Here is a 57,069-nt window from a genome sequence, read left to right as displayed (position 1 = left end):
CCAGCGGACGGCGGAGAAGCGCTTGGTCGCGCCCACGCCGAGGATCGCCGAGGTGATCGTGTGCGTCGTCGAGATCGGCGCGTGCAGGACGAAGGCGGACAGGTACAGGACGACTGCGGACACGGATTCGGCGACGAAGCCGCGCGCCGGATCGAGGTCGATGATCTTCCTACCGAGGGTCCGCATGATCCTCCAGCCGCCCGAATAGGTGCCGAGCGAGATCGCCGTGGCGGCCGCGAGTTTGACCCACAGCGGAACGGTCATGTCGCCGGTCACCGGGTCGAAGATGTTGTGGTGCTCGCCGTAACCGCCCGCGACCAGCGCCATGACGATGACGCCCATCGTCTTCTGCGCGTCCTGGAGGCCGTGGCCCAGTGCCATCGCCGCGGCGGAGATCGTCTGGAGGATCCTGAATCGGCGCATCGTGCGGTGGTACGGGAGGTTCCTCAGGGCGACCATGAGGATGCGCATGAGGACGTAGCCGATGAGGAAGCCGATGACCGGTGAGGCGAACATCGGGATGATGACGTGATCGAGGATCCCCTTCCATTGCACCGCCGTGGAGGAAGCGAGGCCGGCGCCGACGAGACCGCCGATGAGGGCGTGGGATGAGGAGGAGGGCAGGCCGAACCACCAGGTGATGAGGTTCCACACGACGGCGCCGATGAGGGCGGAGAGGACGATGACCAGGCCCTCCCGCTGCATCGTGAGGTCGGTCGAGGCGGTGTAGTGGGAGATGTCGATGATCCCCTTGCCGATCGTCTTGGCCACCTCGGTGCCCAGGAGGGCGCCGATGATGTTCATGACCGCGGCCATGAGGAGCGCCACCCTCGGGGTGAGCGCGCGGGTCGACACGGAGGTCGCGATCGCGTTCGCGGCGTCGTGGAAGCCGTTCGTGTAGTCGAAGCCGAGGGCGATGACAATGACGAGGGTGACGAGGATCAGGTTGAGATCCACGGTCTCAGGACTCCTTCACCGCGATCGTCTCGATCGCGTTCGCGAGGTCCTCGAATGCGTCCGACGCCTTCTCGAGGACCTCGATGAGGTCCTTGAGCTTGATGACCATGATCGGGTCGAGTCCCGAATCGAAGACGGCGGTCAGTGCGCGGCGGTAGGTGAGGTCGCCTTCGTTCTCGAGGCGGTTGATCTCGACCCAGTAGTCGCGCAGGTCGAGCGGCGACTTGAGGCCGGGGATCGACTGGGCGGTCTGGTCCGCGCAGCGGGCGAGGATGTCGATCTGCTCGGCGAGGAGGGAGGAGACCTGCTCGGGCAGCTCGTCGATTCCGTACATGACGAACAGGTCGCAGGCCTCGTCGATGAGATCGAGGCAGTCGTCGAGATTCGAGCCGAGGAGTCCGAGGTCCTCGCGATCGAAGGGGGTGATGAAGGTCTGGTTCACCAGGCGCGCGATCCGGTGGTTGATCTCGTCGCCGGAGTGCTCGACCTCGTGGAGCTGGTCGCGGATCGCGATCCGTTCCTGCGCGGAGGCGCCGAGGACTGATGCGAGGAGCGCGGTTGCGGACACGAGGTTCGCAGCCTGCTGGGAGAAGAGGTCGAAGAAGGACGGGCCGTCAGCGGCCTTGCGGAATCCCACGATATTCCTCCTGAAGAGTGAAGAACGCATGTCTGCGCGGTTACAGACTAGGGCAACTCGCGGCCCGCGCGTGCTGGGCCGGGGGCCGCAACGCCGCGGGCAGGCCATCTGTGAACCGTTGCACATTCGTCAACGGGACCATTCGCCCGCGCGATCTGTCTCACGATCGGGGATGATGGAACACGTAGATCAGGGGCGTGACCGCGCTCCGGAATACCGAGTGCCTCAGGAGGCAAAATGTCCGTGACTGAACAGGATGTGCGCGCAGCCGCTCCGTCCAACGCTCCCGAAGACGTCCTCAAGTGGGTCGCCGAGATCGCAGCGCTGACGACGCCTGACGCCATCGAGTTCTCCGATGGTTCGCAGGAAGAGTGGGATCGCCTCACCTCCCTCATGGTTGAGACCGGTATGTTCACCAAGCTCGACGAGGAGAAGCGCCCGAACTCCTTCCTCGCCCGCTCCCTCCCCTCGGATGTCGCGCGCGTCGAGTCCCGTACCTTCATCTGCTCGGAGAAGGAAGAGGATGCCGGCCCGACGAACCACTGGGCCGATCCGGCCGAGATGAAGGCCATCCTCAAGGAGAAGTTCACCGGCACGATGGCCGGTCGCACGATGTACGTCATCCCCTTCTCCATGGGCCCGCTCGGCGGTCCGATCTCGCAGCTTGGCATTGAGATCACCGATTCCCCCTACGTCGTGTGCAACATGCGCATCATGACCCGCATGGGCAAGGCCGCGATGGACCTCATCGCCGAGGGCAAGCCGTGGGTTCCCGCCGTTCACTCCGTCGGCGCTCCGCTCGCCGAGGGGCAGGCCGACACCACCTGGCCCTGCAACGAGGAGAAGTACATCACCCACTTCCCGGAGACCAATGAGATCTGGTCCTTCGGTTCGGGTTACGGCGGCAACGCCCTCCTCGGCAAGAAGTGCTTCGCCCTGCGCATCGCCTCGACGATGGCCCGCCGTGACGGCTGGATGGCCGAGCACATGCTCATCCTGCGCCTCACCCGCGAGGAGACCGGCCAGCAGTTCCACGTGACCGCTGCCTTCCCCTCGGCCTGCGGCAAGACGAACCTCGCTATGCTCCAGCCCACGATCCCCGGCTACAAGGTCGAGACCGTCGGCGACGACATCGCGTGGATGCGTCCGGGCCCGGACGGCCGCCTGTACGCGATCAACCCGGAGGCCGGCTTCTTCGGCGTCGCCCCGGGCACCTCGTACGACACGAACCCGATGGCCATGGACACCATGCGCGCCAACTCCATCTTCACCAATGTCGCGCTCACCGATGACGGCGACGTCTGGTGGGAGGGCATCGACGGTGAGACCCCGGCTCACCTCATCGACTGGCACGGCAATGACTGGACCCCCGAGTCCGGCGAGAAGGCTGCCCACCCGAACAGCCGCTTCACCGTTCCGGCTTCGCAGTGCCCGATCATCTGCGAGGACTGGGAGGCTCCGCAGGGCGTCGCGGTCGACGCGATCCTCTTCGGCGGTCGCCGCGCCACGAACGTGCCGCTCGTCGCCGAGCAGTACGAGGCCGCTCACGGCGTGTTCATCGGCGCTTCGGTCGCCTCCGAGGTCACCGCTGCGGCGACCGACGTCAAGGCCGGTTCGCTGCGTCACGACCCCTTCGCCATGCTGCCCTTCTGCGGTTACCACATGGCCGACTACTGGGGCCACTGGCTCGACATGCAGGCCGAGCTGGGCGACAAGTTCCCGAAGGTCTACCAGGTCAACTGGTTCCGCAAGGATGAGAACGGCAAGTTCATGTGGCCGGGCTACGGCGACAACTCGCGCGTCCTCGATTGGATCGTCCGCCGTGCGGCGGGCGAGGTCGAGGCCGTTGACGGCGTGACCGGTCGTTACCCGAAGTTCGAGGACTTCAACCTCGAGGGCCTCGACATCGACGAGACCGTGTGGGCCAAGCTCTTCGAGATCGACCTGGATGCCTGGTCGGCCGAGATGGACGGCACTGAGGAGTACTTCGCCCAGTTCGGCGACAAGCTCCCGACCGCCATCACCGAGCAGCTCGGCAAGTTCCGCGATCGCATCGCGGCTGCGCGCGCCTGAGTCTTCTTCGCTGAAGCCTGACTCCCGGAGGCCGGCCCCGTACGGGGCCGGCCTCCGGCCGTTCGTCGCCGTTCTCCGATGCACTAACGTGACCGTATGAACACGAGAAGCGGCTCGAGCGGCCGATGGTTTCGCCGTGCGCCCGCCCAAACCTGGGAGTTCAGGCGCCGCGCTTTCACATCGCCCCTTCTCGCCCTCCTCCTCTGCTTCACTCTCCTCGCCGGATGCGTCGCTGACGATCGCGCCTCCGGCTCGGACGGACAGACGGCCGATCGCTCCGAATCGGAGGGCCGCGCTACGCCCGAATCCGCGGGGTCCTCGGCGGCCGCCGCATCTGCGAAGAACGCCTTCTCCGCCGGTCACCGTGTCGGCGTCGTTCTTGGCATCGACCCTCACGACCCTTCCTTCGATCCACGGGATTACGCTGACGACGACGTCCTCATCCTGGATCTTCAATCCTTCCGCGCGGACCAGGTCGCAGCGCTGCGCGCCGTCGGAGTCGGCACGATCTACGGCTATGTCTCTCTAGGACTCCCTCGAGTCCTACCGGCCTTATGCGCAGCGCTTCCAGAACCTCACCTTCGCCCCCTATGAGAACTGGCCCGATGAGCGGTGGATCGACGTCACCGACGCCTCCTGGCAGCGATTCATCACCACGGAGCTGGCCCCCAGACTCATCGCCCTCGGTGCCGATGGCTTCTTCGTCGATAACGCGGACGTCTATGCGCAGCGATCAGACGATGCCGTCTATCGGGCGCTCCTCGCGATGATCCGCGCCATGCGCGCAAGCGGCAGGCCCGTCATGATCAATGGTGGTGCCGCTTTCGTCGAGCGCATGCAGTCCTAAGGTCTGGGCGGTGAGATCGACGCCCTCGCTCAGGAGGAACTTCTCACCCGGATCGTCGACTACGAAGCCGAACGTTTCGAGAGGCAGGACCCTTCGCAGACTCGCATCGCCGAGACGCGCCTTGAGCGGGCCCGCCGCGAAGGCGCCGCCGTGCTGCTCATCGAATACTCGGAGGACACGGACGTCACCGCCGAGGTCGTCCGGTACGCGCGCCGCAAGGGTTTCGCCTCCTGCGTCTCCTCGAGCGTGGATCTGCGTGGAGACTGACGAGCGGGCCTTCGTCGATTCCTCGTCGAGTGCAGCAGCAGCCCCCGTTCCTCGGAGGCCCTAGGGGATCTGAGACCGCAGTCCTGGAAACACGAGGCACCGGTGCGGAAGAAGACGCGCATCGTCCACCGGACGGGCCGGTCCGCTCGGACGGATTCCCGACCCGGCCCGCCTCCACCGGATTCGGACGCGCTTTCGTCCGCCGCGCATTTATCGCTAGGCTGAGGGCCGTGAAGGTTCTCCTCGTTGGGAATGGCGGGCGCGAGCACGCGCTCGCCCGGGCACTCATCCGCACCGCCGACCCGGCCGATCCGGTCGAACTCATCGTTCAGGCGGGCAACCCCGGAATCGAAGACCTCGGCGATTCCTACGTCACGGACCCCCTCGACCCCGCCGCGGTCGTCACCAGGGCCCGATCCCACGAGGTCGACCTCGTCGTCGTCGGCCCTGAGGCGCCCCTCGTCGCAGGCGTCGCCGACGCCGTGATCGCCGCGGGCATCCCCTGCTTCGGCCCGACGAAGGCCGCGGCGCGCCTCGAAGCCTCCAAATCCTTCGCCAAGGAGGTCATGGAGGCCGCGGGCGTCGCAACGGCCCGCGCCTTCACCTGCCGCACCATGGACCAGGTCGACGCCGCCCTCGACGAGCTCGGCGCCCCCCACGTCGTCAAGGACGATGCGCTCGCCGCGGGCAAGGGCGTCGTCGTCACCGAGGACCGCGAGGCCGCGCGCGCCCACGCCGAGGCCTGCCTCGCCCGCGAAGACGGCGCGGTCGTCATCGAGGACTACCTCGACGGCCCCGAAGTCTCCCTCTTCTGCGTATCCGACGGCGTCACCGTCATCCCCCTCGTGCCCGCGCAGGACTTCAAGCGCGCCCACGACGGCAACGAAGGGCCGAACACGGGCGGAATGGGCGCCTACTCGCCGCTGCCCTGGCTCCCCGACGGCGTCGCCGACGAGGTCGTCGCCACGGTCGCGAAACCGACCGTCGATGAGATGGCCCGCCGCGGCACCCCCTTCGTCGGCCTCCTGTACTGCGGGCTCGCCATGACCTCGAAGGGCATCCGAGTCGTCGAGTTCAACGTCCGCTTCGGAGACCCCGAGACCCAGGCCGTCCTCGAACGCCTCGACTCCCCGCTCGCCGAGCTGCTCTTCGCAGCGGCGACGGGCGCCCTCGACCGCACTCCCGCCCCCCGATGGTCGAAGGAAGCGGCGGTCACCGTCGTCATGGCCTCGGGCGGGTACCCCGGCCCGACCGACACCGGGCACGAGATCACCGGCATCGAGGAGGCGGAGGCCCTCGACGGCGTCCACGTCATCCACGCCGGCACCGGCATGCGCATCACCGATGACCCGGCCGACGCGGCGGCGGGCTGCTGCGGATTCGAGCCGACCGAGGTCCTCGTCAACACGGGCGGCCGCGTCCTCGACGTCGTGGGGCGCGGACCTGACATCGAGGCGGCCCGCGCCAGGGCCTACGAGGGCGTGGCCCTCATCTCCTTCGCGGGGGAGCATCACCGCTCCGACATCGCGACCTGGCCCGCCGGACTCGACGCGAAGAACTGAACTGAAGAGAGCGACTGGAGGATCACGATGGCCGACGACGAATTGCGCGGATGGGTGAGAGTGTCCTCCGGGAAGGTGCGCGACATCTACGCGCCCGCCGACCAGGACTCGCCGGACCGGCTGCTCCTGGTCACCTCCGACCGGATCAGCGCCTTCGACTACATCCTCGAGACACCGATCCCCGGCAAGGGCAAGATCCTCAACCAGCTCGCCGTCTGGTGGATGGGGAGGCTCGAGGACGTCGTCGAGAACCACCTCCTCGCCACCGCGCACGATCCCCTCGACCCCCATTCCGTGCCGGAGGAGCTCGAAGGCCGCGCCGTCGTCGCGAAAGCGCTGCGCATGATCCCCATCGAATGCGTCGTCCGCGGCTACCTCACGGGCTCCGGGCTCGTCGAATACGAAGAATCCGGCACGGTCTGCGGGATCGGCCTGCCCGAAGGCCTCGTCGAAGCCTCGCGCCTCGACACGCCGATCTTCACTCCGGCCGCCAAGGCCGAACTCGGCGAGCACGACGAGAACATCACCTTCGAACGCGCGGCCGACATGGTCGGCGCCGAACTCGCCGCGCGCCTGCGCGACACCTCGATCGCCCTCTACGAGCGGGCCCGGGACATCGCCGCAGCCCGGGGCGTCATCATCGCCGACACGAAATTCGAATTCGGCCTCGATCCGGCCACCGGCGCCCTCGTCCTCGGCGATGAGATCCTCACCCCGGACTCCTCACGCTTCTGGCCCGCCGATGAATGGATCGAGGGCCGACCCGCCCCCAGCTTCGACAAGCAGTACCTTCGCGACTGGCTCACCTCGGCCGAATCCGGATGGGATCGTGCTTCGGGCGCCCAACCGCCCGCCCTGCCGGACGAGGTCGCCGCCGCTACCGGTGCCCGCTACGTCGAAGCCTTCACTCGCCTCACCGGCGAGGAACCCAAACTGTGAAGCACCACCACAGGCGGGACCCGAAAGGCCCGCTCGACGAAGGAGGAACGCCGTGGGGCGAATCATCGTGGAAGTGATGCCGAAGCCGGAGATCCTGGACCCCCAGGGCAAGGCCGTCGGTTCGGCGCTGCCCAGGCTCGGGATCACGAGCTTCACCGCGGTCCGGCAGGGCAAATGCTTCCACCTCAGCGTGGACGGGCCCGTCACCGAAGAACTCCTCGCCGACGCCCGTCGGGCCGCCGAAGAGGTCCTCTCGAACCCGATCATCGAAGACGTCGTCCGCGTCGAAGCCCTCCCCGAAGAAGGAGCCGCGAAGTGACGCGCGTCGGAGTCGTCACCTTCCCCGGCACCCTCGACGACAGGGACGCCGCCCGCGCGGTGCGCCTCGCAGGCGCCGAACCCGTCGCCCTGTGGCACAAGGACGCCGACCTGCACGGCGTCGACGCGGTCGTCATCCCCGGAGGCTTCTCCTACGGCGACTACCTGCGCTGCGGGGCGATCGCCGCGACCGCCCCCGTCATGGGCGAGATCATCACCGCAGCCGGGAAAGGCATGCCCGTCCTCGGCATCTGCAACGGCTTCCAAATCCTCTGCGAAGCGCACCTCCTGCCCGGCGCGCTCATCCGCAACGACCACCAGAAGTTCTTCTGCCGCGACCAGATCCTCCGCGTCGAGAACACCGCGACCGCCTGGACGCGCTCCTTCGAGCCCGGCGAACTCCTTACGGTGCCCCTCAAGAACGGCGAAGGGAACTTCCAAGCCTCCCCCGCCGAACTCGAACGCCTCGAGGGCGAGGGCCGCGTCATCTTCCGCTACATCGACGTCAACCCCAACGGTTCGGCGAACGACATCGCCGGCGTCGCGAACGACGCGGGCAACGTCGTCGGCCTCATGCCCCACCCCGAGCACGCGACCGAAGCCGGCTTCGGCCCCCTCGGGAAAGGCGCCGAGGGCGAATGCGCCGCTCACGGGGGAACGGAAGGCCTGAAGATCTTCCAGTCCGTCCTGGCGAGCCTCGTCGGCTGAGCGCCGCCCCGCCCTCGTCCGCTGAACGACGTGAACACCCGCGATCCGGCCGCGAGGGCCCTACCCGAAGACGTGTTGTACGGACCGGCGTCCCCGGTCCGAAGCGAAGGAATGGAACGCCAATGACCGCCGAGGCCCCCACCTCCCCCCGCGAACTCCCCGACACCGTCGAGGACGCCGCAGCGACCCCCGACAAGGAGATGCCCTGGCGCGAGCTCGGGCTCAAGGCCGACGAGTACGACAGGATCGTCGAGATCCTCGGCCGCCGCCCCACGAACGCCGAGCTCGCTATGTACTCGGTGATGTGGTCCGAGCACTGCTCGTACAAGTCCTCGAAGAAGCACCTCGCCGAGCAGTTCGGCGCCCGCACGACCGAGAAGATGAAGGAGCGCCTCCTCGTCGGCATGGGCCAGAACGCCGGCGTCGTCGACATCGGGAAGGGCTGGGCCGTCACCTTCAAGGTCGAATCCCACAACCACCCGAGCTTCGTCGAGCCCTACCAGGGCGCCGCGACCGGTGTCGGCGGCATCGTCCGCGACATCATCTCGATGGGCGCCCGCCCCGTCGCCGTCATGGACCAGCTCCGCTTCGGCGCGGTCGACCACCCCGACACGGCGCGCGTCGTCCACGGCGTCGTCTCCGGCGTCGGCGGCTACGGCAACTGCCTCGGCCTGCCCAACATCGGCGGGGAGACCGAATTCGACCCCTCCTACCAGGGCAACCCGCTGGTCAACGCCCTGTGCCTGGGCACGCTGCGCCACGACGACATCCACCTGGCCAACGCCGAGGGCGAGGGCAACCTCGTCGTCCTCTTCGGCGCGCGAACGGGCGGCGACGGCATCGGCGGCGCCTCGATCCTCGCCTCGGAGACCTTCGAGGACGGCATGCCCGCCAAGCGCCCCTCCGTCCAGGTCGGCGACCCCTTCATGGAGAAGGTCCTCATCGAATGCTGCCTCGACCTCTTCGCCGCGAAGGTCGTCCAGGGCATCCAGGACCTCGGCGCCGCGGGCATCTCCTGCGCGACCAGCGAGCTCGCCTCCAACGGCGACTCGGGCATGCACGTCGACCTCGAGAAGGTCCTCCTGCGCGACCCGACCCTCACCGCCGGCGAGATCCTCATGTCGGAGTCGCAGGAGCGCATGATGGCGATCGTCACCCCCGCCGACCGGGAGCGCTTCTTCGAGATCATCGACAAGTGGGACGTCGAGGCCGCGATCATCGGCGAACTCACCGGCGACGGGCGCCTCACCATCGACCACTTCGGCCACCGGATCGTCGACGTCGACCCGAAGACCGTCGCCCACGAGGGCCCCGTCTACGACCGCCCCTACGCGCGCCCCGCCTGGCAGGACGAGCTCCAGGCGGACTCCTCGGATCGCCTCGAGCGCCCGGCGAGCGGTGCGGACCTCGTGTCCGACATCCGCACGGTCCTCGCCGACGTCAACCAGGCGTCGAAGGCGTGGGTCACCGACCAGTACGACCGCTACGTCCAGGGCAACACGGCCCTCGCCCAGCCCGACGACGCCGGCGTCGTCCGCGTCGACGAGGAGTCCGGTCTCGGCGTCGCCCTCGCGACGGACGCGAACGGCTGGTACACGAAGCTCGACCCGGCCGTCGGCGCCAAGCAGGCGCTCGCCGAGGCCTACCGCAACGTCGCCGTCGTCGGCGCCGAGCCGGTCGCGATCACCGACTGCCTGAACTTCGGCAACCCCGAGGACACGGACGCGATGTGGCAGCTCGTCACCGCGATGACGGCCCTGGCCGACGGCTGCATCGAGCTCGGCGTGCCGGTGACCGGCGGCAACGTGTCCCTCTACAACTCCTCGGGCACCGAGAAGAACCTCCCGAGCTCGTCGATCAACCCGACGCCCGTCGTCGGCATGCTCGGCATCATGGAGGACGTCCGTCGTGCGAACCCCTCGGGCTTCACCGAGGAGGGCCTCGCGGTCCTCCTCCTCGGCGAGACGCGCTCCGAGCTCGACGGCTCCGCCTGGGCGCGCATCCGCCACGGCCACCTCGGCGGCCTGCCGCCGCAGGTGGACCTGTCCGCGGAAGTGGCGCTCGGCAACGTCATCCGTGCCCTGTCGGCAGCCGACGGCCCGGACGGGCGCCCGCTCGTGCGCGCTGCCCACGACCTGTCCAACGGCGGCCTCGCGCAGGCCCTCGCCGACATGGCGCTGCGCTTCGGCATCGGCGGAACCTTCGACCTCACCGAAGCGCAGGGCTTCAACGGCCTGTCCGACTTCGAGATGCTCTTCTCCGAGTCCCAGGCGCGCGCGATCATCGCGGTTCCCGAAGGCGCGCTCGCGGCCGTCCATGCCGCCGCCGAGGCCGAGGGCGTGCCGGTCGCGCGTCTGGGCACGACGGGCGGGGACATGCTCGCGGTTCTCGGATCGGACCTGCTCGCCGACGGGGTCGGCGGCTGGATCGAGGACGTCGAAGCGCTGCGGGAGAGGTCGGAGGCGGCGCTGCGCGAGAGGTTCTGAAGCCGGGTGGTGCCCGCATGGACGACCATGCGGGCACCACCTGTGTGCGGGGTCTGTTCCGTGTGCGGGGTTTCTCCCGTGTTCGAGCGCTCTCCCGGATGGCGGGGCCGCGTGGTGCTCGTCGGCGAACACAACCCCGCATCCAAGGAATAGGGTGCGGGGTTGGCCCCTTGATTGTGGGGTTGGCGGGGTGTTTCTGGGGGTTAAGTCCGCATCCAAGGAATAGGGTGCGGGGTTGGCCCCTTGGCTGTGGGGTTGGCGGGGTGTTTCTGGGGGTTAAGTCCGCATCCAAGGAATAGGGTGCGGGGTTGGCCCCTTGGCTGTGGGGTTGGCGCTTGCTGTTCGGGGCATCCCCCCTTCCCGCCGAGACGATCCAGGGCCCTGCGCCGCGCCCTCTCGACGAGGGACAGATCTCAGGGCCCTTCGTGTTCACGCTTTCGCGAAAGATCCGCTGTTCCATGAGAAAGGGCCCCGCCCTCGGCGATGCCGCAGCCGGCCGGAGCGGCCTGGGTAAGGGACGTGCGTGCGAGCCCCTCAGGGACCACCCTGATTCCTGCTGGAAATGCTCGCAAATACTGTGGCTTTACAACTTCAAGGCCGATACTGAAAAGCGACCGATCCCTCGAAACAGGACGACACAGTGAATCCCCCCACCCTCCCCGAAATGCACACCCCCGGCAGCCCCGCGCAATCCGAGATCCGCTCCGAGGACGCGGCGCCGGCGCCTCGCCTTTCGCGAGTGATCGCCGCCTGGGCGGTCCACGCATTCACGATGTCCGGTCTCGTCTGGGCGAGTCTCGCGGCCGTCGCCCTCATCGAAGGGCGCGTCCAGATGATGTGGCTCTGGCTCGGAGTCGCCCTCATCGTCGACGGCCTCGACGGGACGCTCGCGCGCAAGACCTGCGTCAAACAGGTCATCCCCTGGTTCGACGGATCCGTCCTCGACAATGTCGTGGACTACCTCACCTGGACCTTCCTGCCCGCGCTCTTCATGTACCTCTACCTGCCCTTTGGCTCCAAGGCCATCGGCCTGATCGCGATGATCGTGGCGACCGTGTCCTCGGTGTTCTGCTACGCGAATGAGGGCGAGAAATCCGCCGACTCCTATTTCGTCGGCTTCCCTGCGGCGTGGAACGTCGTTGCGGTGACGATGTACGTGATGCAGACTCCGGCCGCCGTCAACATCGTGATCACGATCGGTCTCGCGGTCCTGACTCTGGCGCCCCTGTACTTCACCCATCCGATGCGCGTGAAGAAGCTTCGAGTGTGGAACATCATCGCATCCGTCGTGTGGATCGCGTCGGTGGCGGTGCTCGTCGCCGTGCCGGCCCGTCCGCTCTGGGCGATCGCGGCTTTCTGGGTTTCCGCCGCCTGGTTCCTCTTGACGGGGATCGCCCGTACTTGGCGGGCGAAGACGGACGAGGAGGCGTTGACCGCCGCCTGAGTCCCGCGTGCGCGGTGCGCCCTCGGCATCATCGCCGAGGGCGTAGCCGTGCGCGTGCCGGAGGGAGGGCTTCGCGCAGGCCGGGATCGGGCGTCCAGTGGGATCGGGTGTCGTCGGGAGCTGTCCAGGGGGAGCGGGCGTAGTGGGAGCGGGAACCCTGCTGAGAGCGGGCGTCCGCCCGAATCGGTGTCTCTCGCCGGGGATTCTCAGGACGGGGACGCGCGTGCGTCAGGACGCCGTGCGCTGCGAGAACATCGCCCGGGGGACCGGGATATCCCGAATTGCGGATCCGATGCGGGATCAGCGGTGATGAAGACGGCGCATCAGGGCCGACGGCGATCTGCGAGGATCAAGGGCGACGGAGGCTGCGGGCGACGACGCGGTCGCGCATCCAGCGGGCGAACTCCAGACCCACCGAACCCAGGATCATCGCGATCACGAGGGCGATGACCGCAGGAGGGTAGTCCTTGCCGTGGAGCCAGAAATAGATGTACGGCGCCATGAAGGTCACGATCGTGACCGTCAGCCCCAGGAGGCGCATCCGGAGCGTCCGGCCCGCGATCATCGTGAGGACGCCCCAGGTGTAGGGGATCGCCGTGAAGATGTCGATCGACCAGAGCACCCAGACCTTGCCCGTGAAACCGGGGACGAGCGCAACGGGGAGCGCCCGCAGGGACGAGTACACGAAGACCACGAGGTAGGCGATCACCCGGGGATTGATCGCGAGACGAGCGAGGCGGGAACGCTCCCGGATCGCCACGGCACCATGACGGAGGGCCTCGATCACCGCGCTCGGGGCGCGCAGGGAATCGGCGTCGTGAAGGACCCGGCGCAGAAAGGCGGAGCGCGCACGATCATGCGACCAGGCGCGCACGAGCTCCAAAGGATTCAATGCGAGCGGCAGGCGCCCGTCGGGCGCGGAGGCGCCGGCGACTTTAAGGATGCCCGGGCCGAAAAGGCGCTCGAGGCGCGGCAGGGACTCGGGCGAAGCGGTTGCCAGCCACAGGCAGCAGCGCCGCTCCACGGCGTCACGGAGACGATGGCCGAGGGCGCGCCCCCAGGAATTCGGCGAGAGGACCGCGTCGGGGTGCTCGAGGGCGAAGTCGTCGATGTCATCGAAGATCTCAATGCGGCGCAGGGAGATCTCACCGACCCGGTCGGCGCCCGCGAGCGCGCGCAGCACCTCGGGGTCCCATTCGGCGCACGGAATGCGGGGGGAATCGATGAGGGAGCCGGAGGTGAGAAGACGCTCGGGAAGGGTGAGGGCGCGGGAAGGGGCGTGGGGCTCTTCGATGGTGTTCGCCGGCATGTCGATGGCCGTCGCCTCGCCGCTCATCGTCCCTCCTTCATTCGTCGACGCGGATCGCTGCACCTCTACTGTGCACCATCATTCTCCTCGCGCATATGGGGGAGGTCCCGCATTGAGCCCCGATCGGCTCAGGATCTTATGATGTCACCCATGGCGAGGAGACGGATCGACCCCGTGGAGGGCATGGCGGCGGTTGAGGCCTGGGGGTGCGATCCCGAGTCGGCATCGCGTGGAACACTGCTGACCGCCGTGCGCTTCACTCTTGAAGAACTCGAAGCCCTGCATCCCGGTCGCGCCGTCGAAGTGCGGGTCCCTCCCGCGGGCGCGGTCCAGATCCTGCCGGGGACGACGCACCGGAGGGGAACGCCTCCGGCCGTCGTGGAGACCGGCATGCAGGTGTGGCTCGGGCTCGCGACGGGCGGGATCCGATGGGAGGACGCGATCGGGGACGGCCGCGTTCAAGCCTCCGGCGAACGGACCGATCTGACGGAGCTGTTCCCGATCCTGGACCCTCCGCGATGACGCGAATCGCCGGTCCGCCCGGGCGCGAATGCTCCTGAAAGGAGGCCCGGAAGCGCGCGAAGGGATCCCGGGGATCCCGAGAAGGCCCTGAAGGGGCTCAGGCCTCCAGGCTCTTGGGGGCGGACGGTCCCCAGAACTTCTTCGCCGAACGCAGCGCGTACCGCTGAGCGATGGCGACGACGGCGGCCGAGGCCGCGGCGAAAATGACGAGCGAGGCGAGCGCCGCCTCATCGTCGTCCTCGCGGGGAGCCTCATTGCCCGTGGCCAGACGCCAGCCGATTTCAGCGATCTTGCTCGCGCCCATCGCTGCGACCGCCGCCGCTCCCGCGCTCGCGATCTTCCAGCCGAGATCTTCCATTGCGATTCTCCTCGTTCATTCGGGCTCCGGAGGTGCCGATACCCCATCATGCCCTAGGGCGACGCCTCGGCGCACTCGTGCCGGTCCCCGGCGGGCCGTAAAATGACGAGGTTCCACATGTCGCCGAAGGAGTCCCGATGATCCAGATCCGCAGGCCGCTCGCGATCGCGGCGGCCCTCCTCCTCGGCGGGGCGCTCGGGGCGTGCACGCCCTCCGTGTCGGCCTCCTACGACGGAGCCGATCCTTTTGCGGAGCCGATCGTGCCCGGGATGCTCGCGGAACAGCCCCAATCGAAAGGCCCCGGCGCGCTCGGAGCGCCCGCGCCCGAACGCGGCTCGGGAACCGTCGTCATCGCCCTCGCACCGGGTGTCGAGTTCTCAGAGGAAGCGCTTTCGGCGTTCCGGACCGCCACGGGATTCACTCCGCAGACGGTGACGCTCGGCTCCGATGAGGAGGCGGCCGAGGTCGAGGCGGACCTCGTCATGGGACTCGACCTGCTCGGACTCGATACGGTCCGCGGCGCCCTGAGCGAAGCGCCGCCCTTCGAACTCAGCTATCCGGAGGGCGTCGGAGGGGTGATCGCGGGCGCAATGCCCTACGGGCGCGACGATGTCTGCGTCCTCGCGGACTCGGGATGGATTTCAGCCGGGCAAAGGCGCATTCCGGAGGGCTTCGACGGCCTCAGCGACGCGAATACCGGCTTCCTCCTCGCCGTGCCCGACCCCGCCTCGACGAAGAGCGGCGCGTTCTTCCTCCTCGGGGCGGCTTCGCGCGTGAGCGGCGACCTGGACGCGTGGGCGCGCGCCCTGAAGGGCTCCGGCGCATTCATCGGCGCTCCGGATGAGGCGAAGGCGTCGTGGACGGTCCTTGAAGAAAACGGCGAGGCGGCCCAGTCCGCGCCCTCTCACCGCCACCCGCTCCTCGTGGCGCCGATGAGCACGATCGTGGACACCACTTCCACCCCGGGCATTGAAGCGAGAGCCCATCCGCTCCCGGCCACCTGCGTCGAGCGCTACCTGTTCGCCGCCGAGCTCGCGAATGCGACGAACCCCTCCGGGGCCCGCTCCTTCCTCGCCTGGCTCGAAGGCGGCCAGGGGCAGAACGCCCTCGCCGAAGCGGGCGAGGTCTACCCCCTGGACCCCTCGAGCGTGGAGAACACCCCCGCGCACTGGTTCCTCACCCCGATGGCGGACGCCGTCCCGCTGACTCCGATGGATGCGGCGGGGCTCGCGGATCGACGCGCGACCTGGAGCGGGGCGGCCGCGGGCTGAAGTCCGAGGCCGGTGGGCCCGCGCCCCCTGCTGAGGCCGCCCGCATCCGACCGGCCGCTTCCCGGGCCTCCGTGCGGCTCAGTCTTCGGGCGGTCAGCCTCCCGGCGGCTCAGCCTTCGAGCATCCCCGGATCGACGCGGCACTCGGCGCCGAGGCGCATCGGAGCGATCGTTCCGGCCTCGCGCATCTCGTGCAGCCGGGGGAGGACCTTGTCGACCACGGTCCACGGATCGATCGTGTTGAGGTAGATGCGCGTCCCGCCCTCGAAACCCGCAAGAGTCGAGATCCGCCACTTGAGGAGGATCCTCCACCGCATCGGCGTGCGGACCGTCGGCGGCCGGTGGTACCACTCCTCGTTGCAGGGCACGTCGGCGCCGGTCGCGGCGTGCATGGCGTGGAGGATGTCGGACACGCCGCGCATCTGCTCCGCGCTCGCCTCCCACGGGTTGATCGGGGAGTGTAAGGGCCAGATCGCGATGCCCGGGAAGCGGTGGCCGAAGCCCGCCATCGCGACCGCGTGATCGTTCTGCGCGATGAGGAGCTTGCGCGTGGCCGCGACCTTGAGGATCTCCTCGTAGATATCGGGCTGGGAGCGCAGACGGTTGAGCTCGGCCTCGGTCTGCACTGCCAGGTCGTCGATGGCGACGAGCTGCTTGTGCAGATGATCGAAGGAGGCTCCCGCGGGTTTGAGCCAATTCTGGAAGGTCGCGACGTAACGGACGTTCGGGTCGAGGCCGTAGAGGTCCTCCATCGACCGGGCGGTGAAGTCCGTGTACCGGTAGTGCTCTTCGGGGGTGAGGGTGCCCGAACCCGCGAGCTGGGACTCGTCGGTCGCGCCGTCCGCGTAGTGGCGTTTCGCGATGATGATGTCGTGGCCGCCGGAGAAGAACCCGTTCGCGTGCCCGAGCATCTGCGAATCGCTCATCGCGGAGATCTCAGCGTCATCGACGCCCGAGGCGAGGAGGCGCGAACGCACCACGGACATGACGTGGTCGTAGCCCGTGGGGGAGGCGAGGTACTCGGCCATCCGCCGGTGCTCGGCCTCAGAGGGGGTGTGCCCGTGGTTGAGATGCCAGTAGTTGTAGGAGACGATCTCGAAGAGGTTCGGGATCCGCCGGAACTCGGCGGTCGTCTCGGAGAGGGCTTCAGCGGGAAGGCCCGAGAGCTCACGCCAGTCGCCGTGATCGTCGAGGACGAGGCGGGACTTCTCCGGCGGGGTCTCGAGGTAGCGGTGCTCGCAAAAGGCGCAGTGCCCCCCATCGCGTCCGTGATCGATCGGTCGGACCTGGGCATCCGGTACCGAGAGGGGCCGGTTCCCGCGACCCGGAACCGTCCACACCTCCGTTCCGGTCAAGAGGTTCTGCTGTTTAACCGTGCCGTCCGCCAGGCGCACGATGGCGCGGTCGGTCCGCGAAAGCTCCTTCGCCATGGGGCCGAGTCTACCCCGGCGGCCGTTGAACGCCAGGTGGGGCGCCCCGAAGCCCGCGCCCGCCTCGTCTCAGAGGCGAGGCAGCCAGCCGCGCGCGTTCTTCCCCAGGTCGGCGAGGAGCTGCGCGGCCTCATCCGCCCGATCCGCCTGGACGAAGAAGTGGTCGTGCCGGGTGCAGGCGATCGCATTCGCCACGATCGAACGGGCCGAGAGGACCTGAGCGATCGTCGCGGTCACGCCGATCGAATCCAGGTCCGCGTCGAGGCCGAGCGACAGGTGCGCGTAGGTCTTGTCGACGGGCAGGCCCGCCGCCTCGGCCTCGGACTTCTCGAGGACGACGGTGTACCGGTCCTCATCGCGAATCACTGCGAAGGGATCGGTTCCCGCGGGCACCTCGTCGACGAGGGCGAACACGTACTCGCCCTGGGGCACGGGCGCGAGAGTGGCGAGCATCCGGTCAAGGGGCTGATCTTCAGACATGCGCCCGAGGGTAGCGCGAGTGCCCTCGCGAGGACACCCTCGTCCCACTCGGTGACATGCCGGGGCGGATCGCCTTCTCAGAGTCGATTCATCGTGTCCGGGTGAGAACCGGTGCGCCCGGCCTCGCCCTCGTCGAGCGCGTCGATGCGGGCGCGAAGGGAGTCCGCAAGCGTGAAGGAGAAGACGTCGAGGTTCTCCGCCTGGCGCGCAGGCGTCACCGACTTCGGGAAGACGATGTCGCCGCGGTCGAGCGCCCAGCGCAGCGCCACCTGCGGCCCGGTCCTTCCGATCGAGGCCGCGATCCGGGCCAGTGCGGGGTCCTTCGCCGCGCGCCCCCTGGCCAATGGCGACCATGCCTGCGTCGTCATGCCGTGAGCGCGGGCGAAGTCGCGCACCTCGTTGTTCGGGAAGAAGGGATGCGCCTCGACCTGGAGGACGTGGGGTGCGACTTCCGCAGCGTCCAGGACCCTCTCGATGTGCTCGATCGTGTAGTTCGACAGGCCGATCGCGCGGGCGCGGCCCTGGGCGTGGAACTCTTCGAGCACGGGCCAGGGCAGAGCCACATCCCCGTCGTACAGGGTCGGCAGGGGCCAGTGGATGAGGAAGAGGTCCACGTAGTCGGTGCGCAGATCGGCCAGGGTCTTGTCGAATGAGGCGCGCGCGGCGGCGGGCTCGTGGTTGCCGTTGTCGAGCTTCGAGGTGATGAAGAGCTCCTCGCGGGGCACGCCGGAGTCGGCGATGGCCCGTCCCACTTCCGCCTCGTTCCCGTACATCTGGGCCGTATCGATATGCCGATAGCCGAGGGCGAGGGCGCTGGAGACGGTCTCGTAGACGCCGCTCGTCACCTTGTAGGTGCCGAAGCCGAAAACCGGGATCGGCGCGCCGGTGGGGAGGGTGATCGAGAGTTTTTTGAGAAAACGTGTCATTTCGCTTCTTTCGTGTAAAATGATGGAACTGGATGACTTTCAGCTTAGTCAATAAGCATTTTATACTCAGATAAGTACGTGTAGAGGAATCGAAGGGAGAGCATTCTTCCATGCGCATAATCAATTTAATCCGACGCGGTGATCCTTTCCCCGGCTCAGCCTTCCAAACCCCCCTCTATCGGATCCCTGCGGTGACAATTGCGGGCAATAGGATCCTCGTCGCCTTTGATGTTCGTGCTGATTGGCGTGACCTCCCAGCAGATTTCGATATAGCTCTTGTTTCTTCCGATGATGAAGGGAAGAGCTGGTCTTCGCCAATGGTGTTACGCCGTCACGAGCCCGGACACGGATTCGGGGACGCGGCGCTTACGTATGATCCATTCACGGACCGGGTGTTTTGCTGGTCAGTAGGCTCGATGGGAGAGTCATACTTCTCTGCGGTTGCGGGTGGAGCAGGCCTGGAGCTTTGGCTCTCGGTTTCTGACGATCATGGTCAGACCTGGAGTCACAGAGATCTTTCCGAGTTGCGGCCCGATGGAGTTGCGGGGATGTTCACCGCTTCGGGTACAGGTACCATTCTTCCTGACGGTCGTCTTGTCCAGCCTTTCGTTGCAAGGATCAACGATGAAGATTACGCAGTGTGCGCAACATCTTCAGATCATGGACAGACATGGACACTCGGCACTCCGCTTGGCCCCGGATGTGACGAATCGAAGGTGATTGCTCTTTCAAACGGCGAGGTCCTGCTCCATGCGCGCTCCGCACCCAGACGCCGTTCTGCTCGCTCGAAGGATGCTGGTGCGAACTTTACGGCTCCGCGAGTTGAGGAAGCGCTCGTTGACCCGGGCTGTAATGGCGGGCTCGTGCGTATCGGTGATGTCTTCCTTGCCTCGATGTGTTCCTCTCCCGTAGAGAGGTGCCGTCTCTCGGTTCACGTCTCTACGGATGAAGGAGAATCCTGGTCTGAGCCGATCGTCGTTGATGAAGGGGCAGCTGCCTATTCAGCGCTCGCTGCGCTCGACGAAAACAGGGTTGTCCTTGTGTGGGAGGCCGATGACTATGAAGCGATTCTTGCTGCGGTCATCAGCCTTGACGAGCTCGGTGTGCACAGGGAAGACGGCGTAACGTATTGGGATTCGACCAGGGTGACACTTTCGCCGCGTCGTGGCTTAGGTTCAGCAAAATCGCCAATTGTCAACACTACGTGTTGAGGGCTGGGGGCGGCCATACTTAAACGCTACCCCCGCTAGGACCCGCGAACTGCGCATTGTAGAGGCGCGCGTAGGCTCCGTCGGCGGCGAGGAGGTCCTCATGGCGCCCCATCTCGACGACGTCCCCCTCCTCCATCACGAGGATGAGGTCGGCGTCGCGGATCGTGGAGAGCCGGTGCGCGATGACGAAGGCCGTCCGCCCCTGCCTGAGGCTGTCCATCGCGCGCTGGACCAGCACCTCGGTCCGGGTGTCGACCGATGAGGTGGCCTCGTCGAGGATCAGGATGTCCGGATCGGAGGCGAAGGCCCGGGCGATGGTGAGCAGCTGGCGCTCGCCCTGGGAGATGGTGTCGCCCTCATCGGACACGCGGGTCTCATAGCCCTTGGGGAGCTGGCGGATCAGCCGATCCACGGCCGTGGCCCTCGCGGCGGCGACCACCGCGTCATGATCGGCGTCCTCCGCGCCGAAGGCGATGTTCTGCTCGATCGTCCCGTCGAAGAGCCACGTGTCCTGCAGGACCATGCCGATGTGGGATCGCAGAACGTCGGTGTCGAGGCGGGCGATGTCCGCCCCGTCGAGATAGATCGCGCCCGAATCGAGTTCGTAGAAGCGCATGAGGAGGTTGACGAGGGTCGTCTTTCCCGCACCGGTGGGGCCGATGATGGCGACCATCTGGCCCGGCTCGACCGTCAACGACAGGTCCTTGATGATCGGGGTCCCCTCCGTGTAGGAGAAGCGCACGCGGTCGAAGACGACGCGGCCGGCGACGTGCTCGCCCCCTTCGCCCGGCGCCTCCTGCCCGCGCGCCTCGGCGAGTGAGCGCGCGCCCTCGTCGAGTCCCATCTCCTCGGCGTCGAGGAACTCGAACACGCGCTCGGCGCTGGCCACGCCCGACTGCAGGGAGTTCGCCATCGAGGCGAGCTGACCGATCGGCTGGGTGAATTGGCGCGAGTACTGGATGAAGGCCTGGACGCTGCCGAGGGACATCGAACCGCCCGCGACCATGAGGCCGCCGCCGACGGCGACGATCACGTAGGAGATGTTCGAGATCATGTTCATCACCGGCATCATGAGATTCGAGATGAACTGGGCGATGAAGCCCGAGCGGTACAGGCGCGTGTTCGCGCTCGCGAAGGACTCGTTGAATTCATCCTCGAGGCCGTACAGGGCGAGGACCTCGTGCCCGGAGATCGCTTCCTCAACCGTGTTGGAGACATCCCCGGTCGAGGCCCACTGCTGGCGGAACTGGGGTTGGGCCCTCTTCATGAGGAGGCCGGCGAGCATCCCCCCGAACGGGATGACGAGCAGGGCGAGGATCGTGAGCCTCCACGACAGGGTGATCATCATGACGAAGATGCCCAGGATCGTGAGCACGGCTTGGAAGATCTGGGAGAGCGTCTGATTGAGGACCATCGAGATGTTGTCGACGTCGTTGGAGACGCGCGACATGAGGTCGCCCCGCGAGTTCTGGTCGAAGTAGGACAGGGGGAGGCGCTCGATCTTCGTCTGGACCTTCTCGCGCAGGCGCCATCCGAGATTCTGAATGGCGATGCGCAGGATCCATCCGCCGATGAAGGAGATGACGGCCGAGCCGATGTAGATCGCGATGCAGATGAGGAGGACGCGGCCGAGGGCGTTGAAGTCGATGCCCTGGCCGGGGGTGATGTCCATGGCGGAGAGGACCTTGGCGAAGTCGCCCCGACCGGCTGCTTCGAGCGAGGCGATCGCCGCATCCTTCGAGGGGAAGGAGGCGATGGCCTTGGAGGCGACCCCGTTGAAGATGATGTCGGTGGCCCGTCCGAGGACCTTGGGCGCCGTGACGGAGAGGCCGACGGAGATCAGGGACGCGAGGAGCGTGAGGGCGACGAGCCATCGGTCAGGTCGGAGTTCGCCGAGCAGGCGCTTGAGCGATCCTGTGAAGTCCTTCGACTTCTCGACGGCGCCCATGCCGCCGGGCGGGCCTCCGTGGGGTCCGCCCGGCTGGGTGCGCCGGGAGTTCTGCCGGGTTGAAGTTGAAGAAGTTGAAGGGGTGCTCATGCCGCGTCCTCCTCGAAGAGTTGGGAGTCGACGATCTCCTTGTAGGTGGGGCAGGTCTCCATGAGTTCGCGGTGGGTGCCGCGGCCGATGATCCTGCCGGAGTCGAGGACGAGGATCTCGTCGGCGTTGCGGATCGAGGCGACGCGCTGGGCGACGATGAGGATGGCCGCTCCCCGGGTGTATTCGGGCAGCGCCAGGCGGAGTCTGGCATCCGTCGCGTAGTCGAGGGCGGAGAAGGAGTCGTCGAAGATGTAGAGGTCGGTGGCGCGGTAGAGGGCGCGCGCGATGGTGAGGCGCTGGCGCTGGCCGCCGGAGAAGTTCGCGCCCCCCGCGTCGACCACGTGGTCGATGCCGTCGTCGAGCGAGCTGACGAATTCCTCAGCCTGCGCGCCTCGCAGCGCCCATTCGACGCGTTCGCGCTGTGCGGCGTCGGGTTTGCGCGTGCCTGAAACGGTTGAGGCGATCGTGCCGGAGAAGAGGTAGGAGTGCTGGGGGACGACGGCGATCCGTTCGCGGACTTCGCTGATCGGCAGGTCCGTGAGCGCCACTCCGGACGCCGTGATGCGGCCGGAGCTCGGATCCATCATCCTGGGCAGGAGGTTGACGAGGGTCGTCTTCCCGGAGGCCGTCGCTCCGATGATCGCCGTGGTCGTCCCCGGTCGCAGGGTGAAGGAGATGTTCTCGAGGACGGGTTCTTCCGCGCCAGGGTAGCGCAGGGCCGCGTCCTCCAGTGCGAAGGTCCAGCGTCCCGAGGGCGCGGCCGCCGCTTCGATCGGATCGGTGACCGAGGGGGCGTGGTCGAGCACGTCGACGACCCTGGTGGCGGCGACGTTCGCCCGGGGGATCATCACGAAGATCATCCCGGCCATCATCACGGACATGGAGATCATCGTGACGTAGGTGATGTAGGCGATCATGGCCCCGACCTGCAGGCCGCCGGAGTCGATGAGGATTCCCCCGTACCAGATGACGCCGACGATCCCCAGGGAGATGACGACGGTGACGGCCGGGAAGAAGAAGGAGAACCAGGTGCCGATCGACATGGCGGTCGTCCGGAGCTTCGTGTTGGCGTCCGTGTAGCGTCCGCGGATGAAGGCCTGGCGGATGAATGCCCGGATGACGCGGATGCCGGTGAGCTCCTCGCGCAGCACGGTGTTCATCGTGTCGATGCGCTCCTGCTGCACTTCGAAGAGGGGCGTTAGGTGCTTCATGACGAAGGCGACGACCGCCGTGAGGACGGGAACGAGGATCGCGAGGACGATGCCGAGTTGGAGATCCTGTCGCAGGGCCATGATGACGCCGCCGATCCCCATGATGGGGGCGACGATCATGACGGAGAAGGAGAGCATGACGGTCTGCTGGACCTGCTGCACGTCGTTCGTGGAGCGGGTGATGAGCGAGCCGGTGCCGTAGGCGTGGACGTCCTGAGATGCGAAGCCGTGGATGTGCTGGAAGATCTGTTCGCGCAGGTGGGCGCCGAGGGACATCGCGAGGCGTGCGCCGAGGTAGATGGCGAGGGCGGTGCAGATCATTTGGGCGGCCGCGATCGCGAGCATCTCGATGCCGAGGCGCCAGATGATCGAGGCGTCCCCCGTGGCGACGCCCTCGTCGATGATGCGGGCGTTGAGGTTGGGGAGTTGGAGGGAGGCGATCGTCGCCGCGATCTGGAGGACGATGACGGCGAGGAGTTCCCAGATGCGTTCTTTGAGATGGCGCCACGATAAGGAGAAGAGCATCACGCCTTCTTTCACATAATGCGTTTCGGGCTGCGTGCGGCTGGTCGGGACGAGCCGAGCGCCTAGATTTTCAGGTTCCTGAAAAGCTTAGTGCGCGGAGAGGGCGCTTGTCGTCCGCGAACCCGGAAAAGGGCGGGAGTTCACACTCGGGGCGCGGGGGCATACAGTGACCGCATGTCGCCCCCACCCAAACCGCGTACCGCGGCATTCAGCGATGCTCAGATCGTGGCGGGATTCTGGCTCATCGCCGCCACCGTTCACGCGCGCTCCCTCGAGATCGACGACCGTGCGGGGGATCCCGAACTGGAGGAGGCCCTAGAGGCCCTCGTCGGGGCGCACGGCCTGGAGCGCGAGCACATCCGCGAAGCGATCCCGAAGATCATCGCAGCCAGGCGGGCGGCGGCGCGCGGAGAACTGCCGCCGGTGTCCGCCGCGAAATGCGACCTCGCGCGGGCGGCGATCATCCGCCTGAGGGGAGCGGAGTCGTCCAAGGGCGCGCTGCTGTGGCCGACCGCCTCGCGAACTATCGCCGTGCGCGTGGGGGGAGGCAACTGGAACGACGCGCTCATCGCCCTCGGTCTCCCCGCAGGCGGACGAGGGCGGGCCCAGGGCTCCGGGCGCTTCAACGCGGAGGTGATGGCGGGCGTCCTCGGCGAATACGCCGCCTGGTGTCGAGGAGAGGGGAAGGCCCCGACCTTCGGAGGCTACAGGGCGTGGTCCGAGGCGCGCCGCGCCGAAGGCCGAGACGACGTGCCCTCCGCGGCGACCATCCGCCAGAGGTGCGGAACCTGGTCGGCCGCTCTGGAGCTCGTCGGCGGGGCGCTCGAGTCCGGGGCCGATGCGGGAGGGGCCTCGTCCTCTCGGGTGTGAGACGCGGCGTGCATGCGCAGGTCTGCGCGACATCTCGCCGATATCGCGCTAAAGTTCAACCTCAGATAAGAGCAGTCCCGATCGCTGGAACTCTGGAGCACCATGTCCGTCCGCAACGCACTCCTCGCCCTCGCCGCGCAGCGTCCCGCCGGCGTGTACCGCCTCAAGCAGATGTTCGAGGACCAGACCTGCGGCGCCTGGCCGCTGAACATCGGTCAGGTCTACCAGACCATGCAGCGCCTCGAGCGCGACGGCTCGGTCACATCGCATCACGAGACCAACGGCGGCCGCGACTCCGAGGTCTTCGAGGTCACCGAGGCGGGCCGACGGATCCTCGAGGAGTGGTGGTCGACCCCGGTCCCGCGCGAGAACTTCGGACGCGATGAGCTCGTCATGAAGCTCGCGGTCGCCGCGGCGGATCCGAGCGTTGATGTCGCGGGCCTGATCCAGACGCAGCGCCGCTCGACCCTGAGCGCCCTTCGCGACGTGACCCGCCTCAAGGCGAGCGCCGACGACGATGAACTCGCATGGAAGCTCATCCTCGAGCGCCACGTCTTCGACCTCGAGGCGGAACTCAACTGGCTCGACCACATCGAATCGGGTGCGGTGTCCGAAGCCGCGCGCCGTGCCGCCTTCGCCGCTTCGAAGGCGCGCGTCCCGCGTCGCTTGGCGCGCAGCTCCGCATCTGCTCAGGCCCGATGATCCTCGGGCCCGTCCCGGTGCGATTCGTCGGCGTGAGCCACGGATACGGCGCCGGAAACACGCGGGTCCGAGCCCTGACGGCAGTCGACCTCGAAGTCGGGGTCGGTGAACTCGTCGCCGTCATGGGCCCTTCGGGATCCGGGAAGTCGACCCTCCTCGCCCTCGCCGGCGGTCTCGAACGGCCCGACGAGGGCGCGGTCGTGATCCACGGGACGAACATCTCCGACTTGCCCTCCGCCGAGCGCGCCATCGTGCGACGCCGCTCGATCGGCTACGTCTTCCAGGACTTCAACCTCATTCCTGCCCTCTCGGCCGTCGAGAACGTCGCGATGCCGCTCGAGCTCGACGGGATCGCAACCGCGAAGGCCCGCGTCGCCGCCCTCGCCGCCCTCGAGGAAGTGGGGGCCGGGGCGATCGCGGACCGCTTCCCCGATGACCTGTCCGGCGGCGAGCAGCAGTGCGTCGCGATCGCGCGCGCCCTGGTCGGCCGCCGCTCGATCCTTCTGGCCGACGAGCCGACGGGCGCCCTCGACTCGCATTCGGGCGAGAAGGTGATGCTCGCCCTGCGGGAGCGGGTCGATTCGGGAGTCGCAGGCATTCTCGTCACTCACGAGGCCCGATTCGCGGCCTGGGCGGACCGGACGGTCTTCCTCCGCGATGGGAGGATCGCCGACTCTTCGCGGGCTGACCGAGTCGAGGATCTCCTGTGACAGGGCGCGAGAATCGCGCCCCCTCCCTGCGTTCCCTGCGCGTCCTGCGGCGGCGCTGGATCGTCGCCCAGCGGATCGCCCGGCGCTCGATCGCGAAGCAGCCCTCGCGCTACGCGGCGGCCATCGCGATCTTCGTCATCCCGATCGTCGTGGGCCTCGCCTTCGCGACCGTCTGGTCGACGAACGCGTCGCGCGCGGCCCTCATCACCGATTGGCTCGGCTCGGATGCCGAGGTCCAGGCCGTCGCTCTGAGGATCGCGGATTCGCCCCTCCCCCAGGACGAGATGGGCACCGTCGACGCCGTCGACACGAGATCGGAAGTCGAGGCGGAGGACGTCCCCGCGCTCCTCGAGTCGTGGATCCCCGAGGGCGATCGTCTCCTCCTCGTGGAAAAGATCGACGTCGCGCATCTCGCGAAGACGGGGACGAGCAAAGAGACGAACGTCATCGGCGCGTTTCAGACGGATTCGCCGTCCGCCCCAGGACTGCCCGAGGGGCTCGACGGGATCGAACTGAAGGCGGGTTCGGCGCTCATCTCCGAAGACCTCGCCGGTGAGCTCGATCTTCGAGTCGGAGACGAGATCTCGGTTTCGACGGGTTCGAACGAGGGCGCCTCCGTGCTGCGCACGGCTGAGGTCCGCGTCCGGGAAGTGGTGGACGGCTCCAGGGTGCTCGTCATGGGCGCCGGGTCCTTGGACCTCGCCACCTATGAGGTCGGCGAGGGGTCCACGACCTCCTTCTACATCGCGGGCCCCGAAGCGGTGACCTGGGAGGCCATCGACGAGCTCAACGAGTCGGGCTTCCTCGTCATGTCCCGCCAAGTCCTGTCCGAGATGGCGCTCGAGCAGGGCGTCGAATGGAGGGGCGGCTGGGAGTTCTTCGTCCTCCTCCTCGGCGGGATCCTCATCCTCATCGAGCTGGTCCTCCTCGTCGAACCGATCTTCGCCGTGTCGCAGAATCGCGCGACGCGGACGGCGGCGATCGTCCTCGCGATCGGCGGCGACCACCACGATCAGGGGCGCCTGATCATGGCGGTCGGCTGGTGGATCGGCCTGATCTCCTCGCTGTCGTCGATGCTCCTCCTGAGCGTCTTCCACCTGGTCTACGCGTACATGATCGGGGTGAACCCGCTGGTCCTGCCGCGCGCGCCGCTGGTCCTCGCCCTGTGCATGCCCATGATCCTCGGAATCGTGGCGGCGATCCCCTCGGCGCGGGATCTGGCGAGTATCGACTCCGTCGCCGTCCTTCGAGGCACGGCGCGCACTCCGTCGAAGCTCGTCCGGCGCACCCCGGTCTATCCGCTCGCGCTCCTGTCCGCCATCCCCGCGATGGTCGGTGCCGCCGCGACCGGTTCCCTCGTCCTGCTGGCGGTCGGGGTCGCCCTCTTCGAGGCCGGGCTCATCGGCTCGATCCCCTATGCGATCTCGAAGAGGTGGGGGTGGAGCGATGCCGCATCGCTCAGCGTCCGATTGGCGCTGCGCGATGCGATCCGGAACGGTTCGCGGACCCTGCCCGCGATGGGCTCCCTCATGACGACGAGCTTCATCGCGGCCGCCCTCCTCATCACCCTCACCTCCGCGAACGAGGCGGCGTGGAATTCCCAGGCCCACCTCGGCCCGCGGGGCGCGGTTCTCGTGTCGGATTCGGATCCTTCGGATTCGTCGCCGGAGGCCCGTCAGAGGCAGGAGGCCGCCGCGCTCGCGGTCGACGAGCTGCGCGGCGTGGAGCAGTCGGTGGAGCTCAACGGCATGCCCTGGGCCTCCACCGCGGCGGGTCCGGCTTTGATCGTGGAGGCGACTTCGCCCTCGGGGGGCGACCCGCTGTCCATCGCCGAGGGCGGGCGCGCCCTCGGAGAACTCGACTTGGCGTATCTCGTCGACGACGGGAGCTTCCTCAAGGCCTCGGGCCTGGTCTCCGGCGATGAGATGGTGAAGGCGATCGCGACCTTGAAGGAGGGCGGTGCGATTCTTCCCGACGCGTCCTACGTCGATGCGCAGGGCGGCGCGAATCTGCGGGCGCTCGACATGACGGCCTCCCTCGTCGCGGAGAGCAACGGCGAGCCGGAGATCCCCGATCCGACCATCGTGTCCGAACAGCGGATCCCGGCTTCCGCGTGGTCCGAGCTGAACATCATCGTGCTCTCGCCCGAGGCCGCCGATCGCTTGTCGCTTCCGGCGAAGCCCCTGGGGCGCCTCCTCATCCTCGACCGCCCGGTCGGGGCGCTCACGGCTTCAGCCTTCGAGGCGAGCATCGTCAAGGAGGTCCCGGGGAGCGCCGCCAGGGTCGTCCGTGAAACGACCGTGAACCTGCTCCTGCCGCGTCTGGCCGCCCTCGTGTCCCTGCTCGCCGCCGCGGGCACGATCGCCCTGGTCGTCGTGCTCGCGGCGAACGACATGAGACCCGATTTCGAGACGCTCGAGGCGATGGGGGCCTCCCGCGACCTGCGTCGGAGGGTGAGCGCCTACCAGGGGATCGGCATCGCCTTCGTCTGCATCCCCGTCGCGGTCCTGTCCGGACTCTTCGTCGGCGTGCTCTCGGTGGTCGCGATCGCCGAGTCGGGGCGCTTCTCGACCCTCATCGGGCTTTCGCCGGTGATCCCCGTCGCCGAGATCGTCGGGCTGCTGGTGGGGGCTCCCCTGATCGCGATGATCATCGCGAGGCTGGCGAGCCCGAAGGGGGCGGTCAAGCCCTCCCGCATCTCCTGACCCCCAGCCCGTCGAAGTCATCACCTTTGCCCGCCGAGGTCATCACCTTTCAACATCGAGGGGATCTCCGCTCACCGGGCGGTCGAGCCGGGCGCGCACATGCGAGTCCCGTCCTCGGAGCCTGTCGAGGTCCCGGCGCTCCCTCTTCGACGGGCGGCCCGTTCCCCGCTCGCGCCGGGCGACGGGGATCACCGTACGAGGGCGCTCCGGCGTCAGGTCCTCGTAGGCCGTCCGGGCCTGAGGAGCGCCGACGCGCTTGACCAGGAGGCGACGGACCCGCAGAACCTGGTCGAAGCCCTCGACCCGCAGGCGCACCTCGTCGCCGATCCTCACCTTCTGGGCGGCCTTCGCCGTATCCCCGTTGACCTTCACGTGCCCCGCGCGCGCCGCCGAGGTCGCCTGAGAGCGCGACTTCACGCGCCGAATCGCCCACAGCCAGGTGTCGACTCGAACGGAATCGGAGTCCGCGAGGGCGCCGCGCGGGATCTGCGGCTCCTCGGGGGAAACGGCATCGGCGTGCGCGCCGGGCGGGGTCGGGGAGGAGTCGTCGCTCATGCCCGAATCCTAGACGGGAGCCGCCCCCGGACGCTCAGTCCCAGGCCGCCGTCGCGGGATCGAGGCCGAGGGCGCGGGCGTTCTCCTCGATGACCGAGCAGAGCCACTGCGCGAGGCCGGGGGAGAGCTCCTCGTAACGGGCGCGGAAGCGGGGGTCCTCGCGGTACATGCGCGAGAGGATGACGTGCCGGGCGGGCGTGACCTCGTACCAGTCCAAGGCCCGGCGGTGCTGCTCGGCGAGCTCATTCGCCCTCGCTGATCCGGGCTCGGCCCCCTCGCGGAAGGCCGCGGCGAGCTCGGCCTCCACCCGGGCGAGCCGCGCCGCCGCAGCCGCCTCGCCCTCGGGGCCGCGCTCGGCGCGCGTGCGCTGCGCCTGCTCCCACTGCGCGCTCGTCCCCCAGCGCTCGCGGGCCTCGCCCTCGTAGGGGTCCTCGCTCCAGTCGCTTCCCAGGACCTTCGCGTCGTATTCAGGGGTCGTCATGCGCGTCTCCTTCGCGTTGATGAGCGCATCGACTGCGCCGAGCATCGCCTTCAGGCGTGAGATGCGCTCGGTGAGCAGCGCGCGCTGGCGGATGAGGTGATCGAGCGGAGAATCGGGCGCGTCGAGGGCCTCGGCGATCCTCGCGAGCGGCATCCCGGTCTCCCGGTAGACGAGGGCGTGCTGGATGCGCGCCACGTCCGCGCGCGAGTACAGGCGGTAGCCCGATGCCGAGCGCGTCGAGGGCGCGGCGACCCCCTCGTGCTCCCAATGGTGGAGAGCGCGGACGCTGAGGCCGACGAGGTCGGAGACCTCGCCGACGGTGTAGAGGCGCTCGGGGCCGTTGCTCTCCGCATCGATCATGGGACCAGCGTGCACCCTCACGCCGCGTGAGGGTCAAGTCCCCGGCGAAGAGCGCGCGCCCCGGCCTCCTCCGCCTCCCGGGCCCCGTTGCGCTCCTCATGAACGGGTCCGGGAAACGCGCGACTACTCTGAAGCCATGGGCTCCCTCCTCACGGCGAATCACCTCCTCACGCTCTTCGGCGTCGTCGGAATCGGCGCCGCCCTCGGGGCGATCCGCTTCGGCCCGCTCCGATTCGGCGCCGCGGGCGCGCTCTTCGTGGGGCTGGCCGTCTCGGCCTGGAACCCCGAAGCGGGGCAGGGCATGCAGATCGTCCAGCAGATCGGCCTCGCCTTCTTCGTCTACACGGTCGGCGTCTCCGCGGGCTCGACATTCTTCGAGGACCTGCGCAAGCAGACCTCCCTCCTCCTCACCTGCGTCCTCGTCTGCGTCCTCGGCGCGGGGATCGCGATCGGCGGCGGACGCCTCCTGGCGCTGCCCGAAGGCCTCACGCTCGGCCTGTTCACCGGCTCCCTCACGGCCGCGCCCGCCCTCGACGCGGCGACGCGGCTCACCGGCGATCCGCAGGCGGCCGTCGGCTACGCCTTCGGATACCCGATCGGCGTGCTCATGGGCATCGTCGTCGTGACGATGACCGTGACGCGCGCCTGGCGCGGCGAGAAGGACACCCCCTCCCTCGCGGGCGTCAGCTTGGAAACCCTGACCGTCCGCGTCGCCGAAACGGTGTCGACCAGGCGCGTGAAGGCATGGCGCGACCAGCGCGTGCGCATGTCCTACCTGCGCCGGGACGGGTGCACGCGGGTCGTCGTGCCCGGAGAGGACCTGCTCGAGGGCGATCTCGTGCTCCTCGTCGGAGAACCCGCCGATATCGAAGAAGCCGCCGCCGAGATCGGCGACCCCGTGCACGATCATCGCCTCGAGGACGACCGCTCCGACGTCGCCTTCGAGAGGATCGTCGTCTCGAACCCGGATCTCGCCGGGCGCTCGATCACCTCCCTCAACGTCGCGGCCCGTTTCGGCGCGGTGATCACGCGGGTGAGGCGGGGCGACCTGGACCTCCTCGCCCGCGACGATCTCGACCTCCAGCTCGGCGATCACGTCGCCGTCGTCGTCCCCACCGAGGAACTCGACGCCATCCAGTCCTGGCTCGGCGACTCCGAGAGGCGCGTCTCGGAAGTCGACGCGATGAGTTTCGGGATCGGCCTCGTCCTCGGGATGCTCCTCGGGGCGATTCCCTTCCCGGTCGGCCCGGAGACCACCTTCCAACTCGGTTCGGCCGCGGGCCCCCTCATCGTCGGGATGCTCCTGGGAGCCCTGCGGCGGACCGGCCCGATCGTGTGGTCGCTCCCCTCGGCCGCCAACCTCACGATCCGCCAGATCGGCCTCCTCCTGTTCCTGGCCGCCCTCGGTCTCAACGCGGGACCCGACGTCGCCGCGATGCTCGCGAGCCCCCTGGGCCCGAAGGCCGCGCTCCTGGGCGTCGTCATCACCGCCATCTGCTGCATCGCGCAGGCGCTGGGCGCGAGGATCGCGGGACTGTCCGCGCCGAGGGCCGCGGGCGGCGTCGCGGGATTCCTCGGGCAGCCAGCTGTCCTCCAGGCCGCCGACGCCCGGGTCGCCGACGAGCGGATCGAAGGGGCCTACGCGACCCTCTTCGCATTCTCGATCGTCGTCAAGATCCTCCTCGTCCCCCTGTTCACGATCATGTGACCCGGTAGGCGCGGAGCCGGGGAACCCGCGCGAGTAGCATTCGGGCATGACGACTCCGCAGTTCATCCTCGATCTCCGCGAGAAGATCGGCACGAGCGAGCTCTGGCTCCCGGGCACGACCGCGATCGTCCTGCGCCGGGCGCTCGATCCCGCGGGCGCCGAGCCCGGCTGGTCGAGGGGCGTCGCGGACCCGGCCGAGGTCGAGGTGCTCTGCGTGAGACGGGCCGACAACGGGTGGTGGACGCCGATCACGGGCATCGTCGACCCGCGCGAGGAGCCCGCCGTCGCGGCCCTGAGGGAGACCCTCGAGGAGGCGGCGGTCGAGGCCCGCGTCGACCGGCTCATCGGCCTCGATGTCGTCGGCCCCCTCGTCTACGCGAACGGGGACCGGGCGAGCTACCTCGACACGGCCTTCGTCCTCGAATGGGCCTTAGGCGAGCCGCATCCCGCGGACGGGGAGAACACCGAGGCGGTCTTCGTCCGCGCCGACGCCCTCCCGGAGATGAACCCGCGTTTCACCCGCCTCATCGCGAAGGCGCTCACCGGCTCCGTCGAGGCCGATTTCGTCTCCTGAAAGGGCGGGGCCGGGCGGCCGCGCTCGCGTTGGAGGCGGGCCCGGCCCGCGCGTGGGGCGGGTCAGGCCCCGGCCCAGTAGGCCTCGAGGACCTTCGACATGCCGATGAGGTCGTCGACGTGGCTCATCTCGCGCGCCGAGTGCATCGACAGCAGCCCGACGCCCACGTCCACCGTGGCGATCCCCAGGCGCGTTGCCGTGATCGGTCCGATCGTCGACCCGCAGGGCATCGCATTGTTCGACACGAAGTTCTGCGCGGGCACCCCGGCGGCCCGGCACGCCCTGGTCCATACGGCGATGGATTCCGCGTCGGTCGCGTAGCGCTGATTCGCGTTGATCTTCAGCACCGGGCCGCGCCCCATCACCGGGCGGGTCGCCGGATCGTGGTGCTCGGCGTAGTTCGGGTGGACCGAATGCGCGGCGTCGGCGCTGATGCACGACGAGGCCGCGAACATGCGGGCGCGCCCGTCGAGGTCGCGGCCGAGGGCGGCAGCGGTGCGCTCGAGGACGCTCTGCAGGATCGGGCCCGCCGCGCCCGATCGGGTTTCCGAGCCGATCTCCTCATGGTTGAAGCAGGCGAAGACGAGGACATCCCCCGCATCGGGGATCCCCGCCCCGATGAGGCGCTCGAGGGCGGTGAGCCCGGCGTGGACCGAGGAGAGGTTGTCCTGCTGGCCGGCGGCGAAGAACTCGCCCTTCGCGCCGAAGGTCTCGGGTCCCTGCTGCGGGACGAGGATGAGGTCGTGGGAGACGATCTCGGAGGCCTCGACGCCCGCGCAGCGCGCGATCTGCGAGAGGAGGTCCGCGTTGGGATCGTCGACCGTCCACACGGGGTGGAGGTGCTTTTGCGGGTCGAGGTGCAGGCCCTCGGGGTTCACCCCGCGATCGAGGTGGATCGCGAGCTGGGGGATCCGGGCGAGTGCGCCCGTTCTGACCAGCACGGATGATCCGTCGGCCATGATGAGGCGCCCGGCGATCGCGAGCTCGCGGTCGAGCCACGAGTTCCAGATCATGCCGCCGTAGACCTCGACATCGATGAGCGACCACCCGTCCGGGGTCGAAGAAGTGAGCGAGGGCTTGATCTTGAAGGCCGGGGAGTCCGTATGCGCCCCCACGATGCGGAAGGCCGCGCCCTCGTCGATCCTCTTCGGCACCACCCAGGCGATGGCCGCGCCGTTGCGGACCATGACGTGACCGCCCGGGGAGGCGTCCCAGGGGTCGCGCTCGTCCTGGCGCGCGAAGCCCGCATCCTCGAGACGCTGCGCGACGAGGTCGGCCGCGTGGTACGGGGAGGGGGAATCCAGGAGGAAATGACGGTAATCGATCGCGTGGAGCGTGCGCTCGTCGTACTCGAAGTAGCCCATGGGCCCATCCTAGAGCCGCCTATGCTGAGGGCATGTCGATCTCCCCCCTTGACGAAGCCGTCCTCAACGATGGGACGACCCTCCCTCCGATCGGTCTGGGCACCTATCGCCTGTGGGGCTCCGCGGGCGCCTCATCGATCGAATCGGCCATCAGGATGGGCTACCGCCTCATCGATTCCGCGGTGAACTACGAGAACGAGGGCGCGCTCGGCCGTGCGGTGCGAAGGTCGGGCGCTCCGCGCGAGGACCTGCGCCTGGTCTCCAAACTCCCGGGGCGCCATCAGCGCTACGAGGAGGCGGTCCGCGTCGTCGAGGAATCCCTGTACCGGGCGGGCCTCGACTACTGGGACCTGTACCTCATCCACTGGCCGAACCCGAAGCAGGGCCTGTACGTCGAGGCCTTCTGGGCGCTCGTCGACCTCAAGAAGCGCGGACTGATCCGTTCGGTCGGGGTCTCGAACTTCCTGCCGGCCCATCTCGAGCGGCTGCGCGACGAGGTGGGGGAGCTCCCGAGCGTCAACCAGATCGAGCTCCACCCCTACTTCCCGCAGGCCCGGGCGCGCGCCTTCCACGAGAGCCTCGGGATCCGCACGGAGTCGTGGAGTCCGCTCGCGCGCAAACTGCGCGTCGTCGACGAGCCGATCCTGGCCGATCTGGCTCGTGAGACGGGGCGGTCGGTCGCCCAGATCGTGTTGCGATGGCACCTCCAGCTGGGGGCGATCCCGATCCCGAAGGCCGCGAGCCAGGCGCGTCAGCGTGAGAATCTCGCCGTCTTCGACTTCGCCCTCGATGAGGGGCAGATGGCGCGGATCTCCTCGCTGGCCAGGCCCGACGGGCGGCAGGCGGATCAGGATCCGGCCGTCTACGAGGAGTTCTGAGCGCTGCTCCGCGAGGGGTTCGAGTTCTGAGCGCCGGGCGGCGCCGATGCGCGTGCGCCCCTCCGGCGCGTCCGCGCCATCGGCGCCCGTCCGCGGCGGAATCGGCGCCGTCCCGCGCTATTCCCGGATCGACTGATCCGCCAGGATGCGCCTGTAGTCCGCGCTGGTGCGCTCGAGCTCCTCGTGAGAGCCGTGCGCGACGACCCTGCCCGAATCGAGCACCCAGATGGACTCCGCGTCGGCGAGGGAGGCGAGGCGATGCGAGATCACCAGGGTCGTCCGTCCCCGGCGCAGCCGCGTCGCCGATTCGGTGATCTCCCGTTCCAACTCCGGATCGAGATTGGCCGAGGGCTCGTCGAGGATCAGCAGGCGGGGCTGGCGCAGGAAGGCCCGTGCGAGCACCACCCGCTGCCTCTCGCCCCCCGACAGCGCGGTTCCCCGGTCGCCGACCGGCGCGTCGAGGCCGCCGAGCCCTTCGACGAGGCCCTCGAGGCCGGCCGCCCGGAGCGCCTCCCACATCCTGTCGTCGTCGGCGTCCCAGTCGGCCAGGAGGAGGTTCGAGCGAAAGCTCCCGGAGAACACGTGGCCGTTCTGCGGGACGAGGGCGACATCGAGACGATGCTCATCCGGATCGAGGCTGCGCAGATCGCGCCCGGAGAAGCGGACGCCGCCCGAATCGGGATCCATGAAGCGCATGAGGAGATGGGCGAAGGTCGACTTTCCCGCCCCGGAGGGGCCGACGAGCGCGACGGTCCGGCCCCCGGGGACCCGCAGACTCACCTTCTTCACAGCGGCCTCCCCCTCGTAGCGGTAGGTCGCGGAGTCGCTGACGGCGGCCTCCTCCTCGCCCTCGACGAGGGGCAGGTCGAGCGGCGCGCCGGGGATCGGATCCGGGGCGCCGAGGACCTCGTTGATCCGGTGGGCGCAGGAGGACACCTCCCCCATGATCTCGAGCATCCCCGCCAGGGAGAGGACCGGAAGGGTCGCCATTGCGACGAGGATGACGGCGACGGGCAGCTGCTGGGCGGGGTAGGAGCCCTCGACGACCCTCCCCGTGAGAACGGCGAGGATCCCGATGCTGACCGCCGCCGCGCCGAAGGCCGACACGGCGGATTCGAGGCTCTTGCGCATCGCCTGGGCGAGCTTGTCGCGCTGCACCCCGGCGCTCGCCTCCAAGACGCGGCGCCCGTGCTCCTCGCGCTGCCCGAGGGCGTACAGCTCGCGCGCGCCGACCACGGAGTCGAGGCCGAGGGACTTCAGGGCGGACAGGCCCGCGCGCACCCTCTCGCCCTGTCTGCGCTGCACGGGGGCGAAGAGCCAGGGCACGAGGACCGGCAGGATCACCGAGACGAGGACGAGCAGGGCCAGCGGTCCGATGAGGACGATGAGGACGGACTCGATGAGGATCGTGTTGATGAGGGCCGCGACGGCCACGGGGGCCGTATGGGCGTAGAACCACTCCAACTGCTCCATGTCGTTCATCGCGGCGGCCGTCAGATCCCCGGTCCTGCGCCCGGCGAGGCCCCGGGGCGCGATCCTCTGGATCGCCGCGTACAGGTCGATCCTCATGCGCGCGAGGATCTGGTAGGCGAGCTGGTGGGACCACCACGCGTCGTAGAGGTAGCCGAGGGCGTGGGCGATCGCGAGGCAGAACAGGGCGAGGAAGGGGAGGAGGAGGCGGGGATGCTCCTCGGACACCAGCCTCGTCGTGATCCACACGCTCACCACCGAGACGAGGATGAGGGCGATCTGGTGGAGGGCGATGACGAGGACGGAGCCGATGAACAAGCGCCGGAACTGCCCGAGGCGTCCCATGATGGAGATGAGGTCCCTGAAGGTCTGTTTCATCGCTTCTCGATTCCTTGGAGGGGCGCGGGGGCGGGGGCGGCGCCGATGACCTCGTCGGGACGCCCGGAGGAGACGATCCTCCCGGCGCTGAGGCGCACGGCCTCCTCGGCGCCCGCCGCCACCTCCATGCGGTGGGTGACGAGGACGAGGGTCATGTCGGGAAGCGCCTCGCGCAGGCCGGACAGGATCCGGGCCTCGGTGTCCGAATCCAGCGCCGAGGTGGACTCGTCGAGGATGAGGATCCTCGGCCGTCTGACGAGGGCCCGGGCGATGGCCAGGCGCTGGCGCTGCCCCCCGGACAGATTGGCCCCGCCCTCCTCGACGCGGAGGAGGAGGTCGTCCGGGAGCGCGGCGCCCTCGCCCGCCGCTGCGGGACCCCGCTTCTCGTGGAGCCCGTAGGCGCGGGCGAGGGTCAGCGCTTCGAGCATCTCCTCCCGCGTCGCCCCCGGTGCCGCCGCTGCGAGGATCTCCTCGACGCTTCCGGGGAAGATCACGGGGGACTGGGGCACCAGGGAGATCACCGACGGGATGTCGACGCTCGTCGCGGGCTCCCCTCCGATCGTGATCGTCCCCGCCTCCGGGGAGTCGAGGCCGAGGATCATGCCGATGAGGGTCGACTTGCCCGAACCGGATCCGCCGATGACGGCGAGGAATCGCCCCTGGGGGATCCGCAGGCAGGCTCCGCTCAGGGCGGGGGCCTGCGCGCCCTCGTAGGTGTACGACACCGCGCGGGCCTCGATGTCGGCGGGGCGCCCCTCGGGCAGGGCGCGGCGCTCGGGAACGACCCGATCGGGAGCCCTCCCGCGCAGGAGCTCATGGATCTGCGTCGCCGCGCTCAGGCCGAAATAGCCGGCGTGGAACGCATTGGCGAGGTCGCGCAGGGGCCGGAACACCTCGATGGACAGCAGTGTGATGAAGAAGAGGCGCTCGACGCCGTAGGCGCCTCGGTGCACCTCGTAGGAGGCGATGAGGAGGGCGATCGCGGGGCCGAGGACCATGACGGCGGCCGAGGCGCCGGTCTCGCCCAGGGAGATCCTCAGCTGCGACAGGGTCGTCCGCAAGAGTTCCTTCGACCTCTCCGCGAGCCTGCGACCGTAGGCCCGGCTCGCCCCGAAGGACTTCAGGGTGGTCATCCCCATCATCGCGTCGACGAAATCGCTGTTGAGATCCTCGTAGGCGCCCCAGTGGGCCTGGCCCTCCTCGGCGAGGGCGCGGTCCCACAGCCTCGGCACGAGGAACGCGGCGATCGCGCACAGGAACAGGACGATGCCGATCACCGGGCTGACGGTTCCGATCCAGAGGCACAGGGGGCCCGCCGTCAGGGCGGTGACGGCGATCTGCGGGAGGTAGGAGCCGAAGTAGGGCTCGATGGCCTCGACCCCGTCGACCATCAGCGATTCGAGCGCTCCGGCGCGCGAGGAGCTCAGGCGCATCGGCCCGCGCTCGTCGATGTCGGCGAGGATCCGGCGCCGCAGCTCCACCTTGAGCAGCAGTCCGAGCCGGTTCGCGATGTAAGCGCGCAGGAGGCCCAGGAGGGGGATGAGGATGAGGAGCAGGGCGAGCAGCGCGATCGACCTCGTCAACGCGTAGGGGTCGCGTCCGCCCAGCAACTCGGAGAAGATCATCGAATTCACCAGGGCGCTTGCGACGAGGAGGGCGCTCGCGGCCATGCCGGCGAGAACCGGTGCGATCAGGACCGCGGGACTCACCCCGGCCGCTTCGAAGACCGCGCGTTGCCGCCTCCCCGCTGTGCTCATGCTCATGCTCCCTCCCGGGCCTTCCGTGCTCACTGCTCCGCGAGCTTCTTCACGAGTTCCCGGGCGGCGTCGATCGCCTCGACGGTCGGGTAGGCGGCCCCGGAGGGCAGCTCGATGATCCTCTTGTTCTTGAAGGCGGCGGTCTGCGTCATCCCCGGGATCTTCTCCAAACGGGCCAGCGAGTCCTCGAGGGTGATCCCGCTCTCCCCCGTGGTGACGATGAGGACGTCGGGATTCGATTTGACGATGGTCTCGGGCGAGATGGCGCCGTTGAACATCGCGTCGTAGGAGGGGTTGACGACGTTCTTCAGGCGGGCGGCGTCGAAGATCCCCTGGATCGTCGAGTTGGCGCCGTAGGCGAAGAGGTCGTCGGACGAGTCCCAGTAGTACAGGCCGGCGGCCTTGAGCTCGGGGAGCCTCCCGCCCTCCTCGCGGGCCGCCGCCAGGTCGGCCTCCATCGCGCTCGCATTCGCGTTCGCCCTCTCCCCGGTGTTGAGGAGGGCTCCGAGCTCCCGGATGTGGGCGGGGATCGCGTCGAGGTCCGCGAAGTCGCTCTTCGCCCCGGAGAAGGCGTAGGCGCAGCTGCTCGGCGGCATCACGCCCGCGATCCCGTTGTTCGCGAGGTTGTCGATGCTCAGGTCGCCCTCGCCGAGGGCCGATCCGTAGATCATGTCCGCCTGCAGTTCGAGAACGCGCTCGAAGCTGATGGATCCGTGGTCCTCGCCTCCTCCGGAGGCGACCTCCTCGATGCCGGAGAGGCTCTTGAGCTCGTCCTCGATGCGGGGGCCGTAGAGCGCGCCGTGCTCGCCGAATCGGGCGACCATCCTGTCCGCCGCTCCGGCGGAGACGATGTTCGCGACTCCTTCGCGCCCCGCGCCGATGATCCGAGCGGGCTCGCGCCCGACGGCGACCTCCTGTCCGCAGAATGAGGCCTTCATCGGGTAGGCGGCGTTCGAGGGGGCGCTGTTCCCCGCCGATTGGCGGTCGGCGGCGCCGGTGCCCGTCGAGCAGCCCGCGAGGGCGAGGGCCGCGCAGGTCGCGGCGGCGAGGAACGAGGGTCTGAGCGTCATGGGATTCTCCTTGCTATCGAGTGGGTGAGGTGAAGAGGAACTGCGGCCTGCCGCAGTGCTCGATCCGCGAGGCGGCGACGCCGTACAGTTCGGCGATGGTGCTCTCGAGGAGGACCTGTTCGGCGGGTCCGACGGAGTGCATTCGGCCCGCGCTGAGGATGTGGACCCTGTCGCAGTAGCGCGCGGCCATGTTGAGGTCGTGCAGGACGACGACGACCGTGCGGCCGAGGTCGCGCAGCAGTCCGAGGACCTCGTGCTGGTAGCGGATGTCGAGGTGGTTCGTGGGCTCGTCGAGGAGGATGCATCGGCTCCCCTGCGCGAGGGCCCTGGCGATGACGACGCGCTGGCGCTCGCCGCCGGAGAGCTCGTCGGAGCGCCGCCGGCTCTTGTCGCTCATCCCCACGGCTTCGAGGGCCTCCAGGGCGAGCCTGCGGTCCTCATCGCGATAGGGGCTGAAGTCGGGGACGAAGGGCATGCGCCCGAGGAGCACCTCGTCGAGGACGCTCATCCGGTGAGGGGTGAAGGACTGCTGGACGACGACGCTGATCTCGCGCGAGATCGTTCGAGGAGTGAGGGAGGCCAGGGGGCGGCCGTTGAGGAGCACGCGTCCTTGCGAGGGGGTGAGGGCCCCGTACATCGTGCGCAGGAGGGTGGTCTTCCCCGAGCCGTTGGGGCCCACGAGTCCGGTGACGATGCCGTGCGGGATCTCGGCGTTGAGGGAGTCGAGGGCGAGGGTCGAGCCGTATTTGACGCTGAGGCCCTCGATCCGGAAGGCGGGGGCGGTCGTCGTCATTCGTCGTTCCTCGCGTCGCGTCCGATGAGGAGCATGAGCAGGGGCGCTCCGAGCAGCGAGGTGATGACTCCGATCGACATCTCGCCGGGGGCGACGGCGATCCTCGCGAGGAGGTCGGCGAGGACGATGATGATCGCCCCGGTCAATGCGCAGGCGGGGGCGGAGCGCCGGAAGATCCCCCCGTGCAGTCTTTTCGCCAGGTGCGGGACGACGAGTCCGATGAATCCGATCGTCCCCGTCAGGGCGACGAGGAAGGCGATGATGAGGGAGATGAGGAGGAAGACGAGGAAGCGCTGGCGCTGGGGGTCGACGCCGAGGGTGCGCGCGACGTCGTCCCCGAGGGACAGGGCGTCGATGCGGCGTCCGGTGGCGATGAGCCCGAGGATCCCGGCCCCGCTGGCGCTCGCCGCGATGGCGACCTCGGGCCAGTGGCTTCCGGAGAGGGAGCCCAGCATCCAGAAGACCACCGATCGGGTCGTCGTCGGGTCCTTCGCGAGCATGATGATGAGGCTGGTGAGGGCGGAGAAGAAGAAGTTCACCGCCATCCCGGCGAAGATCACCCGCGTGTTGGTCAGTCGTCCCGCCCCTCTGGCGAGGGTCATGACGAGGGCGAGTGAGACGAGGGAGCCGATGAAGGCCCCGGCGCCGACGCCGAGGCGGACGGGGCTGCCCGCCATGCGCAGTCCGAAGACCATGACGGCCGCCGCCCCGGTCGAGGCCCCGGCGGAGATGCCGAGGATGTAGGGGTCGGCGAGGACGTTGCGCAGAGTCGACTGGGCGGCGAGTCCCGTGACGGCCAGTCCCGCGCCGCAGGCGGCGCCCACGAGGCTGCGGGGGAGGCGGGTGCTCCAGATGATGCCCTCGTCGACGGGGCCGGGGGCTGGCAGGACGCTCCACTGCCAGGGGGTGAGGTGCTCGAGGACGATCCGCAGGGTGATCCCCGGGTGGACTTCGACCGCCCCGATGCCGCATGCGAGGAGCATCGAGACGATGAGGAGGAGGACGAGGGCGGCGTCGATGCCCGCGGAGCGGGCGCGCGCGGCCGGAGAGGTCCGGCCGCCTCCGCTGCTGGGGGAGGGGAGGGGAAGGGCGTCGTTCGGGCAGGCTCCGAGGGCCTCCAGATCGCGACGGGGGCCTTTTATCAGAGTCCCGTCGGACCTGCGCGCGTATGAGTCCTCTTCGCCCGCGCACAGTTGGACGATGCCCTTCCCGCTCCCTCGCCTCATGCGCTCAGCCCTCGAGTTCGACTGCGAGCTGGAAGGCGGTGGTCGGGTGGATTCCCGGGTGGTGGTTGGAATTGGGGGCGAGGATCGCGTCCTCGCGCTTCGTCTCGAGGATCTCGGTGACGGCGTTGTCAGTCATGTCGCTTGTCCTTTCGTGCATTGGGCCCGGTCGGAGGGGATCTCCATTATGTGTAAGGTAAGGCTAAGCTAAGTAAATCTTTTGTGGAAGGGGCGCGCGAACGGGCCCCGGATCCTGCGGAGACGGGCCCTCGGACGGCGGGCCCGCCGGGCGCGGACCCCGGTGAAGAGGGGCCCGTCAATGACGAGCGCCGCCCCGCCGGTGCGGCGGGGCGGCGCGTCGAGTCCGGGGCTTCAGCCCTCCAATGCGACCCGGTAGACGTTGGTCTCGCGCTGGACGAAGCCGGCGCGGCGATAGAGGCGATTCGCGGCCTCGCGCGCCGGGCGGCTCGTCAGATCGACGGTGCGTGCACCGACGGCCTTCGCATGCGCAAGGGCGGCCTCGACGAGGGCGAGGCCCGCGCCCTGGCCGCGGGCGGCCTCATCGACGACGACGTCCTCGACCCACGCGCGCACGCCCGTCGGGATCTCGAAGGTGGCGAGCGACAGCATTCCGAGGATCGGCTTCCGAGCGGGATCATCGGCTGCCTCGGAACGGAACACGAAGAGGTGAACCGAGGGCTGCGCGACGAAGCGCTCGACGTCCCCCGCGGACAGGGGCTTGGCGGAGCGGGAGAGCTGCGGGATGAGGCGCTCCATCGCCTCCACAAGCTCAGGGGTGGACTCGGTGACGATCTCGACGCTCATATCTCTCCTTCGGCTGCGGATCATGCACAGTCTATCGACGGGGGAAGCCCGGGCGGGCGCCCCCGCCGGGGCGCCCGCCCGAGTCCCCTACAGCGCGGTGCTCGGTCGGCCCGCGACGAAACGGGCGAGGCGCTCGCGAAGGGAGGGCCTGTGGACATCGGCGTATGACGACGGGGCGCTCACCCCACCCGCAGCCGCGCCGCCCGCCGGCGCGAGACCGGCGGCCCCGCCCTCGGCCCCCGCCGAACAAGCGCTCGTCCGCTCCGCGAACACCCAGGAGCGCTGGATCCGGTAGGACGCGGCATACAACGAGACATCCACGATCGGCTTGGCCAGCCACAGTGCGAGGCCGAGGGCGAGCGCGGCCTTGAGCGCGACGTAGGACGCCCCCAGGAGCCCCAGGGCCAGGACCGCGTACTTGAGGCCGTGCGCATGACCGTTCCCCGGCGCGCATGGAAGACGCGCCGGTTGAGCGCGAAGTTCACGCCGGCGGAGAGCGCTCTCGCCGCGACGACGGGAATGAGGAGCCCGCCGATCAGCGCATGGAGGCCGATGACCCCGACGTAGTCCACCACGGCACCGACCAGGGAGGAGGCGGAGAACTTCACGAGGGGGGCGTAGATGCGCGCCGAGTCCCGAAGGGGCCGGAAGTGCGAGGTGGCATTGCCCTCCTCGTAGATCGTCCGAATCGGATGCTGGATGAAGGGCAGACCGGATTCAGCGGCCTTGAGGAGCACGGAGAGCTCGTACTCGTAGCGGTCGCCGGGGACCTCGAGCAGCCAGTGGAGGTCGCCCGCGGGGAAGGCCCGCAGGCCGGTCTGCGTGTCGGGGAGGCGGACGCCCGTCGCCAGGCGGAATGCGAGGGCGGTCGCGTCGTTGCCGAACTTCGAGCGGAACGGGACGTCGCCGTCGAAGCTGCGGACGCCGAGGACGATCTGCCCGGTCTCCTCGCACTCGCGCCCGACTGCGAGGATGTCTTCGACGAGATGCTGCCCATCCGCGTCCGCGGTGACCACGGGCTCGCCGGGGCGCAACTCGGCGGCCCGGGCGATCCCGGTGCGCAGCGCGGCCCCCTTCCCGCGATTCACGACGTGGGGGACGAGGTCGGCGCCCGCGGCGCGGGCCGCGTTGAAGTAGACGGCGTAGTCCGGGCCCGAGCCGTCATCGACGACGACGGCCTGAATCGACGGGTCCGCGCGGTGCAGGTCGAGGACGAGGCGGGCGAGCCGGGTGTCCGGGCGGAAAGCGGGGATGAGTACGATCATTGTGCGCTCCCGATGTAGAGGATGTCGCTGGTGGCGCGTTCGCCGCCATTGGAAGGAGAGTTGACGACCTCGCCGTTGAACCACATCTCGGAGGAGCCTCCGCCGTCGAGGTTGTAGGCGGTCGTCGCGCCGAGGTTGACCATGATCTGCGCGAGCTCGCTCATCGTGACCCCGGCCGAGGTCGAGGAGCGGCCGTCGACGACGACGAACACGAAGTGGTTGTCGTCGATGATCCCGATCGCAGTGCGGGGCTGATCGCCCTGGATCGAGTGATTGCCGAAATTCGTGTCGATTTCGACGGAGTCGATGCCGTCGACAATCTGCGAGTCCTCGACCAGCGCCGGGCCGAAGGAGAGGGTCTGCCACACGCCCTCGTCGAGGAGGGTCTGGGCGTCGGTCGCGGTCTCGTCGTAGACCCTCATGCTGCCGTCCCGGTAGATCGCCAGGCCTTCGCGTTCGCCCTCGTCGCGGTAGATCACGCCGTTGCGGATCACGATGCCGGTGTCGCGGAAGCCGTAGTAGTCGCCGTTGATGGCGAGCACCGCGTTGTTCTGCGCCGCGATGTCGGATACGAGGGCGGTGATGTTCTCGCCGAAGGCGTTGTCCGCGAAGGCCGACCTCAAGCCCGTGGCGTCCGAGACCACCACGTCCGCGACGTAGTAGGTCGCCGCGTCGGATCCGGAGCCGTATGAGCCCTGGGTGATCGTCACGCTCGTCCCGTCCGACGAGGTGTAGCTCGTGTCGGCGAGCGAGGTGATGCTCGCGGTCGATCCGGCCGGGGCCGAGGACGCGCCGGTCTGCGAGGCGCCAGCGCCAGTGCCGCGACGGAGGCGATGAGGGTGTTGCGGAGGCGGTGCGAGCGGCGGGTACGGGGAGACGCCTTTCAGGGGTTGCGCCCTCGGCGATCGGGGCCGAGGGTGCAACGGGGGACTGAATGCGACGGGGGAGGGGCGCTCAGGCCTGCGCGACCCGGGCCTGCCCGAACGAGGGCAATGCGGAGCGGAGCCGCGCGAGGTCGGTGACGACCAGTTCGCGATCGCCGAACACCAGGTAGCGCTGGCCGAGGTAGTTGAGGGCGAAGAGCGAGGAGTTCGCGAGGATCGACGCGATCCACAGGGCGAGGCCGAGCGGGACCATGCCGCGGATGACGGCGTAGGCGGTGAACATGATCGTCGCCTCCCACACCGCGTACTTGAGGGCGGTGGCGATGAGCGCGCCCTGCTTGTCGAAGACCCGGCGATTGAGGAGGTAGTTCATCGTGCACGAGGTGATGCGGGCGCACACGACCGGCAGGAGAAGTCCCCCGACGAGCCTGTTCAGCGCGAGGAGCATGAGGTAGTCGAGCGTCGTCGAGCTCAAGGAAGAAGCCAGGTAGCGCAGCTGCCGTCCGAAGCGGGCGAGGAGGGCGACGAGGGCGGGTCGTGTCGTGGTCATGACCCCAGCATCTCGGGCGCGCTTGTGAGGGGCGCCGGTCCAAGCTGTGGGTCAGCTGTGGAGCGGGGCCGGGCGGTGCCGGCGGGCCGGCCCGCCGTTCAGGATCCGCGTGACAGGAGGATGCAGGTCTCCGTGTGGGGAGTGTGGGGGAACATGTCGAAGAGCCGGGCCCTGTCGCCGCGGTAGGAGGGCATGGCCCTGAGGTCGGAGGCGAGACTCGCGGCGTTGCACGAGGAGTAGACGACGCGGGGGATCCCGGAGTGCTCGACCCATTGCGCGAGCTCGGGGCCGATGCCGCGTCTCGGCGGGTTCACGACGAGGACGTCGGGGCGCGCGTCCGGGTCTTGGTCCTTCGCCCAGGCGCTTGCGTCCCCGCATACGAAGCGGGCGGCGTCCCTGTTGAGGCCGGCGGTGTGCGCGGCCCGGATCGCCGAGGCGATGGCCTGCTCCGAGACCTCGACGCCGGTCACCCGGGGGATGCCGGCGCGGGCGGCGTGGAGGGCGAAGCCCCCAACGCCGCAGTAAAGGTCCCACAGGGTCTCGGGTGAGCGCCCGTCGGGAAGGGGGGCGGCCGCCCATTCGGCGGCCTGCCGGTAGAGGGCGGAGGAGACCTCGCGGTTCGTCTGGACGAATGAGCGGGGCCCGAGGACGAGGTCGGTGTCCCCGACGCGAAGGTCGAGGGCGCGGCGCTTGGTCAGCACGATCTCGTCCGGACCCTCCACGATGGCCTCGTGGGTGGGATGGATGTTGGCGCTGACGACGGCGAGCCCGGGAATGAGGCGGTGGAGTTCGGGGAGCGCGCGGCGGATGTCGGTGAGGCGGTCGCGGGTCCTCAGGACGAAGCGGCACATGAGGGCGTCGTCCGTTCCGACGGTGAGGAGGATGTACTTGAGCTCGCCCTTCTTCGTGGGGACGTCGTAGGGTGCGAGGTCGAGCGCGCGGATGAAGCGCTTGAGTGCAGGTGCGGCGGCGTTGATCGCGGGGTGTTGGATCGGGCAGCCGGGAAGATCGACGCCCCGCCGGTCGGGTCCGAGGATCCCCAGTGTCGGTCTGCGCCGCGTGCCGCCGACGACGAGTTTCGCGCTGGTCCTGAATCCGGTGCTCGCCGAGGCCTGGGGGTTGAGCCAGTCGAGCGCGGTCATGCCGGGGGTCTGGTCGAGGAGGGCGCGAGCCTTCCCCTGCTTGTGAGCGATCTGCTCGGGGTACGGGGTGTCGAGGAGTGAGCAGGATCGGCATGCGCCCGATGCGTGGTGCTGGCAGTGCATGTCCTGATCGTCCCACAGTGCGAGGAGCATCGAGGGCAACAAGTCGGCCATCGGTGTTTTGGGTGGTGTCAACAAAGCGTTCATTTTGGGGCGGAAAGAGAGCTTCAAGCGTTTGAAGGCCGGGTGCGGTCCGATTTGTTGTCAGCTTTCGACGGGTGTTGCGCGGGTGTGCTCCGACTTGTTGACGGGCCCCTCCTTGAGTCGCATGGGCTCAACTCTTCGTTCTTCGGCTTGCGCCCCGAAGGGGGTGCGCTTAAAGTTGAGTGCAACGGACTCAAGAAGAGTCGAGTCCACCAGACCAGCAGCAGGTCGGAGCCCCGCCCTCGGACGGGGGAATCGACCGGATGAAAGGAACACGCACCATGGCACGTGCAGTCGGTATCGACCTCGGCACCACGAACTCGGCGATCGCCGTCCTCGAAGGCGGCGAACCCACCATCATCGCGAACGCCGAGGGCATGCGCACCACCCCCTCGGTCGTCGCCTTCTCCAAGACCGGCGAGGTCCTCGTCGGTGAGATCGCCAAGCGCCAGGCCGTCACCAACGTCGATCGCACGATCTCCTCGGTCAAGCGCCACATGGGCACCGACTGGACCGTCTCCATCGACGACAAGAAGTACACGGCGCAGGAGATCTCCGCCCGCATCCTCTCCAAGCTCAAGGCGGACGCGGAGGCCTTCCTCGGCGAGCCCGTCACCGACGCCGTCATCACCGTCCCCGCCTACTTCAACGACGCCCAGCGCCAGGCGACGAAGGACGCCGGCCAGATCGCCGGCCTCAACGTCCAGCGCATCGTCAACGAGCCCACCGCCGCGGCGCTCGCCTACGGCCTCGAGAAGGGCAAGGAGGACGAGCTCATCCTCGTCTTCGACCTCGGCGGCGGCACCTTCGACGTCTCCCTCCTCGAGATCGGCAAGGACGACGACGGCTTCTCCACCATCCAGGTCCGTGCGACCGCCGGCGACAACCGCCTCGGCGGCGACGACTGGGACCAGCGCATCGTCGACTGGCTGATCTCCCAGGTCAAGACCAAGACCGGAGCCGACCTCTCGAAGGACCCGGTCGCCCTCCAGCGCCTCAAGGAGGCCGCCGAGCAGGCGAAGAAGGAGCTCTCCTCGGCGACCAGCACGAACATCTCCCTCCAGTACCTCTCGATGACGGCCGACGGCCCGATCCACCTCGACGAGTCGCTCACCCGCGCGAAGTTCGAGGAGATGACGGCCGACCTCCTCGAGCGCGCGAAGAAGCCCTTCCATGACGTCATCCGCGACGCCTCGATCTCCGTGTCCGACATCGACCACGTCGTCCTCGTCGGCGGCTCGACCCGCATGCCCGCCGTCACCGAGGTCGTCAAGCAGCTCACGGGCGGCCGCGAGCCGAACAAGGGCGTCAACCCCGATGAGGTCGTCGCCGTCGGCGCCGCCCTCCAGGCCGGCGTCATCCAGGGCGACCGCAAGGACGTCCTCCTCATCGACGTCACCCCGCTCAGCCTCGGCATCGAGACCAAGGGCGGCATCATGACCAAGCTCATCGACCGCAACACCGCGATCCCGACGAAGGCCTCCGAGGTCTTCTCCACCGCCGAGGACGGACAGCCCTCCGTGCTCATCCAGGTCTACCAGGGCGAGCGCGAGTTCGCCCGCGACAACAAGCTCCTCGGCACCTTCGAGCTCTCCGGCATCGCCCCGGCCCCCCGCGGCGTCCCGCAGATCGAGGTCGCCTTCGACATCGACGCGAACGGCATCGTCCACGTCTCGGCGAAGGACCGCGGCACCGGCAAGGAGCAGTCCGTCACCATCACCGGCGGTTCGGCCCTGCCCAAGGAGGACATCGATCGCATGGTGAAGGAGGCCGAGGAGCACGCCGCCGAGGACAAGAAGCGCCGCGAGGACGCCGATACCCGCAACCAGGCCGAACAGGTCGTCTACGGGATCGAGAAGCTCCTCAAGGACGAGGCCGACAAGGTCTCCGAGGGCACCCGCTCCGCGGTTCAGGCCGACGTCGACGCCGTGAAGGAGGCCCTGAAGGGCGAGGACACCGAGGCCGTGAAGTCGGCCCTCGAGAAGCTCAACGCCTCCGCGATGAAGATCGGCGAAGAGGTCTACGCGGCCCAGCAGGCCGAGCAGGCCCAGGGCGGCGCCGAGGGCGAGTCCGCGTCCGCCCCCGATGAGGACGTCATCGACGCCGAGATCGTGGACGAGGACGAGCAGAAGTGAAGGATCCGGAGAACCCGGGCTCCGCGCCAGGACCCGAGGAGGGGCGGGCGGCCGACGCCGAGCAGTCGGCCGCCCCCGCCCCGGCGGATGCCGCCAGCGTCGGCACCGGCGCCGCCGACTCGGGCAGCGCCGAAGCCGAAGGCGCCGCCCCGTCGAACACGGCCGAAGCCGAAGGCGCGCAGAGCGCCGAAGGCCCCGGCGGCGGCGAGGACATGAGCCTCTTCGAAGCCCAGATGGAGGACTCGGAGCTCGCCGACGCCCTCGGCAAGATCGCCGATCTCGAGGACAGGCTTGCCCGCGCGCACGCGGACCTGTACAACCTCAATCAGGAGTACTTGAACTACGTGCGCCGCTCGAAGGAGGCGGCCCCCGCCCACCGCGAGTCCGGCCAGTCCGAGGTCATCGAGGCCCTCATCGGCGTCCTCGACGACATCGACGCGGCGAGGGCGCACGGCGACCTCGCGGAGGGTCCCTTCGCGGCGATCGCGGCGAAGCTCGAATCGGCCCTCGAGTCGCGCTTCGGCCTTGAACGCTACGGTGCCGCCGGCGACGACTTCGACCCAGCGGTCCACGAGGCGCTCCTGGCGAACACGAACCCCGAGGTCGAGCGTCCTCGCGTCGCGCAGATCCTCCAGCCCGGCTACCGCCGGGGCGAGAAGGTCCTGCGCGCCGCGAAAGTGATGGTGGACAACCCTGAATGACGAGATGCGCGCCGACGAAGCGGCGCGCCAGATGGGAGGTGACCCGGGATGAGCGGACAGGACTGGCTCGAAAAGGACTTCTACGCGACGCTCGGCGTCGCCAAGGACGCCGATGACGCGGCGATCAAGAAGGCCTACCGGAAACTCGCCCGGCAGTGGCACCCCGACCAGAACCCCGGGGATGCGAAGGCCGAGGAGAAGTTCAAGGAGATCGGCGAGGCCTACGCGGTCCTCTCCGATGCCGGGCAGCGCAAGCAGTACGACGCCCTGCGCGCCATGGCCGGCGGCGGGGCCCGCTTCTCAGCGGGCAGCGGGGCCGGAGGGCCGGATCTGTCCGACCTCTTCGGCGCCTTCGGGAATTCGGGTTTCCGGATGAACTTCCCCTCGGGGGCCTCCGCCTCCGCCCAGGGGGCCCCCGATCTCAACGACATCCTTTCGGGGATGTTCGGCGGCTCGGGCGCGTCCTCCTTCGGCGCTCGGGGATACTCGGGCCCGCCCTTCGGGCCGGGCACGGGCACGCCCCGCGCGCGCAAGGGCGAGGACCGGCGCGCATCGACGCGGATCTCCTTCCGGGAGGCGCTCGCCGGTACCGAAGTCTTCATGACGATCAACGGGAAGCGCCAGAAGGTCCGCCTACCCAAGGCGGTCAAGGACGGGCAGAAGATCCGTCTGCGCGGCAAGGGGCATTCCGGAGTGAACGGCGGTCCGGCCGGCGACCTCGAGGTGACGATCCACGTGGATCCCCACCCCGTGTTCGTCCGCGACGGCGACGACATCCGCGTCGTCGTCCCCGTGGCCTTCACCGAGGCCGTTCTGGGGGCGAAGGTGGAGGTCCCCCTCCTCGACGGATCGACGGTGACGGTGAAGGTCCCCGCCGGCACGCAGTCCGGCGCACTGCTGCGGGTCCGCAAGCGCGGAGTCGAGACCGACAAGCGCAAGGGCGATCTCATCATCGAAGTCCGCGTGCAGGTGCCGACGGCGCTCGACCGCGAGCAGAAGAGGGCCGTCGAGAAGCTCGTCGCGCTCTTCGCGGATGAGGATCCGCGCGCCGATCTCCTCGAAGCGGCGAAGGAGTAGATATGCCGATGCGCCCGACGGGATCGCATGATTCGCCGCTGACCTTCGTCATCTCGGTCGCGGCGGAGCTGGCGGGGATGCATCCGCAGACCCTGCGCCAGTACGACCGGCTCGGCCTGGTGTCCCCGGCGCGCGCGAAGGGCCGAGGACGCCGCTACACGAAGCGCGACATCCAGCGCCTCCAGGACGTGCAGCGCATGAGTCAGGAGGAGGGCATCAACCTGGCGGGCATCCGCAGGATCCTCGAGCTGGAGCGGCGCGTCGAACAGATCGAGGCCGAGCGCGATGCGCTCCGCGACCGCCTCGAAACCCTCGAGGCGCGCCGCAATCGGGTCTTCGCCGCATCGCCGAGCGGCGAGGTCTCCCCGATTCGTCGCGGACAGCGCCCGTGGACTCAAGAGGCGCCCCCCGGCGGCGGAGAACTCGCCGTATGGAGCCCGTGGCGAGCCGCATCGGATGCCTACCGGGCGGGGCGCAAGATCCGGGCCGTCATCGAGGCGGGCCCGAGGGGCGTGCGCGTCATCGACGCGAGCGTGTCGCTCTCGTCCTGATCGTGCCGTCCGGCCGAGGGCGGGGACTCGTCCGAGGGTCCCCGCCCTCGGCTGCGCGCAGCGGGGATTCATCCGTGTCGGGGCGGTCCGGGTGCGAGTCCGGGCGCTCGTGCGGCTAGTGTGACCTCATGACTTCTCCGACCCCTGATCGCTCGATGAGTGTTCGCACGCGGCTCGCCGTTTGCGCTGGACGGACCGCGGCGGCCGCCTCTCGTGCTCTCGGCCGGGGATCGGGAGGGATGATCGGCGGCGCGGTCGCTCTTCGAGTGAACCCCGGGGTGCTCCGCGAATTGGCCGCGCCGATGCGTTCGGTCATCGTGTCGGGGACGAACGGCAAGTCGACGACGACCCGAATGGTGCGCGCGGCGCTGTCCACCTGCGGCGCCGTCGCTTCGAACACGAACGGCGACAACATGACCTCCGGCGTGGTCACCGCCCTCATGAATGACCCGAAGGCCGGCCTCGCCGCCCTCGAAGTCGATGAGATGCACGTGCCGATCGTGGCGGAGGACGTGCGCCCCGCAGCCGTTGTGCTGCTCAACCTGTCGCGCGACCAGCTCGATCGAGTCGGGGAGATCGGCTCCGTCGAGCGCAGGCTCCGCGAGGCCGTGAATGCCCACCCTCAGGCGGTGATCGTGGCGAATTGCGATGATCCTCTGATCGTCTCGGCCGCCGCTGATGCGAAGAAGGTCGTGTGGGTGGCGGCGGGCACCGGTTGGGGAGGCGATTCCGCCGCTTATCCGCGCGGCGGGAGGGTCGTTAGAGAGGGGCGCTCCTGGCGCCTGGTGCCCTCCTACCCTGGCGAGCCCCTGCCTGAACTGCGTGAACGACCGCTTCCCGACTGGCGTCTCGAAGACATCGAGCTTTTGCCCGAGGGTGCGAAGGGGCCGCGCGCGCGTCTGATCGGCCCGCAGGGCCTCGCCCTCGATCTTCGCCTCCAGGTCCCGGGGCGGGCGAATCTGGGCAATGCGGCGCAGGCCGTCGCCGCGGCCTTCGCCCTGGGCGCGGATCCGCGGGCCGCGGCGAAGGCCGTGTCCGCGGTCGCCGAGGTCGCGGGGCGCTACTCGGTCCACGACGTCGAGGGCAGGCTCGCGCGGATCATGCTCGCGAAGAACCCCGCCGGCTGGCAGGAGGCCATGTCGATGGTGGATCCGCGCATCGATCAGGTCGTCATCGGGGTGAACGGCCAAGTCCCCGACGGCCAGGATCTGTCGTGGCTGTGGGATGTGGACTTCAGCGGTCTCGTCAAGGGGCGGGACACCGTTCCCCGGGTCATCGCCTGCGGTGAGCGCGGAGCGGATCTCGCGGTGCGCCTCGAGTACGCGAATGTCCACTGCGAGCTCGTCGCCACTGCGATGGAGGCGCTCGAGCGTTTGGAACGGGGCCGGGTCGAGGTGCTGCTCAACTACACGGCCCTGCGCGATTTCAAGACGATCCTCGACGCGAGGGAGAAGAACAAGTGAGCGGCGAATCGGTCCTGCGCATCGGGGTCCTCATGCCCGAGGTCCTGGGCACTTACGGCGACACGGGGAACGCGATGGTCCTCGCCGAGCGCGCCGTGCGGCGCGGCATTGCGGCCGAGGTCGTCCAGGTCGGCCTGTCCGATCCGATCCCCTCCGAGCTGGACCTGTACACCCTCGGCGGGGGCGAGGACGCGGCGCAGTCCCTGGCGGCCCAGAAGTTCCGCGAGGATCCGGGCCTGTCCCGCGCGCTGGAGGCGGGGCGCCCCCTCCTGGCGATCTGCGCGTCCTTGCAGGTCCTCGGGCTGTGGTACCGGGATGCGCGCGGAGAGCGCGTCGAGGGCATGGGGGTCCTCGACATCACGACCGATCCGCAGGGGGCGCGCTCCATCGGCGAGCTCGTCACCGAACCGCTCCTCGAGGGCCTGTCCTCACCGCTGACGGGGTTCGAGAATCACGGCGGAGGCACGCTGCTCGGTCCGGATGCGCGTCCCCTCGGTCGCGTCCTGGCGGGCGTGGGCAACGGCTGCCCGGAGGGTTCCGCGCCCGCTCCGGTCGCCCATGACGGCGCGGTTCAGGGGTCGATCATCGCGACCTACATGCACGGTCCGGTCCTCGCGAGGAATCCCGAGCTCGCTGACCTGCTTCTCGCGCGTGCGATCGGCGCCGATCCGGCTCCCCTCGATGTTCCCGGTGTGGCGGAGCTGCGCGCCGAGCGCCTCCGCGATGCGGGTGCCGAGGGCGGGGCCGTGCGCTGAGGGGCCGGTGGCCCAGGCTTTCGCGCTTCGTCCTCGGCGCCTGAATCGATCCGGCCGCGCGCGGGCGGGCAGGGGCAATTCGCATGCTCGATCCCGATCGACCGCAGGGATCCGGCCGCGCGCGGGCGGGCAGGGGTGGTCCTGGGGCGTTTTCAGGGTGGTCCCCGGGGGCGTGTCCGATTCCGGTCCGATAGGCTGGGGGGCGATACTTTCGCCGATCCCGGGAGGACTGATGGCACCGCAGATGGATGATGAACCCCGTTACGGACAGCGCTCGTCGGAGCCGTCGGCGGCGCCTTCGTCGAGCGGATCCGAGGGCGCGCCTTCGCCCTCGAGCCCCCAGGCGACCCCGTGGCCGCAGTACGGAGCGGTGAATGCCCAGGCCGGACCTGCTTACGGGAGCTACCCGGGAGCCCAGGCTCAGCCGGGCGCGCAGGCTCCCGGTGCGGATTCGCCTTTCGCGCCTCAGGATCCGGCGGCCCCGTACGCGGCTCCCGCTAACGGCGCCCAGGCGTGGGCGGGCGGCTATCCGGCGCCCGCGCAGAAGCTCCCGGGCCGGGTCGGCCCCGTTCTCCTCATGGTCATCGGCGTGGTCGTCGCCGTGATCGTCGCGCCGATCGCCCTCGTCGTGGGTACTCTCGGCGGGATGAACATGTCCTCCCTCTTCGAGTCGATGACTCCGGTCTCCTCGGGCGACACGGTGTTCGTCGACAAGTCGGGGACGTACATCGTGACCGCGCAGTCCGGCGATATCCGCGGCTGCGAGCTGAGCTCCCCGACGGGCGTGGTGCCGATGGAGCCGGCGGGATCGGGGGCCTTCTTCGCCGCGGATCTTGAAGAGGGCGCGTACATCCTCGAGTGCCAGACGGAGGGCTCGACTCAGATGGTCGGCATCACCGGCATGTCGATCGACACGGTTGCGGGCGCCGGCCTGACGGGCCTGCTGGTCGCGACTGTGGTCGGCCTGATCGGCCTCGCGATGCTCATCGGCGGCATCGTGTGGATCGTCATCGTCAACCGCCGCCGCAGGGAGATCCTCGAGCGTTCGGGCTTCAGGCGCTGAAGCGCGCGGACCGTCGCTTTCGCGCATCCGGGCATCGGGGTGCTTGCCCGGAGGAACTGAAATCTCGTAGTGGGCCGAAGACGCCCGTGGCTCGCGCTATGATTGACGAGTAGCGAGGAAAGAGGTGAATGATGGGTACGGAAAACGGCGGCGCCTCCCTTCCCGGAGCGTCCTCTGCGGTCGCTCCGGTGACCCAGGAGCGCTTGAAGGCCATCCTGGATTCGAAGAACTGGCACTGGTTCATCGATAACGAGGGCGATCTCGGCGGGATCTGGGACGGGAACACCTTCTTCTTCATGCTCGTCGGCAAGGAGTCGACGATCCTGCGGATTCAGGGCAATCTCAACCGGCGCCTCTCGATGGAGCACCTCGATGAGGTGCGTGAATTCATCCTCGAGTGGCATCGTGACAAGCTCTGGCCGACGGCCGCGCATCATATCACGGATGACGGTGATCTTCGGATCGAGATCGACCATTGCATCGACTGGGAATGCGGGGCGAGCGATGCGCAGCTCCTCCAGCAGATCGAGTGCACCCTCGGCACGGGCAACCAGTTCTTCGACGCGCTTCTCGAAAGGGTTGGTGAGTAATGGGCATCTTCGGTTGGCTGTCCGATCGCTTCGGGGAGGCGGATCGCAAACTGTCGGGCACTCCGCAGGGGGCGCCCGCGGCTCCGACGGGCCCCTCTTCCGAGGACGTTTTGGAGACGCTGGCCCGTCGTTCCGACGCTCTCAGCGTGCCGACGGTGGAACGCCTCGGGCTCCTCTTCGACGCCAAGGAGTGGAAGTGGGAGCTCGACAAGGACGGTGACATCGTCTCGGGCTGGGACGGCTCGATGTTCTACTTTCGCATGGTCGGCAAGCAGAAGGAGATCTTGAACGTCCTCGCATTCCGGCGGGGGCGGATCGAGCGCGAGCAGCGCAATGATCTTCTGCTGGCGATCGAGGACTGGCATCGGACGCACCTGTGGCCCAAGGGCTATTTCCGTGACAGCGAGGGCGACACCTTGGAGGTGTGCGCGGAGGTCAATGTCGATTTCGAGCAGGGGGCGACCGACGAGCAGCTCCTTCTGCAGTGCCGCTGCGCGATCGGGACGATCCTGCAGTTCTTCGAAGGCATCGATCAGCGTTTCGGTGTTCCGGAGGAGTCCTCCGAGTCCTGAGAGCCGCAAGACGAAGCAGGTCAGGTGCCCGTTGGTGAACGGGCACCTGACTTTTTCATTCCGTCCCGGTTGCTTCGGCGGTTCCGGCAGTTCGGCTGCGCTTGTGCGCATTCCCCGCGACACTCAGAGTTGAGCGGAGTACACTCAATATCAGAAAGTTGAGCTGAAGAGACTCAAGGCTGTGGCCTTGGGTCCGGAGTGCGCCGGGAAACCGACGCGTAAGGAATGCACGATGACGAAGGAATTCACCACCAAGGCCCAAGAGGCCCTCGCCGCCGCGATCGACGCCGCCCGCGTCGCCGGCAACCCCAATGTCGAAGCGATCCACCTCCTTGAAGCCCTCCTCGAACAGGACGAGGGGATCGCGAACTCCCTCATCGACTCCGTCGGGGCCGACCGGCGCGCCATCGGGGCGCGCACCCGCAACGCCCTCGTCGCCCTCCCCGCGGCCCAGGGGGCGACCACCGCCCAGCCGCAGACCTCGCGCGCCCTCGTCGAGGTCGTGAGCGCCGCGCAGAAGCTCGCGAGCGACGGAGGCGACGCCTACGTTTCGACCGAGCACCTCCTCATCGCCCTCGCCGCATCACCGGGCGAGGCCGGGAGGATCCTCGGCGAAGCGGGCGCAAGCGCCGATGCGCTCAGCAGCGCGCTGAAGAAGCTGCGCCCCGAGCCCATCACATCCCCCGAGCCCGAAGGCTCCTTCGAAGCCCTCGCCAAATACGGCCGCGACCTCACCGAAGTCGCCCGCGAGGGCAAGCTCGACCCCGTCATCGGCCGCGACTCCGAGATCCGCAGGGTCGTCCAGGTCCTGGCGCGCCGCACGAAGAACAACCCCGTCCTCATCGGCGAACCGGGCGTCGGCAAGACCGCCGTCGTCGAGGGCCTCGCCCAGCGCATCGTCGCCGGCGACGTGCCCGAATCCCTGCGCGACAAGCGACTCGTCGCCCTCGACATCGCCTCGATGGTCGCGGGCGCGAAGTATCGCGGTGAATTCGAGGAGCGCCTCAAGGCCGTCCTCTCCGAGATCCAGCGCTCCGAGGGGCGGATCATCACCTTCATCGACGAACTCCACACGGTCGTCGGCGCGGGCGCCGGATCCGAGGGAGCGATGGACGCGGGCAACATGCTCAAGCCCATGCTCGCCAGGGGCGAGCTGCGCATGGTCGGCGCGACGACCCTCGACGAGTACCGCGAGTACATCGAGAAGGACCCCGCCCTCGAACGCCGATTCCAGCAGGTTTTCGTCGGCGAGCCGAGCGTCGAGGACACGGTCGCGATCCTGCGTGGCATCGCCCCGAAGTACGAGGCCCACCACAAGGTGACGATCTCCGACGGCGCCCTCGTGGCGGCCGCCCAGCTCTCCGACCGCTACATCACCGGGCGTCAACTCCCCGACAAGGCGATCGATCTCATCGACGAGGCCGCCTCCCGTCTGAGGATGGAGCTCGACTCGAGCCCCGTCGAGATTGACGAGCTGCGGCGCCAGGTCGACCGCCTGCGCATGGAGGAGTCCTACCTCGCCGAATCCGACCCGGATCTGAAGGATGAGGCGACGCAGGAGCGCCTCGGCAGGCTCCGCGCCGACCTCGCCGACAAGCAGGAGGAGCTCACCGCCCTCACGAGCCGGTGGGAGGCTGAGAAGGCCGGGCACAACAAGGTCGGCGACCTGCGCGTGCGGCTCGACGACCTGCGCACCCAGCTCGAGCTCGCGATCCGCGAGAACCGCTGGGAGGAGGCGGGCCGCCTCCAGAACGGCGAGATCCCGGCGGTCGAACGCCAGATCGGGGAGGCCGAGGCCTCCGCTGAGCCGGAGGACTCCCCGCAGACCCCGATGATCGCCGAGAAGGTCGGCCCGGCGGAGATCGCCGAGGTCGTCGAGTCGTGGACGGGCATCCCCACGGGCAAACTCCTCCAGACCGAGACCGACAAGCTCCTCAACATGGAGGGCGAGATCGCCCGCCGCCTGGTCGGGCAGCGTGCCGCCGTCAGCGCCGTCGCCGATGCGGTGCGCCGCTCGCGCGCGGGCATCGCCGACCCGAACCGGCCCGACGGCTCCTTCCTCTTCCTCGGGCCGACCGGCGTCGGCAAGACGGAGCTCGCGAAGTCGCTCGCGGAGTTCCTCTTCGACGATGAGCGGGCGATGATCCGCATCGACATGTCGGAGTACTCCGAGAAG

At 68.8% G+C, this 57,069-nt stretch carries 49 protein-coding genes and 2 pseudogenes (2 of these 51 only partly in view); 28 read left to right on the top strand and 23 right to left on the bottom strand.

What is annotated here, in order from left to right:
- Positions 1 to 957, bottom strand: the 5' portion of a protein-coding gene (locus HD592_RS10935) for an inorganic phosphate transporter (RefSeq protein ID WP_184454089.1). It extends 108 nt beyond the left edge of the window; the window shows 957 of its 1,065 coding nt (coding positions 1-957); it begins with the start codon at positions 955 to 957; its stop codon lies off the left edge, out of view.
- A gap of 4 nt (positions 958 to 961) precedes the next feature.
- Positions 962 to 1,594: a DUF47 domain-containing protein gene (locus HD592_RS10930; RefSeq protein ID WP_235361877.1), complete on the bottom strand. Its 633-nt coding sequence runs from the start codon at positions 1,592 to 1,594 to the stop codon at positions 962 to 964.
- Positions 1,595 to 1,831: 237 nt separating this feature from the next.
- Here HD592_RS10930 and HD592_RS10925 point away from each other — a divergent pair, with 237 nt between their 5' ends.
- From HD592_RS10925 to HD592_RS10890, 8 genes and pseudogenes are all read left to right on the top strand, one after another.
- On the top strand, positions 1,832 to 3,667 hold the full coding sequence (locus HD592_RS10925; protein ID WP_184454087.1) for a phosphoenolpyruvate carboxykinase (GTP): 1,836 nt from the start codon (positions 1,832 to 1,834) through the stop codon (positions 3,665 to 3,667).
- A gap of 547 nt (positions 3,668 to 4,214) precedes the next feature.
- Positions 4,215 to 4,514: pseudogene (locus tag HD592_RS12725) on the top strand (endo alpha-1,4 polygalactosaminidase); the annotation flags it as partial.
- Positions 4,515 to 5,011: 497 nt separating this feature from the next.
- Complete coding sequence (gene purD / locus HD592_RS10915; protein WP_184454085.1) at positions 5,012 to 6,343, top strand: phosphoribosylamine--glycine ligase; 1,332 nt, start codon at positions 5,012 to 5,014, stop codon at positions 6,341 to 6,343.
- Between the two features lie 27 nt (positions 6,344 to 6,370).
- Positions 6,371 to 7,282, top strand: coding sequence for a phosphoribosylaminoimidazolesuccinocarboxamide synthase (locus HD592_RS10910; protein WP_184454083.1), 912 nt, complete (start codon positions 6,371 to 6,373; stop codon positions 7,280 to 7,282).
- A 52-nt stretch (positions 7,283 to 7,334) separates the two neighbouring features.
- Entirely contained in the window at positions 7,335 to 7,601 is a 267-nt protein-coding gene (locus HD592_RS10905) for a phosphoribosylformylglycinamidine synthase subunit PurS (RefSeq protein WP_184454081.1), read from the top strand.
- The gene (purQ, locus tag HD592_RS10900) at positions 7,598 to 8,308 is read left to right on the top strand and encodes a phosphoribosylformylglycinamidine synthase subunit PurQ (RefSeq protein WP_184454079.1); all 711 of its coding nucleotides are present in this window, start codon (positions 7,598 to 7,600) and stop codon (positions 8,306 to 8,308) included. Before HD592_RS10905 ends, purQ begins: the two co-directional genes overlap by 4 nt.
- A gap of 122 nt (positions 8,309 to 8,430) precedes the next feature.
- On the top strand, positions 8,431 to 10,794 hold the full coding sequence (gene purL, locus HD592_RS10895; RefSeq protein ID WP_184454077.1) for a phosphoribosylformylglycinamidine synthase subunit PurL: 2,364 nt from the start codon (positions 8,431 to 8,433) through the stop codon (positions 10,792 to 10,794).
- 664 nt (positions 10,795 to 11,458) lie between these two features.
- A complete protein-coding gene (locus tag HD592_RS10890; protein WP_184454671.1) occupies positions 11,459 to 12,238 on the top strand; it encodes a CDP-alcohol phosphatidyltransferase family protein in 780 nt (259 codons plus the stop codon).
- 349 nt (positions 12,239 to 12,587) lie between these two features.
- Here HD592_RS10890 and HD592_RS10885 read toward each other — a convergent pair whose 3' ends face one another.
- A complete protein-coding gene (locus HD592_RS10885) occupies positions 12,588 to 13,574 on the bottom strand; it encodes a hypothetical protein (protein ID WP_246430023.1) in 987 nt (328 codons plus the stop codon).
- 123 nt (positions 13,575 to 13,697) lie between these two features.
- On the opposite strand from HD592_RS10885, the gene HD592_RS10880 reads away from it, so the two are divergent.
- Positions 13,698 to 14,069, top strand: a complete 372-nt coding sequence (locus HD592_RS10880; RefSeq protein ID WP_184454075.1) for a sterol carrier family protein — start codon at positions 13,698 to 13,700, stop codon at positions 14,067 to 14,069.
- Positions 14,070 to 14,166: 97 nt separating this feature from the next.
- Here HD592_RS10880 and HD592_RS10875 read toward each other — a convergent pair whose 3' ends face one another.
- Positions 14,167 to 14,427 (bottom strand): DUF4235 domain-containing protein, encoded by a 261-nt coding sequence (locus HD592_RS10875; RefSeq protein ID WP_184454073.1) that lies wholly within the window; start codon positions 14,425 to 14,427, stop codon positions 14,167 to 14,169.
- 137 nt (positions 14,428 to 14,564) lie between these two features.
- Here HD592_RS10875 and HD592_RS10870 point away from each other — a divergent pair, with 137 nt between their 5' ends.
- Positions 14,565 to 15,698, top strand: coding sequence for a substrate-binding domain-containing protein (locus tag HD592_RS10870; RefSeq protein WP_184454071.1), 1,134 nt, complete (start codon positions 14,565 to 14,567; stop codon positions 15,696 to 15,698).
- A 109-nt stretch (positions 15,699 to 15,807) separates the two neighbouring features.
- Here the strand turns inward: HD592_RS10870 and HD592_RS10865 are convergent, their stop codons facing one another.
- From HD592_RS10865 to HD592_RS10855, 3 genes are all read right to left on the bottom strand, one after another.
- Entirely contained in the window at positions 15,808 to 17,127 is a 1,320-nt protein-coding gene (locus tag HD592_RS10865; protein WP_184454069.1) for a DUF4921 family protein, read from the bottom strand.
- A 69-nt stretch (positions 17,128 to 17,196) separates the two neighbouring features.
- Positions 17,197 to 17,607 carry an ACT domain-containing protein gene (locus HD592_RS10860; protein ID WP_184454067.1) on the bottom strand — a complete coding sequence of 137 codons (411 nt, stop codon included), beginning with the start codon at positions 17,605 to 17,607 and terminating at the stop codon, positions 17,197 to 17,199.
- A gap of 77 nt (positions 17,608 to 17,684) precedes the next feature.
- A complete protein-coding gene (locus HD592_RS10855; protein ID WP_184454065.1) occupies positions 17,685 to 18,533 on the bottom strand; it encodes an aldo/keto reductase in 849 nt (282 codons plus the stop codon).
- Positions 18,534 to 18,643: 110 nt separating this feature from the next.
- On the opposite strand from HD592_RS10855, the gene HD592_RS10850 reads away from it, so the two are divergent.
- Positions 18,644 to 19,744 carry a sialidase family protein gene (locus HD592_RS10850; RefSeq protein WP_184454063.1) on the top strand — a complete coding sequence of 367 codons (1,101 nt, stop codon included), beginning with the start codon at positions 18,644 to 18,646 and terminating at the stop codon, positions 19,742 to 19,744.
- A 19-nt stretch (positions 19,745 to 19,763) separates the two neighbouring features.
- Here the strand turns inward: HD592_RS10850 and HD592_RS10845 are convergent, their stop codons facing one another.
- Both HD592_RS10845 and HD592_RS10840 read right to left on the bottom strand, forming a co-directional pair.
- On the bottom strand, positions 19,764 to 21,782 hold the full coding sequence (locus tag HD592_RS10845; protein ID WP_184454061.1) for an ABC transporter ATP-binding protein: 2,019 nt from the start codon (positions 21,780 to 21,782) through the stop codon (positions 19,764 to 19,766).
- A complete protein-coding gene (locus tag HD592_RS10840; RefSeq protein ID WP_184454059.1) occupies positions 21,779 to 23,518 on the bottom strand; it encodes an ABC transporter ATP-binding protein in 1,740 nt (579 codons plus the stop codon). The genes HD592_RS10845 and HD592_RS10840 overlap by 4 nt, the downstream gene beginning before the upstream one ends.
- 174 nt (positions 23,519 to 23,692) lie before the next feature.
- Between HD592_RS10840 and HD592_RS10835 the strand changes: the two genes are divergently transcribed.
- The 4 genes from HD592_RS10835 (at position 23,693) to HD592_RS10820 (ending at position 28,505) form a co-directional block, all read left to right on the top strand.
- The gene (locus HD592_RS10835; RefSeq protein ID WP_184454057.1) at positions 23,693 to 24,388 is read left to right on the top strand and encodes a hypothetical protein; all 696 of its coding nucleotides are present in this window, start codon (positions 23,693 to 23,695) and stop codon (positions 24,386 to 24,388) included.
- A 102-nt stretch (positions 24,389 to 24,490) separates the two neighbouring features.
- Positions 24,491 to 25,090, top strand: a complete 600-nt coding sequence (locus tag HD592_RS10830) for a PadR family transcriptional regulator (RefSeq protein ID WP_184454055.1) — start codon at positions 24,491 to 24,493, stop codon at positions 25,088 to 25,090.
- The gene (locus HD592_RS10825) at positions 25,087 to 25,800 is read left to right on the top strand and encodes an ABC transporter ATP-binding protein (RefSeq protein WP_184454053.1); all 714 of its coding nucleotides are present in this window, start codon (positions 25,087 to 25,089) and stop codon (positions 25,798 to 25,800) included. Before HD592_RS10830 ends, HD592_RS10825 begins: the two co-directional genes overlap by 4 nt.
- Complete coding sequence (locus HD592_RS10820; RefSeq protein ID WP_184454051.1) at positions 25,797 to 28,505, top strand: FtsX-like permease family protein; 2,709 nt, start codon at positions 25,797 to 25,799, stop codon at positions 28,503 to 28,505. Before HD592_RS10825 ends, HD592_RS10820 begins: the two co-directional genes overlap by 4 nt.
- A 42-nt stretch (positions 28,506 to 28,547) precedes the next feature.
- Here HD592_RS10820 and HD592_RS10815 read toward each other — a convergent pair whose 3' ends face one another.
- Together HD592_RS10815 and HD592_RS10810 are read right to left on the bottom strand one after the other, a co-directional pair.
- Positions 28,548 to 29,060: an RNA-binding S4 domain-containing protein gene (locus HD592_RS10815; RefSeq protein WP_184454049.1), complete on the bottom strand. Its 513-nt coding sequence runs from the start codon at positions 29,058 to 29,060 to the stop codon at positions 28,548 to 28,550.
- A gap of 34 nt (positions 29,061 to 29,094) precedes the next feature.
- Positions 29,095 to 29,901 (bottom strand): MerR family transcriptional regulator, encoded by an 807-nt coding sequence (locus HD592_RS10810; RefSeq protein ID WP_184454047.1) that lies wholly within the window; start codon positions 29,899 to 29,901, stop codon positions 29,095 to 29,097.
- A gap of 136 nt (positions 29,902 to 30,037) precedes the next feature.
- Between HD592_RS10810 and HD592_RS10805 the strand changes: the two genes are divergently transcribed.
- On the top strand, positions 30,038 to 31,609 hold the full coding sequence (locus tag HD592_RS10805; protein WP_184454045.1) for an aspartate:alanine exchanger family transporter: 1,572 nt from the start codon (positions 30,038 to 30,040) through the stop codon (positions 31,607 to 31,609).
- Between the two features lie 46 nt (positions 31,610 to 31,655).
- Entirely contained in the window at positions 31,656 to 32,183 is a 528-nt protein-coding gene (locus tag HD592_RS10800) for an NUDIX hydrolase (protein WP_184454043.1), read from the top strand.
- 62 nt (positions 32,184 to 32,245) lie between these two features.
- Here the strand turns inward: HD592_RS10800 and HD592_RS10795 are convergent, their stop codons facing one another.
- A complete protein-coding gene (locus tag HD592_RS10795) occupies positions 32,246 to 33,547 on the bottom strand; it encodes a M18 family aminopeptidase (RefSeq protein ID WP_184454041.1) in 1,302 nt (433 codons plus the stop codon).
- A gap of 38 nt (positions 33,548 to 33,585) precedes the next feature.
- On the opposite strand from HD592_RS10795, the gene HD592_RS10790 reads away from it, so the two are divergent.
- Positions 33,586 to 34,425: an aldo/keto reductase gene (locus HD592_RS10790; protein ID WP_407822417.1), complete on the top strand. Its 840-nt coding sequence runs from the start codon at positions 33,586 to 33,588 to the stop codon at positions 34,423 to 34,425.
- A gap of 117 nt (positions 34,426 to 34,542) precedes the next feature.
- On the opposite strand, the gene HD592_RS10785 is transcribed toward HD592_RS10790, so the two are convergent.
- The 11 genes and pseudogenes from HD592_RS10785 to HD592_RS10740 all read right to left on the bottom strand — a co-directional run bounded on the left by HD592_RS10785 (position 34,543) and on the right by HD592_RS10740 (position 45,905).
- Entirely contained in the window at positions 34,543 to 36,273 is a 1,731-nt protein-coding gene (locus HD592_RS10785) for an ABC transporter ATP-binding protein (RefSeq protein WP_184454037.1), read from the bottom strand.
- A complete protein-coding gene (locus tag HD592_RS10780; protein WP_184454035.1) occupies positions 36,270 to 38,030 on the bottom strand; it encodes an ABC transporter ATP-binding protein/permease in 1,761 nt (586 codons plus the stop codon). The genes HD592_RS10785 and HD592_RS10780 overlap by 4 nt, the downstream gene beginning before the upstream one ends.
- Positions 38,031 to 38,059: 29 nt before the next feature.
- Positions 38,060 to 39,100 carry an ABC transporter substrate-binding protein gene (locus HD592_RS10775; protein WP_184454033.1) on the bottom strand — a complete coding sequence of 347 codons (1,041 nt, stop codon included), beginning with the start codon at positions 39,098 to 39,100 and terminating at the stop codon, positions 38,060 to 38,062.
- 13 nt (positions 39,101 to 39,113) lie between these two features.
- Positions 39,114 to 39,893: an ABC transporter ATP-binding protein gene (locus tag HD592_RS10770; protein WP_184454031.1), complete on the bottom strand. Its 780-nt coding sequence runs from the start codon at positions 39,891 to 39,893 to the stop codon at positions 39,114 to 39,116.
- Entirely contained in the window at positions 39,890 to 41,119 is a 1,230-nt protein-coding gene (locus HD592_RS10765) for a FecCD family ABC transporter permease (protein ID WP_246430022.1), read from the bottom strand. Before HD592_RS10765 ends, HD592_RS10770 begins: the two co-directional genes overlap by 4 nt.
- 4 nt (positions 41,120 to 41,123) lie before the next feature.
- Positions 41,124 to 41,255 carry a hypothetical protein gene (locus tag HD592_RS12420; protein ID WP_268833444.1) on the bottom strand — a complete coding sequence of 44 codons (132 nt, stop codon included), beginning with the start codon at positions 41,253 to 41,255 and terminating at the stop codon, positions 41,124 to 41,126.
- A gap of 233 nt (positions 41,256 to 41,488) precedes the next feature.
- Positions 41,489 to 41,941, bottom strand: coding sequence for a GNAT family N-acetyltransferase (locus HD592_RS10760; RefSeq protein WP_184454029.1), 453 nt, complete (start codon positions 41,939 to 41,941; stop codon positions 41,489 to 41,491).
- Positions 41,942 to 42,120: 179 nt separating this feature from the next.
- A complete protein-coding gene (locus HD592_RS10755; protein WP_184454027.1) occupies positions 42,121 to 43,206 on the bottom strand; it encodes a glycosyltransferase in 1,086 nt (361 codons plus the stop codon).
- Positions 43,203 to 44,012: pseudogene (locus HD592_RS10750) on the bottom strand (phosphodiester glycosidase family protein); the annotation flags it as partial. The pseudogene HD592_RS10750 and the gene HD592_RS10755, both read right to left, overlap by 4 nt.
- A 148-nt stretch (positions 44,013 to 44,160) precedes the next feature.
- Complete coding sequence (locus tag HD592_RS10745; RefSeq protein WP_184454023.1) at positions 44,161 to 44,640, bottom strand: GtrA family protein; 480 nt, start codon at positions 44,638 to 44,640, stop codon at positions 44,161 to 44,163.
- A gap of 98 nt (positions 44,641 to 44,738) precedes the next feature.
- The gene (locus tag HD592_RS10740) at positions 44,739 to 45,905 is read right to left on the bottom strand and encodes a methyltransferase domain-containing protein (RefSeq protein WP_184454665.1); all 1,167 of its coding nucleotides are present in this window, start codon (positions 45,903 to 45,905) and stop codon (positions 44,739 to 44,741) included.
- 362 nt (positions 45,906 to 46,267) lie between these two features.
- Here HD592_RS10740 and dnaK point away from each other — a divergent pair, with 362 nt between their 5' ends.
- The 10 genes from dnaK to clpB all read left to right on the top strand — a co-directional run.
- Complete coding sequence (dnaK, locus tag HD592_RS10735; protein WP_184454021.1) at positions 46,268 to 48,121, top strand: molecular chaperone DnaK; 1,854 nt, start codon at positions 46,268 to 46,270, stop codon at positions 48,119 to 48,121.
- A complete protein-coding gene (locus HD592_RS10730; protein ID WP_343058803.1) occupies positions 48,118 to 48,822 on the top strand; it encodes a nucleotide exchange factor GrpE in 705 nt (234 codons plus the stop codon). The genes dnaK and HD592_RS10730 overlap by 4 nt, the downstream gene beginning before the upstream one ends.
- A gap of 48 nt (positions 48,823 to 48,870) precedes the next feature.
- Complete coding sequence (locus HD592_RS10725) at positions 48,871 to 49,899, top strand: DnaJ C-terminal domain-containing protein (RefSeq protein ID WP_184454019.1); 1,029 nt, start codon at positions 48,871 to 48,873, stop codon at positions 49,897 to 49,899.
- A gap of 8 nt (positions 49,900 to 49,907) precedes the next feature.
- Entirely contained in the window at positions 49,908 to 50,450 is a 543-nt protein-coding gene (locus HD592_RS10720; RefSeq protein ID WP_184454661.1) for a heat shock protein transcriptional repressor HspR, read from the top strand.
- A 128-nt stretch (positions 50,451 to 50,578) separates the two neighbouring features.
- Complete coding sequence (locus tag HD592_RS10715; protein ID WP_184454017.1) at positions 50,579 to 51,913, top strand: Mur ligase family protein; 1,335 nt, start codon at positions 50,579 to 50,581, stop codon at positions 51,911 to 51,913.
- Complete coding sequence (locus HD592_RS10710) at positions 51,910 to 52,668, top strand: type 1 glutamine amidotransferase (protein WP_277298958.1); 759 nt, start codon at positions 51,910 to 51,912, stop codon at positions 52,666 to 52,668. The genes HD592_RS10715 and HD592_RS10710 overlap by 4 nt, the downstream gene beginning before the upstream one ends.
- 232 nt (positions 52,669 to 52,900) lie before the next feature.
- A complete protein-coding gene (locus HD592_RS10705; RefSeq protein ID WP_184454015.1) occupies positions 52,901 to 53,731 on the top strand; it encodes a hypothetical protein in 831 nt (276 codons plus the stop codon).
- 128 nt (positions 53,732 to 53,859) lie between these two features.
- Positions 53,860 to 54,321: a YbjN domain-containing protein gene (locus HD592_RS10700; protein WP_184454013.1), complete on the top strand. Its 462-nt coding sequence runs from the start codon at positions 53,860 to 53,862 to the stop codon at positions 54,319 to 54,321.
- Complete coding sequence (locus HD592_RS10695; protein ID WP_184454011.1) at positions 54,321 to 54,893, top strand: type III secretion system chaperone family protein; 573 nt, start codon at positions 54,321 to 54,323, stop codon at positions 54,891 to 54,893. Before HD592_RS10700 ends, HD592_RS10695 begins: the two co-directional genes overlap by 1 nt.
- A gap of 232 nt (positions 54,894 to 55,125) precedes the next feature.
- Positions 55,126 to 57,069 carry the 5' portion of an ATP-dependent chaperone ClpB gene (gene clpB / locus HD592_RS10690; RefSeq protein WP_184454009.1) on the top strand. It continues 705 nt past the right edge of the window, so the window shows 1,944 of its 2,649 coding nt (coding positions 1-1,944); its start codon is at positions 55,126 to 55,128; its stop codon lies beyond the right edge, outside the window.

This window comes from Schaalia hyovaginalis (assembly GCF_014208035.1).
Classification (GTDB): domain Bacteria; phylum Actinomycetota; class Actinomycetes; order Actinomycetales; family Actinomycetaceae; genus Pauljensenia; species Pauljensenia hyovaginalis.
This window is presented reverse-complemented; position numbering and strand designations above follow the sequence as displayed.

Bases quoted from the DNA above. Each gene is read 5' to 3' on its own strand.
- HD592_RS10770 (WP_184454031.1), bottom strand. From the start codon at position 39,893: ATGACGACGACCGCCCCCGCCTTCCGGATCGAGGGCCTCAGCGTCAAA.
- HD592_RS10720 (WP_184454661.1), top strand. From the start codon at position 49,908: ATGCGCCCGACGGGATCGCATGATTCGCCGCTGACCTTCGTCATCTCG.
- HD592_RS10780 (WP_184454035.1), bottom strand. From the start codon at position 38,030: ATGAGCACAGCGGGGAGGCGGCAACGCGCGGTCTTCGAAGCGGCCGGG.
- HD592_RS10885 (WP_246430023.1), bottom strand. From the start codon at position 13,574: ATGAGCGGCGAGGCGACGGCCATCGACATGCCGGCGAACACCATCGAA.
- HD592_RS10815 (WP_184454049.1), bottom strand. From the start codon at position 29,060: ATGAGCGACGACTCCTCCCCGACCCCGCCCGGCGCGCACGCCGATGCC.
- HD592_RS10715 (WP_184454017.1), top strand. From the start codon at position 50,579: ATGACTTCTCCGACCCCTGATCGCTCGATGAGTGTTCGCACGCGGCTC.
- HD592_RS10800 (WP_184454043.1), top strand. From the start codon at position 31,656: ATGACGACTCCGCAGTTCATCCTCGATCTCCGCGAGAAGATCGGCACG.
- HD592_RS10850 (WP_184454063.1), top strand. From the start codon at position 18,644: ATGCGCATAATCAATTTAATCCGACGCGGTGATCCTTTCCCCGGCTCA.
- HD592_RS10925 (WP_184454087.1), top strand. From the start codon at position 1,832: ATGTCCGTGACTGAACAGGATGTGCGCGCAGCCGCTCCGTCCAACGCT.
- HD592_RS10705 (WP_184454015.1), top strand. From the start codon at position 52,901: ATGGCACCGCAGATGGATGATGAACCCCGTTACGGACAGCGCTCGTCG.
- HD592_RS10910 (WP_184454083.1), top strand. From the start codon at position 6,371: ATGGCCGACGACGAATTGCGCGGATGGGTGAGAGTGTCCTCCGGGAAG.
- HD592_RS10755 (WP_184454027.1), bottom strand. From the start codon at position 43,206: ATGATCGTACTCATCCCCGCTTTCCGCCCGGACACCCGGCTCGCCCGC.
- HD592_RS10845 (WP_184454061.1), bottom strand. From the start codon at position 21,782: ATGAGCACCCCTTCAACTTCTTCAACTTCAACCCGGCAGAACTCCCGG.
- purL (WP_184454077.1), top strand. From the start codon at position 8,431: ATGACCGCCGAGGCCCCCACCTCCCCCCGCGAACTCCCCGACACCGTC.
- HD592_RS10890 (WP_184454671.1), top strand. From the start codon at position 11,459: ATGCACACCCCCGGCAGCCCCGCGCAATCCGAGATCCGCTCCGAGGAC.
- HD592_RS10875 (WP_184454073.1), bottom strand. From the start codon at position 14,427: ATGGAAGATCTCGGCTGGAAGATCGCGAGCGCGGGAGCGGCGGCGGTC.
- HD592_RS10855 (WP_184454065.1), bottom strand. From the start codon at position 18,533: ATGACACGTTTTCTCAAAAAACTCTCGATCACCCTCCCCACCGGCGCG.
- HD592_RS10760 (WP_184454029.1), bottom strand. From the start codon at position 41,941: ATGAGCGTCGAGATCGTCACCGAGTCCACCCCTGAGCTTGTGGAGGCG.
- HD592_RS10785 (WP_184454037.1), bottom strand. From the start codon at position 36,273: ATGAAACAGACCTTCAGGGACCTCATCTCCATCATGGGACGCCTCGGG.
- HD592_RS12420 (WP_268833444.1), bottom strand. From the start codon at position 41,255: ATGACTGACAACGCCGTCACCGAGATCCTCGAGACGAAGCGCGAGGAC.
- HD592_RS10725 (WP_184454019.1), top strand. From the start codon at position 48,871: ATGAGCGGACAGGACTGGCTCGAAAAGGACTTCTACGCGACGCTCGGC.
- dnaK (WP_184454021.1), top strand. From the start codon at position 46,268: ATGGCACGTGCAGTCGGTATCGACCTCGGCACCACGAACTCGGCGATC.
- HD592_RS10740 (WP_184454665.1), bottom strand. From the start codon at position 45,905: ATGCACTGCCAGCACCACGCATCGGGCGCATGCCGATCCTGCTCACTC.
- HD592_RS10860 (WP_184454067.1), bottom strand. From the start codon at position 17,607: ATGTCTGAAGATCAGCCCCTTGACCGGATGCTCGCCACTCTCGCGCCC.
- HD592_RS10880 (WP_184454075.1), top strand. From the start codon at position 13,698: ATGGCGAGGAGACGGATCGACCCCGTGGAGGGCATGGCGGCGGTTGAG.
- HD592_RS10865 (WP_184454069.1), bottom strand. From the start codon at position 17,127: ATGGCGAAGGAGCTTTCGCGGACCGACCGCGCCATCGTGCGCCTGGCG.
- HD592_RS10795 (WP_184454041.1), bottom strand. From the start codon at position 33,547: ATGGGCTACTTCGAGTACGACGAGCGCACGCTCCACGCGATCGATTAC.
- HD592_RS10840 (WP_184454059.1), bottom strand. From the start codon at position 23,518: ATGCTCTTCTCCTTATCGTGGCGCCATCTCAAAGAACGCATCTGGGAA.
- HD592_RS10745 (WP_184454023.1), bottom strand. From the start codon at position 44,640: ATGACCACGACACGACCCGCCCTCGTCGCCCTCCTCGCCCGCTTCGGA.
- HD592_RS10830 (WP_184454055.1), top strand. From the start codon at position 24,491: ATGTCCGTCCGCAACGCACTCCTCGCCCTCGCCGCGCAGCGTCCCGCC.
- HD592_RS10825 (WP_184454053.1), top strand. From the start codon at position 25,087: ATGATCCTCGGGCCCGTCCCGGTGCGATTCGTCGGCGTGAGCCACGGA.
- HD592_RS10870 (WP_184454071.1), top strand. From the start codon at position 14,565: ATGATCCAGATCCGCAGGCCGCTCGCGATCGCGGCGGCCCTCCTCCTC.
- HD592_RS10765 (WP_246430022.1), bottom strand. From the start codon at position 41,119: ATGAGGCGAGGGAGCGGGAAGGGCATCGTCCAACTGTGCGCGGGCGAA.
- HD592_RS10695 (WP_184454011.1), top strand. From the start codon at position 54,321: ATGGGCATCTTCGGTTGGCTGTCCGATCGCTTCGGGGAGGCGGATCGC.
- HD592_RS10775 (WP_184454033.1), bottom strand. From the start codon at position 39,100: ATGACGCTCAGACCCTCGTTCCTCGCCGCCGCGACCTGCGCGGCCCTC.
- HD592_RS10810 (WP_184454047.1), bottom strand. From the start codon at position 29,901: ATGATCGATGCGGAGAGCAACGGCCCCGAGCGCCTCTACACCGTCGGC.
- HD592_RS10805 (WP_184454045.1), top strand. From the start codon at position 30,038: ATGGGCTCCCTCCTCACGGCGAATCACCTCCTCACGCTCTTCGGCGTC.
- HD592_RS10835 (WP_184454057.1), top strand. From the start codon at position 23,693: ATGTCGCCCCCACCCAAACCGCGTACCGCGGCATTCAGCGATGCTCAG.
- HD592_RS10700 (WP_184454013.1), top strand. From the start codon at position 53,860: ATGATGGGTACGGAAAACGGCGGCGCCTCCCTTCCCGGAGCGTCCTCT.